This is a genomic window from Ideonella livida (assembly GCF_010499455.1).
In the GTDB taxonomy this organism is placed as follows: domain Bacteria; phylum Pseudomonadota; class Gammaproteobacteria; order Burkholderiales; family Burkholderiaceae_C; genus Ideonella; species Ideonella livida.
Genome location: NZ_JAAGOH010000010.1, coordinates 113,675 through 155,552 on the forward strand (window position 1 = coordinate 113,675; position 41,878 = coordinate 155,552).

Below are 41,878 nucleotides of genomic sequence, written 5' to 3' on the forward strand. Positions count from 1 at the left end.
GGCCGTCGCCGGCGCGCACGGTGGCGCCCGGCACGATCTGCACCGGCAGGGCGAACTGCCGCGCCATGCCCTGGATGACCTTGAGCTGCTGGTAGTCCTTCTGGCCGAACACGGCGTAGGCCGGCTGCACGCACTGGAACAGCTTCATCACCACGGTACACACACCGGTGAAGAAGCCAGGTCGGAACTCGCCTTCCAGCAGGTCGGCCAGGGCGGCTGGCGGCTGGATCTTGTAGGCCTGCGGCTCCGGGTAAAGCTCGGCCTCGGAGGGGGCGAAGACGATGTCGCAGCCGGCCGGGGCCAGCAGCTCGCAGTCGCGCGCCAGGGTGCGCGGGTACTGGTCAAAGTCCTCGTGCGGCAGGAACTGCAGGCGGTTGACGAAGATGCTGACCACCACCGGCCCGCCCAGGGCCCTGGCCTGGCGCACCAGCGACAGGTGGCCCTCATGCAGATTGCCCATGGTGGGCACGAAGGCGGTTCGGTTCTGGCCGGCCAGGGCCTGGCGCAGCTCGGCAAGGGTGTGGATCACGCGCATGGCGGCGGGTCTCCTGGCGGCCCGACCGGGGGTGGGCCGCTTCTCTTGGGGTGAAGCGGGGCGTCCGTCAACCGGACGGGGAGCGAAGTGTGGCGCGGTGGGCGCCGCTGTCAACCACAGCACCTGCGCCGCGGCGGCGGCAGGCGGCAAGCCTGCCAACCCGCCGGGAGCGTCAGTAGCCGTGCAACGCCTCGTCCGGGAAACACCCGGCCTTGACGTCTGCCGCATAGCGGGCGAAGGCCTGGGCCACCGACAGGCCGGGCGCCTGCGGCTCACTGCCCGGCTCGCGGGTGAAGTCACGCACAAAGCGGGGGCGCCGACCGGTGGTCAGGCCCAGCATGTCGTGCATGACCAGCACCTGGCCGGCGGTGCCGGCCCCGGCGCCGATGCCGATGGTCAGCATGCCCGGATGGGCCAGGGTGATCTCGCGCGCCAGGCCGGAGGGCACCAGCTCCAGCACCACCATGGCGGCCCCGGCCTCGGCCAGGGCGGCGGCATCGGCCTTGAGCTGGGCCGCCGCCGCCTCGTCGCGGCCCTGCACCCGGAAGCCGCCCAGGGCGTGCACGCGCTGCGGCGTCAGGCCCAGATGGGCGCAGACGGGGATGCCACGCTCGACCAGGAAGCGCACGGTATCGGCCGTGACGCCGCCCCCTTCAAGCTTGACCATCTGAGCGCCTGCCTGCATGAGCGCTACCGCTGAATCGAAGGCCTGCCGGGGGCTGGCTTCGTAGCTGCCGAACGGCAGGTCACTCACCAGCCAGGCGGCCCGACGGCCCTGGGCCACGCAGCGGGTGTGGTAGGCCATGTGCTCCAAGGTCACGGGCAGCGTGCTCTTCTCGCCCTGGACCACATTGCCCAGCGAATCACCCACCAGGATGCAGTCGACGCCGGCGTCGTCCATGCAGCGGGCAAAAGTGGCGTCATAGGCGGTGAGCACGGCGATGCGCTCACCGCGCTGGGCCATCTCGCGCAGTTTGGGCAGGCTCAAGGGCGCACGCTGTGCAGGGGAGACAGCGGCCTCTACTGGGTGAACACTCATCGTTGTCGGCTTCGGGCGAGGGCACGATCTGGCGTGCTGCATTGCAGCACAGGGGGCCTCATTCTGCCTTCCCCTGGCCGGCAGACGCTGTGGGGCCCGCCCGAATCCCCGCCACCGACATCCACCATCTTCAGGAGGACCCCGACGAGCGAAACGGCAAGCACCTGCTGTCAGAAGACCATCGGCGGCCAGGAGGCCATCGCCCAGCTGGACATGGCGGGGGACGATCCGGACGTCATCGCGGGCTGCACCGGCGGCAGCGGCAACGTCGCCGGCATCGCCTTCCCCTTCCTGGGCCTGCAGCTGCGCGGTGGCGCCAACGCCAAGAGGCGCCGCATCCCGTTCAACCGGTGCGGCCACGGCCATTTCGACATGGCGGCCTACGCCGATTTCTTCGCCGGCCAACGACAGGACTTGGACTGCGACGAAGCCGAACTGGCCATGGCCCTGGTCGACCTGCCGCGCGTGCCGGCCTGAGCCCGGGCCGAAGCCCGGCGCCGGCGCAGTGGCCACTCAGCGGATGGGGGCCAGCTCCCGCATGGCCCGCACCGCCCCCTGGCCCATGGCAGCACCAAAGCGCTTGGCCAGCCGTTCGGCCACGTTCTCCTGCGGGGTGTAGTCGATGATGTCCTCGGCCTTCACCACTTCCCGGGCGACGTAGTCGAGGTTGCCCAGCGCATCGGCCAGGCCCATCTTGACGGCCTCCTCGCCATTCCAGAACAGGCCGGAGAACATCTCCGGCGTTTCCTTCAGGCGGTCGCCGCGCCCTTCCTTGACCACCTGGATGAACTGCCGGTGGATCTGGTCCAGCATGGCCTTGGCGTAGCCCACCTGGCGCTCGTTGAGCGGCGAGAAGGGGTCGAGCATGCCCTTGTTCTCCCCGGCGGTGAGCAAGCGGCGCTCGACCCCGAATTTCTCCATGGCGCCGGTGAAGCCGAAGCCGTCCATCAGCACGCCGATGGAGCCGACGATGCTGGCCTTGTCCACATAGATCTCGTCAGCCGCTGCCGCGATGTAGTAAGCGCCGGAGGCACAGACCTCCTCGACGACGGCGTACACCTTCTTCTTGTGCAGGGCCTTGAGGCGACGGATCTCGTCGTTGATGATGCCCGACTGCACCGGGCTGCCGCCTGGGGAGTTGATGCGCAACACCACCGCCTGCGCGCCCTCATCCTCAAATGCACTCTTGATGGAGGCCACCAGCAGCTCGGCACTGGCCTCGGTGTCCATGGAGATCTCACCGCGGACCTCGACGAGGGCCGTGTGTGCCGTGGTGGGCGCGGGGCGGTGCAGCCCCCCCTGACTGAACAGGGCCCAGGCCACGGCCAGCACCAGCAGGAACCAACCTAGCCGCAGCGTGCGCTGCCAGCGCCGGTCGGCGCGGCGCTCACGGAGCAGTTCCACACTGACCTGCCGCAGCAGCTCCTCCATGCGGTCCAGGGGCGGCGAGGCGGTCGCCCCGCAGGCTGGGGCCGAAGCGGCCGCCGCCGGCACCGGGCCGGGGACGACGCGGTCCTGGGGTTCGGGGGTGGCAGGGGCTGGCGCGGGTTCGGCGGCCACGGTCGGCGCAGGCGCGGGCGCCGGCGTGGAAGAGGACGGATCGTCAGACGGTTGCATGGTGTTCTCAGCGGTGGCTCGCGCGGGCGGGCCCGGGACGACGGGGATCAGATCTGGAGGAGGAGGGCAGCCTCAGGCCGGTTGCAGCGTGGCGTCGGGCCGCCACCAGATGGCCCCTTCCCGCTCCTCCACCGCCAGGGGTTTGAGGCGCTGCCCGCGGCAGGGGCCGGCCACGCAGCGCCCATCGGCCGGTTCGTAGACCGCCCCATGGATGGAGCAGATGATCCAGCGCCGGTCCTGATCCAGGAACTCGCCGGGCTGCCAATCCATTTCCACCGGTACGTGGGCGCAGCGGTTGAGGTAGCCCACCGGCCGGCCCTCGATGCGCAGCACGAAGCCCCGCACCGGCTCGCCCCACTGGCGCAGGTCGAACACCCAGGCCTGGCCTCGCTCGGCCAGGGCGTCGCTGGCGCACAGGCGCTGGGGCGCAGTCACCAGCGCCCCAGCGCCAGGGGGTGGGGGTGGCAGCGTCGGCTCAACCATGCTGGGACAGCCAAGCGGCCAGGTCGGCCACGGAGTGGGCCACATGACGGGGCGCGTAGGCGGCAAAGCCGGCACTCTCATGCGCACCGTAGCTGACGCCCACGCAGTCGGTGCCGGCGTTGACGGCCATCTGCAGGTCGTGGGTGGTGTCGCCGATCATCAGGGTGCGGCCCGGCTCGGCGCCCAGCTCGGCCATCAGCTCCTGCAGCATGCGGGGGTGGGGCTTGGAGAAAGTCTCATCGGCGGTGCGGCTGGCGTCGAACAGGCCCTGCAGCTCGGTATGGGCCAGGGCCTCGTCCAGCCCGCGACGGCTCTTGCCGGTGGCCACCGCCAGCAGAAATTGCCGCCCGCGCAGGTCGTGGAGCATCTCCAACGTGCCCCTGAACAGGCTGATCTCGTGCTGGCTGGCCAGGTAGTGGTGGCGGTAGCGCCGCCCCAGCTCCGGGTAGCGCTCGGCGGTCAGGTCGGGGCAGGCGTGCTGCAAGGCGTCGTGCAGGCCCAGCCCGATCACGTAGGAGGCGCGCTCATCCGACGGCACCGGGACCGCCAGGTCAGCACAGGCGCGCTGGATGCTGCGCACGATCAGCGCGGTGGAGTCGAACAGGGTGCCATCCCAGTCAAAGGCGATGAGGTCGTAGCGGCGCATGCGGATGTGGCGGCGGATCTGACGGGACGGTGGGGCGCGGCGCCCTGGGCGCCGCAGCTGAGGGGCAGCCCGGAGGCGCTCAGGACGCCCGGCTGCGCAAGCCGTCGAGGAGTGTCTCGCATTCCTGCGGCAGCGGGGCGTCCAGGGTGATGCGTTCCCCGCTGGCCGGGTGGTCAAAGGCCAGCTGGCGGGCATGGAGGAACATGCGGTCAAACCGCAGGGGCACCGGACCGCGGCCCGAAGCCAGCGCCTTGTTGAGCGTGAAGTCCCCATATTTCTCATCGCCCACCAGCGCATGCCCCTGGCTGGCCAGGTGCACCCGGATCTGGTGGGTGCGACCGGTCTTGATGGTGACGTCCAACAGGGTGAAGTCGTTGTAATTCTCCAACACCTTCACCAGGGAAATGGACCGCTGGCCTTCGGTCTCCTCCTGCGGTCCCACCGCACGCACCCGACGCTCCCCTTCGGCGGTGAGGTATTTGTGCAGCGGCACATCCACCACCTTAAGGGCTGCCGGCCACGCCCCCAGCACCAGGGCCGCGTAGGTCTTGCCGGTCTGGCGGTGGCGGAACTGGTCTTGCAAGGCGGTGAGCGCGCTGCGCTTCTTGGCCACCAGCAGCAGACCGGAGGTTTCCTTGTCCAGCCGGTGCACCAGCTCCAGGAAGCGGGCCTGCGGGCGGGCACGGCGCAGCTGCTCGATCACCCCGTAGCTCACCCCTGAGCCCCCATGCACCGCCACGCCGGCGGGCTTGTTGACCACCAGCAGGTGGTCGTCCTCGAACAGCACCGGGAACTCCCGGGGAGGCACCGCCGCCTGGGCGGCCTCCGCGGCCGGACCGGCACGCTCGGGCAGGCGCACCGGCGGCACGCGCACCACGTCCTCCAAGGCCAGGCGGGTGTCGGCCGCCGCCCGGGCCTTGTTCACCCGCACCTCCCCGGCCCGGATGATCCGGTAGACGTGGGTCTTGGGCACGCCCTTGAGCTCGCGCAGCAGGAAGTTGTCCAGGCGCTGCCCCGCCGAGCCCTCATCCACCGTGACCAGCCGCACGGCGGGGGCGGCCGGTGCTGGCGGGCGCTGCGACGGCCCGCCGGCGCCGGACGGCGGCACCGGCGGCCGCCCCCCGGAGGCCGCCGCCGGTCGGGCCGTGGCGGCCCCACGTCCCCCGGCCGATGCCGGTGTTTTCCTGCCCGATGGCGGCCTTGGTTTGGCCCCTATAATGCGTTGCACCACAATAAAGCCCTAAGTGCTTGATTTTTCAGAGTTTACCCGGGTACCGGGGCGGTTAGTGTGGCGGGGCGCACCGAGCAGGTGCGCCACAAGGTGATGCAACACCTCCAGAGGCGCTGGAGGCACCGGTCCCGATGTGACCGGGGGCCGGCGGCTGGAGGTGGCAGAGAAATGTCGGATGTGCCGCCCTGCCTCGTGCAGGGACTTCATCAAAGGTTCATTGTCGGTCGCGCCGGTCACCGGCCCGCTTGTCGGGCACGAGCCAGGCGATACCGGGTGTCAACGTCAGCTGACTGCGCATGTTGTCCTCTTCCTCCACCCCCCACCACCCCGCAGGCCCCGGTCCCCGACCGGTGCGGCCGCAGGGTGCGCGGCGCCAGTGCCTGGCGCCCGAGGGGCCGGGTGCCGGGCGGACGCCTTCCCGCAGCAGTGGGTCTGACGCAGGCACACGCGCCAACGCCAACGGCCGTCCTTCGGGACGGTCGGGGGTCCAGGGCCATTCCTTCCAGCGGCCACGTTCGCGATTTCTCGTGCATCTGACGGGGTGAAGACCCGCCGGATCCTTCCGGCAGGCGGACACCTCCCACCCAAGACGGCCGGGCAACCGGCCGTGGATGAGGAGTGCACATGAAACGCATGCTGATCAATGCCACGCAGCCGGAAGAGCGGCGGCTGGCGATCGTCGACGGCCAGAAGCTGCTCGACTTCGAGACCGAGATCGAAGGGCGCGAGCAGCGCAAGGGCAATATCTACAAGGCCGTCGTCACCCGCGTCGAGCCTTCGCTGGAGGCCTGTTTTGTCGACTATGGCGAGGACCGCCACGGCTTCCTGCCTTTCAAGGAAATCTCCCGCCAGTATTTCAAGGAAGGCGTGCCGGTCAAGGACGCCAAGATCCAGGACGTGATCTCCAACGGCCAGGAACTGCTGGTCCAGGTGGAGAAGGAAGAGCGCGGCAACAAGGGCGCAGCGCTGACCACCTTCGTCAGCTTGGCCGGCCGCTACCTGGTGCTGATGCCCAACAACCCGCGCGGCGGTGGCGTCAGCCGCCGCATCGAGGGGGAACAGCGCGAGGAGCTCAAGGAGAACCTCGACCAGCTCGAATACCCCAAGGGCATGAGCCTAATCGCCCGCACCGCCGGCATCGGCCGTACCGCCGCCGAGCTGCAGTGGGACCTGAACTACATGCTCAAGCTTTGGGAGGCCATCGACACGGCCTCCCGGGCGGGCAAGGGCGCCTTCCTGATCTATCAGGAGTCGTCGCTGGTGATCCGCGCGATCCGCGACTACTTCACCGCCGACATCGGCGAGATCCTGATCGACACCGACGACATCTACGATCAGGCCCACCAGTTCATGAACCACGTGATGCCGGAGTCCGTGCATCGCGTCAAGCGCTACCGCGACCCGGCGCCGCTGTTCAGCCGTTTCCAGATCGAGCACCAGATCGAGACGGCCTTCGCCCGCACGGTGAACCTGCCTTCCGGCGGGGCCATCGTCATCGACCACACCGAAGCCCTGGTGGCCGTGGACGTGAACTCGGCCCGCGCCACGCGGGGCGGTGACATCGAGGAAACCGCCACCCGCACCAACTTGGAAGCGGCCGACGAGATCGCCCGCCAGTGCCGCCTGCGCGACCTGGGCGGCCTGATCGTGGTGGACTTCATCGACATGGAGGACTCCAAGAACCGCCGCGAGGTCGAGCAGCGCCTGAAGGATGCCCTGCGCTATGACCGCGCCCGCGTGCAGTTCAGCTCGATCAGCAAGTTCGGCCTGCTGGAGCTGAGCCGCCAGCGCCTGCGCCCGGCCCTGAGCGAAGGCAGCCACATCACCTGCCCGCGCTGCAACGGCACCGGCCACATCCGCGACACCGAGTCCTCGGCGCTGCAGATCCTGCGCATCATCCAGGAGGAGGCGATGAAGGAAAACACCGCCGCCGTGCACGTGCAAGTGCCGGTGGAGGTGACCTCCTTCCTGCTCAACGAGAAGCGCACCGAGATCACCAAGATCGAGCTCAAGCAGCGCACCACCGTGCTGCTGGTGCCCAACAAGCACCTGGAAACGCCGAACTACAAGCTGGAGCGCCTGCGCCACGACGACCCGCGTCTGGAGAACCTGCAGGCCAGCTACACGATGATCGAGGAGCAGGACGACGAGGTGGCCATCAGCCGCCGCGAGAAGACCAAGGCCAAGCAGGAGCCCATCATCAAGGGTCTGCTGCCCGATCAACCTGCGCCCGTGGTGGCCCCGGCGCCTGCCGAGGCCGCCGCCCCGGCACCGGCCACGGCCACGACCCCCGCCGCCCCTGTGGTGACGGCACCGGCCGCTCCGTCGGTGGCCGCCCCGCGGCCGGCGGGGGGTGGCTTCTTTGGCTGGATCAAGCGCCTGTTCGCCCCGGCCCCCGTGGCCGCGCCGGAACCGGTGGCCGCCCCGGTGGTCACCCCAACCGAGGCGCCGGCCACTGCACCGGCGGGCCGTGACGGCCGCGGCCCGGGCAAGGGCCGTGATGGCGGTCGCCGTGAACGCGAGGAGCGTGGCGAACGCCGCGAGGACCGCAAGGAGGGCCGTGGTGGGCGCGATGAGCAGGGCCGTCGTGACGGGAGTCGCCCGGAGGGCCGCGGCGACAACCGCCAGGAGGGTCGCAACCGCCGTGATGGTGGCCGCCGCGAGCGCGAGGACGGCCAAGGCCAGACCGAGGTCCGCGCCGAGCGCCAAGAACGCCAGGACCGCCGACTGCGCGAACAGGAGCGTGAGCTGGGCCAGGCCGCCGTGCCGGCCGAACTCGAACTGGCCCAGGGTCTGACCGAAGGCGGGCCTTCGGCGGCTCCGGACGCCGCCCAGGCCGCCGAAGGCGAGCGTGGTGAAGGCCGCCGCCGCCGCCGCCGCCGTGGCGGTCGCCGCGAGGAGGGCGAAGGCCAGGAAGGCCTGTCAACGGAAGCTCTGGAAGGTGGCCACGAAGACCCGGCTGGCGCGGTCGAACCGGCTGAAACCACCGCCGGTGAGGCCCCTGCGCTGTCGGAAGGCGCACCGGACGTGCCGGCAGAGGGAGAGGACGGACGTGACGGGGGTCGCCGCCGCCGCAACCGCTACCGCCGAGACCGTCGCGAGGACGACGGTGTGGCCGAAGGCAACACCACGCCGATGGCCGAGGGCGAGCCGCCGGTGGCCGTGTCTGAGCCGGTCGCCCCGCTGGCCAACGAGGTGGAGCAGCCGGTGCCGGCCGCCGCAGCCCCGGCCGCCGTGGTGGCCGAGCCCTACGTGCTGGCCGTGGACGAACTGCAGCGCGTGGCTGAGGCCGCAGGCCTGAACTGGGTCAACTCCGACCCGGCCCGGGTGGCCGAGGTGCAAGCCCAGATCGCCGCCGAGCCCAAGCCGGTGCACGTGCCGCGCGAGCGCAAACCGCTGGTGCTGCTGGACGAAGGCCCGTTGGTGCTGGTCGAGACCCGCAAGGACCTGGCCACGGTGCGCCTGCCCTTCGACGACGCCCCCGCGGCGGCGACCGAGTCGGGACAGCCCGCCTGACGCCACCGCGTCGCCACCTCACGCCCCCCATGGGCGTGAGGCCCCTCTTCCAAGGCCCCCGCCCGCTTGCTGCGTCCGGGGGCTTTTTCATGCCCTGCCCCCACCGCGGCCCGCCCAACACGGCAAGGCCTCAGGGCAGAAGACCGCTCACTGCACCCAGCCGTTCAGGCGTTCCAGCGCGCGCAGGTAGGGGGCATGGTGCATCAGCTCGTCCCAGGCCAAGGGCTGGGTCTGCGGCAGCAGGGCCATGCGTCGGGCTTCGCTCTCCTCGCTGGGCCGCCAGTGGCCCCGCTGGGCCTCGGCCAGCAGGCCATCCAGCAGCGCATCCACCGCCTGACCCCCTTCCACCTGAGACTGGTTGCACAAGAGCACCAGGTCACAGCCGGCGTTGAGGGCCGCCACCCCGGCCTGGGTGAAGCTCACCGCCTGGCCATCGAGTTGGCGGGCCCCCTCCATGCTGAGGTCGTCGCTGAAAACCGCCCCGGTGAAACCCAGCTCACCCCGCAGAATGTCCTGAAGCCAGACCGGGGAGAAACCGGCAGGCCGCTGCTTGTCCACCCGGGAATAGATGACATGCGCGGGCATGACGCTGGCCAGCGAACTGCTCAGCCATTCATAGGGCCGCGCATCGTCTTCCAGGATGGCCTTGCGGCTGCGCTTGTCCACCGGAATGGCCACATGGCTGTCGGCCTCGACATGGCCATGCCCTGGGAAATGCTTGCCGCAGTGCGCCATGCCGGCCTGCAGCAGGCCCTGCATCAGGCTCTTGGCCAGCAGGGTGGTGACCCGAGCGTCGCGGTGGAAGGCCCGGTCGCCGATGACATGGCTGCGGCCGTGGTCCAGGTCCAGCACCGGGGTGAAGCTCAGGTCCACCCCGCAGGCGCGGAGTTCGGCCGCCAGCACATAGCCGGCGGCGGTGGCGGCATCGGTGGCCAGCAGGGCATCCTGCATCCACAACTCGCCATAAAAGCGCATGGGCGGCAGGTGGGTGAAGCCATCACTGCGGAAGCGCTGCACCCGCCCGCCCTCATGGTCCACACAGACCAGCAGGTCCGGGCGCAGGGCCTTGGCCTCGGCCACCAGCGCGGTGAGGTGGGCGCGATCCTGCCAATGACGCGAGAACAGGATCATGCCGCCGGTCATGGGGTGCTGCAGGCGGCGGCGGTCGTCGGCGCTGAGCTGGGTGCCGGCGATGTCAAGCACCACCGGGGCGTGTTCGGGCAGTTCAGGCAGGTCGTGGTCACGCATGGCCAGGCTCCTCGGGCTGGGTTTCGACGACGACGAAACTGACCACCTGGTCCAGCTCGTCGCTCAGGGTCACGTGGGCCTGCAAGCGGCGCTGGGCGAACCAGTCGGCCAGGTCGCCATGCAGACGGATGAAGGGCTTGCCGCTGGGCTCGTTCAGGATCTCGCACGCACGCCAGGTCATGGGCAGGTGCAGGCCCAGGCCGATGGCCTTGGAAAAGGACTCCTTGGCAGAGAAGCGGGTGGCCAGGTAGGCCAGCCCCCGCGACTCATGGCGCCGGCGGCGCCCGGCCCAGACCTGGAGCTCGGTGGGGCCCAGCACCTTCTCGGCAAAGCGGTCCCCCCGGCGGGCCAGGGTGTCGCGGATGCGGCCGATGTCGCAGATGTCCGTGCCGATGCCGTAGATCATGGCGGCGTCCGCAGGTCTCAGACCGGCGCATGGGCGCGGCGGATGCAGCGCTGGTAGTCGCGGATGGTCTCGGTGTAGCCCAGCTCCAGGGCATCGGCGATCAGGGCATGGCCGATGGAGACCTCACTGACGCCGGGCACCTCGCGCAGGAAGACCGCCAGGTTGTCACGGTTGAGGTCATGTCCGGCGTTCACCCCCAGGCCGGCGGCCAGGGCGGCACGCGCTGCCTCGGCATACCGGGCGCCCACGGCGGCCTGCTCCGGCGTGCCCCAGGCCCGCGCCCAGGCCTCGGTGTAGAGCTCCACCCGGTCGGCACCCACCGCACGGGCATGGGCCATGGCCTGGGGCAGCGGGTCCATGAACAGGCTGACCCGCACCCCCAGGGCGTGGCATTCCTCGATCAGCGGCCGCAGGACCTCGCCGTCGGCGGGCAGGTTCCAACCATGATCCGAGGTGAACTGGCCGACGGTGTCGGGCACGAAAGTGGCCTGGTGGGGCCGCACTGCGCGCACGAAATCCATCAGGTTGTGCAGCGGATTGCCCTCGATGTTGAACTCCACCTGCGGCCACGCCCGCAGCAGCGCGGCCAGGTCGTGGACGTCGTGGTGGCGGATGTGGCGCTCGTCGGGCCGCGGGTGGACGGTGATGCCGTCGGCGCCAGCCTCCAGCACCCGGGTGGCGGCCACGGTGACGCTGGGGATGCCCAGGTGGCGGGTGTTGCGCAGCAGCGCCACCTTGTTGAGGTTGACCGAGAGGGCGGTCAGGCCGGAGGCCGGACCGCCATGGGCGCCGGCATCGGGTGCGACGAGCGGATTCATGATGGCGTGTGGGGGTGAGGAACTGCTGAGGGGAAGGTCGCGGGAAGGGCCCGCCCGGGCGGAAGGCGCGGGGCCCCGCCGGCGCGGGCTCAGCCCCGCTCCATCCACTGTTGGGCGTCGATCATGACCTCGCGGGTGCGCAACCGGGCCGAGCCCAGATGATAGTGAAGCAGTCCGCGGGAGGTGGTCTTGAGCGCAGGCAAGGCCTGGGCGCAGGCCAACTGCAAAGCCACCAGCTCGCCGTCGTCCAGTGCTTGCTGGATGTCGCTCCACTGGCGCCCGGTCAGGCCGTTGTCGGCCATGGCGGCCGCCACCAGGCCGAGCTCGGGCCGCAGGCTGTACACCGACGAGGGCAGCAGGGGCGTCTGCTGGGCGGTGAGCAGGTCCAGCGTCGGCAGCAGGCCCAGCTCGCGCAGGAGCAGCAGCTCAAAGGCCCGCAGCGCGGCCTGCATCAGCGTGTCCTCCCCGCTGGCCAGGGCCGGCAGGCTGCCGGCATAAGCATCGAACAGCAAGGGTTGGGCGTCGGCCCGCGGCAGAAGCCGCAGGAGCAGCTCATTGAGGTAGAAGCCGCTGAACAGTGCTGCCGCCGGCAGCACCGGGCCACCGCCAGCCCATTCGGCCGCCCGCAGGGTATGGATCTCCGCCCCCTCGTCCTTGACCGCGCCCAAGCTGACCGACAGGCGCTGAAAGGGCATGAGCACTGGCCGCAGCTGGGAGTGCGGGCGCTTGGCCCCCTTGGCGGCCACGGCCACCCGGCCCTGCCCGCGGGTGAAGAGCTCCACGATCAGGCTGGTCTCGCTCCAGTCGTGCTGATGCAGCACGAAAGCGGGCGTGGGCGGCGGCAGGCTGCGCCGGGTCATGGTCGCAGCAGGCATGTGGCGATGGGGCGCCAGCCCCTGGCGCCGACCGGCATCACTCGTAGCCGTAGGAGCGCAGGTGCTCCTCGCTGGCAGCCCAGCCCGAGCGAACCTTGACCCACAGCTCCAGGAAGACCTTGCAGTCCATGAGGCGCTCCAACTCGACACGGGCATCGCTGCCGATGCGCTTGAGCCGCTCGCCGCCGGCACCGATGATCATGCCCTTGTGGGCGTCACGCTCCACCACGATGGAGGCACTGATACGTCGGCGCAGGCCGCCCTCCTCCTCCTCCCACTTGTCGATGATGACGGTGGAGGTGTAGGGCAGCTCGTCGCCGGTCAGGCGGAAGAGCTTCTCGCGGATGATCTCGGAGGCCAGGAACTTCTCGCTGCGATCGGTCAGGGTGTCCTCCTCATAGAACCACCCCTGCTCGGGCAGGTAGGGCTTGAGGATGGCAAACAGCCGCTCCACATCGGCGCGCCGGGTGGCCGACATCGGCACGAACTCGGCAAAGGAATGCCGCTGCTGCATCTGCTGCAGCCAAGGCAGCAGGTCGGCGCGGCGGTGGATGTTGTCGAGCTTGTTGGCGATCAGCACCACCGGCTTGCCCGGCGGGATGAGGGCCAGCACCTTCTCATCGGCCGGCCCCATGCGCCCGGCCTCGACCAAGAAGAGCACCACGTCCACATCACCCAGGGTCGACTGCACCGTGCGGTTGAGGTTGCGGTTGAGCGCGGTGGCGTGCTTCATCTGGAAGCCCGGGGTGTCCACGAAGACGAACTGCGCCTCCTCCACCGTGCGCACACCGGTGATGCGGTGGCGGGTGGTCTGCGCCTTCTTGGAGGTGATGCTGATCTTCTGTCCGACCAGCGCATTCATCAGCGTGGACTTGCCCACATTGGGACGGCCGACGATGGCGAGCAGGCCGCAGCGCTGGCCCTCAGCGTCCGGTGCTTGGGGGGGCAGGTTTTCAGACGTCAGGGAAGCGTCGGTCTGGCCGGCATCCGCGGCGTCGTCAGGAGAAGGAGAGGTGGTCATCGCGGCGGGATCCGTGGCGTCAGGGCAAGGGGTCGGGGGGCGGCGGTCTGGCCGCCAGTCGGCGCGCCATCGGTGGGCACCAGCCCCGGCAGGGTGGATGGCGCGAGCCGCCCACCGGGGAAGGCCCGCACCAGGAAAAGGCAGCGCTCAGGGGTGCGTGGGCGCGGACTGCAGAAGCTCCAACACCTTGCGGGCGGCCTCCTGCTCACCCGCGCGGCGGGAACGGCCCTCGCCCAGGGCCGAAACCTCCAGGGCGGGCACGGCGCATTCCACCTCGAAGACCTGGGCATGGGCCTGGCCCCGGGTGGAGACGATGCGGTAGGTGGGCACCGCCACACGGCGGGCTTGCAGCCATTCCTGCAGCTCGGTCTTGGCGTCCTTGCGCCAGGTGTCCAGCGGGGTGACGGCGATGACCTCGCCAAAGAGCTGCCCCACCAGCCGGAAGGCCGCCTCCAGGCCGCCGTCGAGGTAGACCGCGCCCAGCACGGCCTCCAGCGCGTCAGCCAGGATGGACGCACGCTGCGCCCCCCCGCCCTTGGCCTCGCCCTCGGACAGGCGCAGGGCCTCGTTCAGCCGCAGCACCAGAGCGGCCTTGTGCAGGCTGTCCTCACGCACCAGGTGGGCACGCACCCGGGTCAGATCGCCTTCGTCCGAGCCGGCGAAGCGCTCGTAGAGCAGGTGGGAGACCGCCAGGCTGAGCACCGAGTCGCCCAGGAATTCCAGGCGCTCGTTGTGGTCAGCCCCGTGGCTGCGGTGGGTGAGCGCGCGCGCCAGCAGCCCGGGCTGCTGGAAGGTGTAGCCCAGGCGCTGCTGCAGGGCAAGCAGTCGAGGTTCCATGCGTGCGGCCAAACGAAAAAAGATCAGCGGGACGATCCGCTGAAACGGAAGAGCAACAGCACCGGCCCGAACAGCGGCACCTCGCGGTCGTAGGCGTAGCTGATGCGGACATCGCTGCCGTTGACACTCACCTCCAGGTCCTGGGCGGTGATGGACTGGATGCCGTACTCGACCTGGGTTTGCTTCTCGAAGCCACGGCGGACATCGGCCACCGTGGAGGCACCGGAGTCCTTGATGGACTGAACCGCCTTGCGGATGGACATGTATTCGGTATAAACCGGCAGCACCTTGACCGCCAGCAGGCCGCCCATGGCCAGCAGGATGGCCCAGAAGATCAACCCGACCATGGTGAAACCGCCTTGGCGGTGTCCCGGAATGCGCATGTGCAACCCTCCACGGGAAGGCAGACCCGCCATGGGGCGGCTCCTCCCGACGTCAATCAAAGCCGCCGATGCGCGACGGCTTGCCAAAGTTCATCCAGATGAAGAACGCCCGGCCCACGATGTTGTCCTTGGGCACGAACCCCCAGTATCGTGAATCTTCGGAATTGTCGCGGTTGTCACCCATCACGAAATAGTGACCGTCAGGCACCTTGCACACCACGCCTTCGGCGCTGTAGCGGCAGCCCTCCTTGCCGGGAAAGTCCCGCACCGCCGCCGGCTGGAAGGGCAGCACCTGCGGAAAGCGCTGGGCCTGATGCGGCTTCTCACCGAGCTGCTCGGTGAACTGGGCCATCAGGCGCAGACCCTCCTCGTCGTAGCCTTCGCCCAGGGGCGTGGTGGGCACCGGCTGGCCGTTGATGCGGAGCTGGGCATTGAGGTAGGACACCTCGTCGCCGGGCAGGCCGACGATGCGCTTGATGTAGTCCAGACGCGGATCCACCGGGTAGCGGAAGACGATCACATCGCCGCGGACCGGGGTGTTGTTGGCCACCACCAGGGTGTTGACCACCGGCAGGCGCACGCCGTAGTGGAACTTGTTGACCAGGATGAGATCGCCCACGTGCAGCGTCGGGATCATCGAGCCTGAGGGAATCTTGAACGGCTCGAAGAGGAAGGAGCGCAACACGAACACGACCACGATCACCGGAAACAGACCGGCGGTCCAGTCGAGCCACCAAGGCTGCATCAACAGCTTCTCGCGGGCCTCCGCGATGTCGCCATCGACCTTCTCGATGCCCAGCCGGGCCAGTTCGGCCTGACGGGCGGCGTGCTGGGTCTCCAGCTGCGCGGCGGCTGCGGCCCGCGCCGGTGCCAAGCGCAGACGCTCGGCCAGCCAGAATGCCCCCGTCACCATCGACAGGATGAACAGCAGCAGGGAGAAGTTGCCGAACCAGAAGTCTAGATACCAGCCGCCCAGGTAGACGACAAGCGCGCCGTACAGCGCCGCGGTCAAGGTGCTCATGCGGGTCTCTCGCCTCTCAATCGTCAACCTGGAGGATGGCCAGGAATGCTTCCTGCGGCACCTCGACGGAGCCGATCTGCTTCATGCGCTTCTTGCCGGCCTTCTGCTTCTCGAGCAGCTTGCGCTTGCGGGTGATGTCACCACCGTAGCACTTGGCCAGCACGTTCTTGCGCAACGCCTTGATGTTCTCGCGGGCGATGATGTTGGCGCCGATGGCGGCCTGGATGGCCACGTCGTACATCTGGCGCGGGATCTGCTCACGCATCTTGGCCGCCACGGCACGGCCGCGGTACTGGCTTTGGCTGCGGTGCACGATCATGGCCAGCGGGTCGACACGGTCGCCGTTGATCAGGATGTCCACCTTGACCACGTCGGCGGCGCGGTACTCCTTGAACTCATAGTCCATGGAGGCGTAGCCGCGGGACACCGACTTGAGCTTGTCGAAGAAGTCCAGCACGATCTCTGCCAACGGCAGCTCATAGGTGAGCATCACCTGCTTGCCGTGGTAGGCCATGTTGATCTGGATGCCACGCTTCTGGTTGGCCAGCGTCATCACCACGCCCACGTAGTCCTGGGGCATGTAGAGGTGCACGGTGACGATGGGCTCGCGGATCTCGCGGATCCGGCCCACGTCCGGCATCTTGCTGGGGTTCTCCACCTCCAGCACGGTCCCGTCGTTGAGCTCCACCTCATAGACCACGCTGGGGGCGGTGGTCACCAGGTCCTGATCGAACTCACGCTCCAGGCGCTCCTGCACGATCTCCATGTGCAGCAGGCCCAGGAAACCGCAGCGGAAGCCGAAACCCAGCGCCTGCGAGACTTCCGGCTCAAAGCGCAGCGAGCTGTCGTTGAGCTTGAGCTTTTCCAGGGCATCGCGCAGCTGGTCGTACTCGCTGGCTTCGCTGGGATAGAGGCCGGCAAAGACCTGGGGCTGAATTTCCTTGAAGCCCGGAAGCGCCTCGGTGGCCGGCCCCGCGTTATTGGGCAGCTTCTTTTCCAGGGTGACGGTATCGCCCACCTTGGCCGCCGCCAGCTCCTTGATGCCGCAGATGACGAAGCCCACCTCGCCGGCCTTCAGCGCGTCACGGTTCTCGCTCTTGGGAGTGAACACGCCCAGGTGCTCAATGCCATAGACCGCATTGGTGGCCATCATCCGGATGCGCTCGCCCTTGGCGATCTGGCCGTCGACCACACGCACCAGCATGACCACGCCCACGTAGTTGTCAAACCAGGCGTCGATGATCATCGCGCGGGGCGGACCCTCGGGATTGCCACGCGGCGGCGGCATGCGCTCGATGACCGCCTCCAGGATGTCGTCGATGCCCAGACCGGTCTTGGCCGAGCAAGGAATAGCGTCGCCAGCGTCGATGCCGATGACGTCCTCGATCTCCTCCTTGGCGTTGTCGGGATCGGCCTGGGGCAAGTCCATCTTGTTGAGGACGGGCACCACCTCCACGCCGAGGTCGAGCGCGGTGTAGCAGTTGGCCACCGTCTGGGCCTCGACGCCCTGGGAGGCATCCACCACCAGCAGCGCACCTTCGCACGCGGAGAGCGAGCGACTCACTTCATACGAGAAGTCAACGTGGCCCGGGGTGTCGATGAGGTTGAGGTTGTAGACCTTGCCGTTCTTCGCGGTGTATTGAAGCGCGGCGGTTTGCGCCTTGATGGTGATGCCCCGCTCGCGCTCGATGTCCATCGAGTCCAGCACCTGGGCTTCCATCTCCCGGTCACTCAGGCCGCCGCAGCGCTGGATCAGCCGGTCGGCCAGGGTGCTCTTGCCGTGGTCGATGTGGGCGATGATGGAGAAGTTTCTGATGTGGTCCATGGTCACTCAAGGAGGCGGGCCGCCCGCCGTCGGCAAGAAGGCGCCGGGCCGACGCGCTGGGCATGGCACCCCGATCGCCTCTGGGCGGAGGATGCCGGGCCGTGCAAAAAAAAGGCACGTCGGGTCGGTGACGCGCCTTCCAACATGCCGGAGGGTGGCTACTGCAGGTTGGTCCGTGATTGTACCCTCCGGCCATTGGAGGGGCGGATGTCCCCCCGGGCTCAACGGCCGGCCGGGATGACCAGGTAGTTGACCCACTCGCCCCGGCGCACCAGCAGGCTCACCGGCCGGGACTTGTCGAGCTTGGCCGCCAAGGCGGTGAACTGCCGGACATCGGTGATGTCCACGTTGTCCAAGGCCAGCACCACATCCCCCTCGCGCACGCCGGCCCGAGCTGCAGCCCCCTCGGCAGACTCGACACGCACACCGCCCTTGATGCGCAGCTCGCGGCGTTGGCCCTCCGGGATGTCCTGCACCGCCAGGCCCAGCGCCGTGCGCGCCGTGGCGCTGGGGGCCGGCTCCTGGCTGATCCGCGTCTTGTCAGCATCCAGCTCCACCACCGTGACCGGCACGTCGCGGAAGGCCTTGTTGCGGAAGACCTGCAGCACCACCCGGGTCCCTGGCTTGACGGCACCGATGAGGCGCGGCAGTTCACCCGAACGCTCCACCGCCTTGCCGTCGACCTTGACGATGATGTCCCCCGCCTCCAGCCCGGCACGGTCCGCCGGGGAGCCGTTTTCCACCCCGCGCACCAGCGCCCCCTGGGGCTTGCCCAGGCCGATGGACTCAGCCACCTCGCGGGTGACCGGGGCGATGCTCACGCCGATGCGGCTGCGGATGACGCGACCGTGGGCGCGCAGCTGGTCGGCCACGCGCATGGCCTCGTCGATCGGGATGGCAAACGAGATGCCGGCATAACCGCCCGACGGGCTGTAGATCTGGGAGTTGATGCCCACGACCTCACCGCGCAGGTTGATCAGCGGGCCACCCGAGTTGCCAGGGTTGATGGCCACGTCGGTCTGGATGAAAGGCAGGAAATCGCCGGTGTCACGTTGCTTGGCGCTGACGATGCCGGCCGTTACCGTGTTGTCCAGCCCGAAGGGCGAGCCGATGGCCATGACCCATTCGCCCACTTTCAGGCGGTTGGCGTCACCGATCCGCACCGCCGGCAGGCCGGCCGCATCAATCTTGACCACCGCGACGTCGGTGCGCTTGTCCTGCCCGATGACGCGGGCCTTGAACTCGCGTTTGTCGGTCAGGGTCACGATCAGCTCGTCGGCCCCCTCCACCACATGGGCGTTGGTCATGACCAGGCCGTCGGCCGTGAGGATGAAGCCGGAGCCGACGCCACGGCGCTGCGGCTGGTCCTCGTCCTCCTCCGCGCGTGGATTGCGCTGGCCTGGCACCGGAATGCCGAAACGGCGGAAGAACTCCTCCACCCCGGGATCGAGCTGCCCCCCGCCGCCGGCGCGAGCACCACGGGCACGTTCCGCGGTGCGGATGTTGACCACCGAGGGGCCAGTCAGCTCCACCAGCTCGGTGAAGTCCGGCAGGCCCTTGACCACCGGACCCTGAACCGGCGTCGCCGCACCTGCGGCCCATGTCGCCGGTCCGCTCAGCGCCAGGCCCAGCCCGGCAACCAAACCCCACAGCGCACGGCGCCGGCGTAGGGAGGCAGAAACGACAGCTTGGCACTCAGGCCGTGTGGGGTTCAGATGAGGCATGACGTTGGGCAACTTAAATGAACACAGCCGGAAGGTCCGCCGGCACAGCCCGGTGCCTAGCGCAGCCGCTCCAGCGCCCCGGCAAAGCGCTGCAAGGTCTCGGGCGGCACATCACCAACCACCGTGATCCAGTGGTCCTCATGGCGTGTGGTAAGGGTATGTGCAGCCCCGAGCGAGCTCAGCCCCGGCTGGGCGTGACGTGCGGGCTGATAGCCTTCGATGAAGACCGAAACATGTGTGAGCCCATCGGAGAACACCGCCTGGACCAGGGGGGCGGCATCCGTGGCGGCCACGTCCAGCACGCGGCGGGCGCATTGCACCTCGCGAAATCCCACCGGCAAGGCCTTCAGCCCCCAGCCCTCGGCCTGCAACTGCGTACTTTCAAAGGAGGCCTTGAGCACCTTGTAGCCGGACAACTGGCGCAGGGGCTTGAGCAACTGATCAGGCTGGGCGCGAGCCACCAGGGACAGCTCGGTGAAGGCCGCACTCTCCAGCACCTGCCCGCCCGCGGCCAGCACATCGGCCCGCAGCAACAGGCCATGTTGACGCTCCACCCACAGGCGCTGGCTGAAGCGCAGGCCATCCCGAGCCTTGAGCAGCACCACATCAGCCTCCAGGCCGGCCACCCGATCCTGACCCGCACTGCGGACCTCATAGCCTTCGGTCAACCGCCTGTCGCTGCCCGTGGGCAGGGCGGGAAATCCGCCCGCCGTCTCACGCGCCTCGACCACCGCCAGGCGTTGACGGTGCCACAGCGTGTGCAGCAACCCGTTGTGGCGGATGACACTGCGCGGCTCGCCGTCCAGCCACTCCACCCGTTCCACCGGGGCCGCGCCGTCACCAAGGTGGGTGATGCGTGTGGTGCTGGCGGTGCCGCCGGCCGTCACCACCAGGGTGCCCTGGTAGTTGCGACGCATGGCCGCGTGCTGGACCCGCTGGACCCAGGCCTTGACCTCTGCGACCTCCCAGGCCGGAACGGACACCTCACCCGCCCGCAGGGCCGGCGCCCACAGCCCGCAGGCGCCCAAGGTCAGGCCGGCCAGCAGGGGCGCCCAGCGCCCGGTCCTGCGCACCGGGTCCCGGCCCGGCTGCTCGCTGTTCATGCGGTGTTGTCCTTCAGCGGAGTTCCTGGGTCACGGAAACAGGGCGCACGGCCCCGGGCGCCGCCAGGGTCAGGCCTGCGCCCTGGCTGAATTGCCGATGGGCCTGCAGATAACGGTCGAGCTCCGGACTGCGAACCATCACCGGACCGGAGGCCGACAGGGCCGACGGCTGCAGCGCTCCCAGCCCCGCACTGGCCACCCACGCCTCCTGCAGGCTCTCGCCACCCGTGCCGGTGCGCAATACCAATGCGCCGCCTGCCACCATGCAGACACCGGCCGCCATGGCGACCGGCCACCGCCATGCCCGCCGGGCTGCCGACACGGCCGCCAGCGGCACCGGCTCCGTCGCCGACACGGTCAGGGGGACTTCCGCCACCAGGCGGGCCGACTCCGAAGGGGCCAACACCACCGGCTCCTGCGCCAGCCGGGCCTGGATGGCGGCGAACAACCGGTCCTGCCGCCCCGGCGTGGCCGCCAGGTCATCCGAGCGCATCACGTCGCCAATCAGGCTCCATTCGCGCCAGGCCTGCTGCTGGTCCGCGTCGTGGCGCCAGCGCGCGCAGCCCTGGGCCACTTCGGAGGACGGCAGTTCGCCATCCATCAACGCCGACAGGCGCTCCCGCCCCTGGGCTCGATCTCCGGATCCATCAGCTGTCATCACTGCAACTCCAAAACCCTGGCCCACCGGCCGGCCTACCAACGCTCACCTTCCCGCGTGTCCAGCAGCGGGCGCAGCCGCGCCGCGATGGCCTCGCGGGCGCGGAAGATGCGTGAGCGCACCGTACCGATCGGGCAGCCCATCACCTCGGCGATCTCCTCATAGCTCAGCCCCTCGATCTCCCGCAGGGTGATCGCCTGGCGCAGATCCTCGGACAGCGCATCGATCGCCGCGTTCACGGTCGCAGCGATTTCCTTGCTGGCGAGCAGCGCCTCGGGCGTGGCCATGTCGCTTGGTTCCCGGGAACGCCAGGAAGTTTCCTCATCGTCATCATCTCCAGCCAAGGCAGCCTCGGAGACGACCGGATCCCGCCGCAGCTCGATGGCCGCCTTCTTGGCGGTATTAACGGCGATGCGGTAGAGCCAGGTGTAGAAGGCACTGTCGCCGCGGAACTGCGGCAGGGCCCGATAGGCCCGGATGAAGGTCTCCTGGACCAGGTCGAAGACCAGGTCGCTGTCGCGCACGATGCGCCCGATCAGGCGCTCGATGCGGCGCTGGTACTTCAGCACCAGCATTTCAAATGCTTTCTGATCGCCCCGCTTGACGCGCTCGACCAGCTCGACATCAGGATCCACCTGTGGCGTGTTCATGAGGCCTCCCCCAGCCGGCGCGGCGCATCCGCGCTCCGGCGCTCACGGGCCATGGCCAGGCGCCAGGCATGCCAACGCCCAGGCAGATCCCCTCGGGTCACCAGACCCCAGCGGCGCCAGGGGAAGGTGGCGCAGCGCCAACGCAACAGCTGCCAATCCTCGCCCTCCAGCACCAGCTCCAACCGCAGCACCGGCTCCCCGCCGGATGCGGGCACCCCGGGCGCCGCACCGGCATCACCGGCCTCCCAGGCTGCCGGCAGCTGAACCCAGCACTGCCCGTTCCAAAGCAGGGCCCCGGTGCCAGCCTGCCGACGGGCGAGCCAGGCGGCCAGCAGCCCGGCAAGCCCCAGCACCGCCAGCACCCCAGTCGGCGCCCCGTGTTGGAGCCAAGCACCGGCAGCGCCCAGCAGGGCACAAAGAACAAGACCCGCGCGACCCGGCACAGCCCTCAACGGGAGAGCCACCGGATCGGCGCGGGTCTGGCGTGACAAGGTCAGCGTATGGAAGTCGTCAACCCAGCATCAGATGCGGCCGAACACCAAGGTGCCGTTGGTGCCGCCAAAACCGAAGTTGTTCTTCACCGCGATATCGATCTTCATCTCCCGCGCGGTGTTGGCACAGTAGTCCAGGTCACATTCGGGATCCTGGTTGAAGATGTTGATCGTCGGCGGGGAGATCTGGTTGTGCACGGCCAACACCGAGAACACCGACTCCACACCGCCCGCACCGCCCAGCAAATGACCAGTCATGGACTTGGTGGAGTTGACGACCAGCTTGTAGGCATGGTCACCAAACGCCTTCTTGATGGCATTGGTCTCGTTGAGGTCGCCCAGCGGCGTGGAAGTGCCGTGCGCATTCAGGTAGTGGACCTGGTCAGCGTTGATGCCAGCATTGCGCAACGCCGCCTTCATGGAGCGCTTGGGGCCGTCCACGTTGGGGGCGGTCATATGGTACGCATCGGCGCCCATGCCAAAGCCCAGCAGCTCAGCATAAATCTTGGCACCGCGACGCTTGGCGTGCTCGTATTCCTCGAGCACCACCACCCCGGCACCTTCGCCCAGCACAAAGCCGTCGCGGTCCTTGTCCCAGGGACGGGATGCGGTGGCCGGATCGTCGTTGCGGGTGGACAAGGCCCGGGCAGCAGCAAAGCCGCCAACGCCCAGCATGGACACCGTGGATTCGGCGCCACCGGCGACCATGACGTCGGCGTCGCCATATTCAATCAGCCGCCCGGCTTCACCGATGCAGTGCAGGCCCGTGGTGCAGGCCGTGACCACGGCCAGGTTGGGGCCGGTGAATCCGAAGCGGATGGAAACGTGACCGGAGATCATGTTGATGATCGAGGCCGGCACGAAGAAGGGGGAAATGCGGCGGGGACCACGGTCCACCACCATGCGGGTGGTGGACTCGATCTCCGGCAGGCCACCGATGCCCGACCCGACCATGCAGCCGATGCGCTCGGCCTGCTCTTCGGTCAGCTGGTCGCCGGTGGGCAGGCCAGCGTCCTGCACCGCCTGCACAGCAGCCGCCAGACCGAAGTGGATGAAGGTGTCCATCGCCTTGGCTTCCTTGCCAGGGATGTAGTCTTCCAACCGGAAGCCCTTGACCTCGCCCGCGAACTGGCAAGAGATGCCGGAGGCATCGAACTTGGTGATGGGGGCGATGCCGGACTTGCCTGCAAGCAGGTTGCTCCAACCTTCGGCCACCGTGTTGCCGACCGGGCTGATCAGCCCCAGGCCGGTGATGACGACACGTCGACGGGTCATGCGTTCAGGACAGCAGGATCAGGAATGGGAACGGCGCAAAAGGGCAATCAGCCCTTGGCCTTCTTGGCGTAGTCGATCGCCAGCTGGACGGTGGTGATCTTCTCGGCCTCTTCGTCCGGGATCTCGATGCCGAACTCGTCTTCCAGGGCCATCACCAGTTCGACGGTGTCCAGGGAATCGGCGCCCAGATCGGCCACGAAGGCCTTCTCGTTGGTCACATCGGCTTCGGGAACGCCCAGTTGTTCGGCAATGATCTTCTTGACGCGTGCTTCGATATCGCTCATGGCTCCTCCGGGAGGGGAAAGGGTAAAACGGGCGGGATTCTACGCCGGCCTCCCGGCGCCCCCACCCAGGGACATCAGCTCATGAACATGCCGCCGTTGACGTGCAGTTCGGAGCCGGTGATGTAACCCGCCTCCGGAGAGGCGAGGAAGGTGACCGCGTGGGCGATCTCCTGGGGTTGACCCAGCCGCTGCAGCGGAATCTGCTGCAGCAATGCAGCCTTCTGTGCTTCAGGCAGGGTCTCGGTCATGTCGGTGGCGATGAAACCGGGCGCCACGCAATTGACGGTGATGTTGCGGCTGCCCAACTCGCGGGCCAGCGCACGGGTCATGCCAGCCACGCCCGCCTTGGCGGCGGCGTAGTTGGCCTGCCCCGGATTGCCCGAGGCCCCCACCACCGACGTGATGCTGATGATGCGGCCATAGCGCTGCTTCATCATCGGTCGGATGACGGCGCGCGAGAGGCGGAAGACGGCCTTGAGGTTGGTCTCCAGCACGGCGTCCCAGTCCTCATCCTTCATGCGCATGGCCAGGGTGTCGCGGGTGATGCCGGCGTTGTTGACCAGCACATGCAGGGCACCATGCTCCTTGACGATGGCATCGATCAGCGCGTCCACGCCGGCGGCGTCATTGACGTTCAGGTTCACACCCTTGCAGCCCGGGAAGGCCGACAGGCCCTCGCCGATGCTGGCGGCGCCGGCATCGCTGGTGGCGGTGCCGATGACCCGATAGCCTTGCTGGGCCAGACCCAGGGCAATGGCGCGGCCAATGCCGCGGGAGGCGCCGGTGACCAGGGCCACCTGACCGGAAGTGCGCTCAGCGTCGCTCATGCCAGCATTCCTTTGACGTCGGCCAGGGAGGCCGGATCCAGCACCGTGGCCGAGACTGCCTCGGCGTCGATGCGCTTGACCATGCCCGAGAGCACCTTGCCCGGGCCGCATTCGATGATGTGGGTGAGCCCGCGGGCACGCAGGGCCTGCACCACTTCGACCCAGCGCACGGGGCCGAAGGCCTGGCGGTACAGCGCATCGCGGATGGCGTCGGCATCGGTGGCCACGGCCACGTCAATGTTGTTGACCACCGAAATCTGCGGCACGGCGAGTTTCAGCTCGGCCAGACGCGCCTTCAGGCGCTCGGCCGCCGGCTTCATCAGGCTGGAGTGGAAGGGGGCGGAAACCGGCAGCGGCAGGGCGCGCTTGGCCCCCTTGGCCTTGAGGACCTCGCAGCCCTTGGCCACACCGTCCTTGGAGCCGGCGATCACCGTCTGCTTGGGATCGTTGAAGTTGACGGCCTCGACCACTTCACCCGGGGCGGCGGCGGCCGCCTCGGCGCAGCCGGCGCGCACGGCATCGGCATCTAGGCCCAAGATGGCGGCCATGGCGCCCTGCCCCACCGGCACAGCCTCCTGCATGGCCTGGGCACGCAGTCGCACCAGCGGCAGCGCATCGGCCAGGCTCAGCACGCCGGCGGCCACCAGCGCGGTGTATTCCCCGAGGGAGTGGCCGGCGACGGCGGCCGGCACAGCCCCCCCTTCGGCCAGCCAGGCGCGGTAGCAGGCGATGGCAGCGGTGAGCATCACCGGCTGGGTGTTGGTGGTGAGGTCCAGCTGCTCCTTGGGGCCGGCGTGGATCAGGGCACCAATGTCTTCACCCAACGCTGCCGAGGCCTCGGCCAGGGTCTGCACCACGGCGGGGTGATCACCCCAGGCGTCGAGCATGCCTACAGATTGGGAGCCCTGGCCCGGAAAGACGAAAGCAAATGCGGTCATGGTCTTAGGCGCGCCTGCCGGCGCATGAGAGCGGGAGAGAAACTGGCGCCGCAGCCGGCACCGCCGTTCAGAAGTCGAGCAGCACCGCCCCCCAGGTGAAGCCGCCGCCCACACCCTCGAGCATCACCGTGTCACCCGCACGCACCTGTCCGGCGCGCACGGCCTGGTCCAGTGCCAGGGGAATCGAGGCGGCCGAAGTGTTGCCATGCTCATGCACGGTCACCACCACCCGCTCCAGCGGAAGCTTCAGCTTGCGGGCTGTGCCCTGCATGATGCGGATGTTGGCCTGGTGCGGAACCAGCCAGTCGATGTCGGCGGCGGTGCGGCCCGCGGCCGCCAGCACCTCACGCGCGACCTCGTCGAGCACGCCCACCGCCAACTTGAAGACGGCCTGGCCATCCATGGTCAGCAGCGGCACACCCGAGACCTGGCCACCCGACACCGTGCCCGGCACCTGGAGGATCTCCCGATGACGGCCGTCGGCGTGCAGACGGGTGGCGAGGATGCCCGGTTCAGCCGAGGCTTCGACCACCACAGCGCCGGCACCATCACCGAACAGCACGCAGGTGGTGCGGTCGTTGAAGTCCAGGATGCGGGAGAAGATCTCGGCACCGATGACCAGCGCGCACCGGGCGCTGCCGGCGCGCACCATGGCATCGGCCACCGACAGCGCATACACGAAGCCCGAGCACACCGCCTGCACATCAAAGGCCGGGCAGCCCTGGATGCCCAGCTTGTGCTGGACGATGGTGGCCGTGGACGGGAACACCATGTCCGGCGTAGAGGTGGCCAGGATGATCAGGTCCACATCCTCGGGCCGGCGACCCGCCGCCTCCAGGGCGTGGCGTGCTGCCCGGGTGGCCAGATCGCTGGTGCAGGTTTGGGCGTCGGCGAAATGGCGGGCGCGGATGCCGGTGCGCTCGACGATCCACTCGTCGGAGGTCTCCAGGCCACGCGCGGCCAGCTCGGCCGCCAGCTCCTGGTTGCTCACCCGCCGGGCGGGCAGTGCGCTCCCGGTGCCCGTGATGCGTGCGTAGCGTTCAGCGCGGTCAGCGGGCGGGGTCGCGGAAGTCGTCATCATGCTGCGGTCTTGACCGGAGAATCCGCCGGCGCGGCGGCCGGCATGGCCTGCAGCGTGACCTCGATGCGCTCATGCACGCGGTCGAGCAGGCGGTTGCGGGCGGCATCATAAGCGCGGCTCATCGCGCGCTCAAAACCGAGCGCATCCGAAGAACCGTGGGCCTTGAACACCAACCCCCGCAGGCCGAGCAGCGCGCCGCCGCTGTAGCGGCGGTGGTCCACACGGGCCTTGAAACGGTTGAGCACCGGCATGGCCACGACCGCGGCCATGCGCGTCCAGAGGTTGCGGGTGAACTCTTCCTTGATGAGCGTGCCCATCAGGGAGGCCACGCCTTCGGAGGTCTTGAGGGCCACATTGCCGACGAAGCCGTCACAGACGACCAGGTCGGTGGTGCCCTTGAAGATGTCGTTGCCTTCCACGTTGCCGTAGAAGTTGATCAGGCCGGCTGCCGCGCACTGGCGCAGCAGCTCACCGGCCTGCTTGATGGTCTCGCTGCCCTTGATGATCTCTTCGCCGATGTTGAGCAGGCCCACGGTGGGTTGCTCCTTGCCGTCGAGCGCGGACACCAGGGCGCTGCCCATCACCGCAAACTGCAGCAGGTGCTGGGCCGAGCAGTCGACGTTGGCCCCCAGGTCGAGCACCTTGGTCAGACCGCCGCGCGAATTGGGCAGCATGGCGGCAATGGCCGGCCGGTCGATGCCATCGAGGGTCTTCAGGATGTAGCGGGACACCGCCATCAGCGCGCCGGTGTTGCCGGCAGACACGCAGGCATCGGCCTGGGTGGCACCGGCGGCATCGGGCTTGAGTTGCTGGATGGCCACCCGCATGGACGAGTCACGCTTGCGGCGCAACGCGACCTCGACCGGGTCGTCCATGGCCACCACCTCGGTGGCCAGGACCACACGGCAGCGGTCCCACTGGGCCACGGGCGCCAGCGCCTGCTCAGTGCCGACCAGCACCAGCTCCGCATCGGCATGGGTGGCCAGGAAGTCGCGGCAGGCCGCCAGCGTGACCGAGGGACCATGGTCCCCGCCCATGCAATCGACGGCGATGCGCACGCGCTCGAGAGGCTTCATCAACTCACCATCATCCGGCGCGGACGCCCCAGCGACAGACGGGCGCGAAAGCGCCCGTCACAGCCTCAAGCGGCCACCCCATGGTTTCAGACCGAAGGATCCCTCAGGATCCGGGAGCCCGCCTCAACGGCCCGCAGGCCGGCGCGCGGCTCCGCGCGGACTTCAGGCCTCGGCCTTGGTCTTCAGGACCTTGCGGCCACGGTAGAAACCGTTGGGGCTGATGTGGTGGCGCAGGTGCACTTCACCCGTGGTCGCCTCGATGGCGGTGCCCGGCTGGGTCAGGGCGTTGTGCGAACGGTGCATGCCGCGCTTGGAGGGCGACTTCTTGTTTTGCTGGACAGCCATGGGAAGCTCCTGGAGCGCCGGATTCCCCGGCGAAGGTCAACGATCAGAACGGCGCCGGCGGCAATGCCGGCACAGGACGGTGGTGGTGCAGGGCGGGTCGTCGCGCGCCCGGCCCCGCTGGCGCCTTCCCTGGGGCCGCGTCGGCGGCCTTGAGGGGCCTGGACGCCGGCCCAGCACCGCGTGGCGGCCGGGGGATGGCTGAGGGCGCGGGACATGGACCTGTCCTGCGAAAAGCCCAAGAGTGTAGCACGTCGTCCAAAGGCAGGACAGCTGCGCCCGCTCCGCCAAGATGGCGGCCAGGTGGCCACCCGCCCGCCGCCCGCCTCAGCTGGTGGACTTCTTCAGCCGCGCCAGCGCGGCAAAGGGGTGCTCAGCCGGCTCCTGCGCAGGCTCCGAAACCTCGTCAAGGTCGTCCACCGGACGCGGCAAGGGATCGGGACAGTCGTCCTCGTGGGCGGGCACCAGCGGCAGCTCCAGCAGCAGCTCGTCCTCGACCAGTTCCAGCGCGTCCAGATCACGCACCAGCTCGAGCACATCCTCCTCCAGCTCCGCGTCCAAGGCGGCCGCACGGGACTCGTCGGCCACAAACCGCAGCGGCCGCTCCACCTCCAGCACGGTCTGCACCGGCCCCAGGCAACGCTGGCAGCACAGTGGCAGCTCCACCTGGGCATGCAGGTACATCCAGATCTCGGCGGCGCCGCCCTTGACCGGGCGGGCCTCACCGGTCAGGCGCCACCTGACCTGGGCACCATCGAAGGCGGGGGACTCACGCACGGCCGCTTCGGCCAGCCGCTCCAGGGACGCCAGGGGCCATTCGCCGGCCAGCTGCTCACCGCGCTGGGCCAGTGCGGCCACATCCAGCCGCCGGGGATCAAGGGGTTTGGACTTCATCCCCGCCAGTGTACGAGGGGGCGCCCCGGGCCACGCGACAATGGTGCCCATGCCCTTGCCCCCGCCCGCCCCCCTGCCGCCGCCGCCATCGCGGCCGCTGCTGCTGGCCAGCACCTCCATCTACCGGCGCGAGCTGCTGGCGCGCCTGCGCATCCCGTTTGACGTGGCCTCGCCCGCGGTGGACGAGACCCCACACCTGGGCGAGGCCCCGGCCGCGCTGGCGCAGCGGCTGGCACTGGCCAAGGCCCGCGCCGTGGCGGCGCGCCACCCCGACGCGCTGGTGATCGGCTCCGACCAGGTGGCCGACCTGGACGGGCAACCCATCGGCAAGCCCGGCGACCACGCACGGGCCGTGGCGCAACTGCAGGCCATGCGCGGACGCACCGTCGTCTTCCACACCGCGGTGGCGGTGGTGGAAGCGGCCAGCGGACGCGCCTGGGAGGCGATGGCCACCGTGAAGGTGCGCATGCGCCCGCTGGACGATGCACAAATCGAACGCTACCTGCAGCTGGAACAGCCCTACGACTGCGCCGGCAGTGCCAAGTGCGAAACGCTGGGCATCGCGCTGCTGGAGGCCATCGAGTCGGACGACCCCACCGCCCTGGTGGGCCTGCCCTTGATCGCCACCAGCCACCTGCTGCGGCAGGCCGGCCTGGATGTGCTGCAGGAGGCCCGATGAGCTCACCCGACCGCCCTGGCACCGGCCGCCTGGTCCTGGTGCCCAACACCCTGGACCTGGGCGCCGCACCGGAGCCCATCGCCCAGGTGCTGCCCGTGGGCGTGCTGCAGCGCGCCGCGGGTCTGCGCCACTGGGTGGTGGAGAACGCCAAGAGCACCCGCGCCTTCCTCAAGCGCTGTGACGCCGTGGCGCCGCTGGCCCTGCCGCTGCAGCAGCTCGACATCCAGGAGCTGCCCCGCCCGCGCAAGGGCGCCGCGCCTGGCGCGGACGCCCCCCAGGACTGGGAGCGCCTGCTCGCCCCCGCCCTGGCCGGCGGTGAGGTGGCGCTGCAGAGCGAGGCCGGCCTGCCCGGCGTGGCCGACCCGGGCGCGGCGCTGGTGATGGCGGCGCATCGCGCCGGGCTGGCGGTAGAGCCGTTGCCCGGGCCCAGCTCGCTGACCTTGGCGGTGGCCGCCAGTGGCCTGAACGGACAGCGTTTTGCCTTTGAGGGCTACCTCCCCCAGGACGCCGCGGCGCGCGCGCAGCGCGTCAAGACCCTGGAACAGCGCTCTCGTCAGGAAGGCCAAACCCAACTGGTGATCGAGACCCCCTACCGCAACACCGCACTGCTGCAGGCCCTGGTGGCGCAGCTGTCGCCGGGCACCTGGCTGAGTGTGGCCTGGGGACTGACCAGCGCCGGCGGCGGTTGCCGCACGCTCAAGGTCTCGCAGTGGCGCCAGCTGCCGGCGGATCAGCGCACCTTGGCCTCGGACCTGCCGGCGGTGTTCATGTGGCTGGCCTGACCGGCGGCCAGCGCCAGACGCCCAGCGCCAGGCCGACGGCATCGGCCAGCACATCGCCCAGCGAAGGATCTCGCCCCGGCGTGAAGGCTTGGCCCACCTCGATGGCTACCCCGTAGGCCAGCAGCACCGCCAGCACCCGGGGGGCCGGCCAGCCGCAGCGCCGGGCCATCCACCAAAAAGCCACAAAGGCCGCGGCATGGCGCACCTTGTCCGCCTGCCAAAACCAGTCGGGCCCGGGAGGACCGGGTGGCAGCAGGGCAAACACATAGCCCCCGGCCAGCGCCAGCACCAACAGCCCGCGCCAACCCTGCGTGAGGCTCACGCCTTGACGCCGCCCCCGAGCAGGGCCGCCACCTTGCGCTTGGGTCGAATGCTGGGCGAGACGCGGTTGCCGTTGGCGGCGGCTGTGGCGGCCGGCGCGGCACCGGTGCGCTCCCAGGCGGCGGGCGCCTGGTCGGCCTGAGCCTCATAGGGCCGGTCGAAGAAGGGATCGCGTGCGGCCACGGGCGGGGCAAAACGCCGCGGCTCGGCCACGCGCGGGCCCTCGGCGGCCGGACGACGCGGGCGGTCCTCCTGGCGCTCGTCGGGCCGGCCGTCCTCGCGGGACTCGTCACGGAAACGCTCACGGCGACGCGGACGGTCATCGTCCAGCTCGGCCGCGGCCAGCTCGATCTTCTTCTTGATGAGCTTCTCGATGTCGGCCACCAGGCGGCTGTCGTCGCTGGTGACCAGGGTGATGGCCACGCCCGAGGCGCCCGCCCGGCCAGTGCGGCCGATGCGGTGCACATAGTCCTCGGCGTTGAACGGGACATCGAAGTTGAAGACCGCTGGCAGGTCGGCAATGTCCAGTCCGCGGGCGGCCACGTCGGTGGCCACCAGCAGGTCGACCTCGCCAGCCTTAAAGGCCGCCAGCGACTTCAGGCGCTCGTCCTGGCTCTTGTCGCCGTGCAGGGCGGCGGTGCGCATGCCGTCACGCTCAAAGGAGCGGGCCAGTCGTGCCGCGCCCAGCTTGGAGTTGACGAAGACGATGGCCTGCTGGATGGAGCGCTGACGCAGCTGGCGCAGGATGACGCGGCGCTTGTCGTCGTCGCTGCAGCCGATGAACACCTGCTCCACGGTGGACGCGGTGGCGTTGGGCCGGGCCACCTCCACCAGCTCGGGATCCTGCAGGTAGCTGGAGGCCAGCTTCTTGATCTCGGGCGAGAAGGTGGCCGAGAACAGCAGGGTCTGCCGGTTGGCCTTGGGCAGGTAGCTGAGGATGCGCTGCAGGTCCGGCAGGAAGCCGATGTCGAGCATGCGGTCGGCCTCGTCGAGCACCACGTACTCGACCTGGTTGAGCACGCAGTTCTTGGCCTCGATGTGGTCCAGCAGGCGGCCCGGGGTGGCGATCAGCACCTCGACGCCGGCCTTGAGCTCGGCGGTCTGGGGCTTCATGTCCACGCCGCCAAAGACCACCGCCACCCGCAGCTGGCTGTGCTTGGCGTAGGCCTTGACGTTGTTGGCCACCTGGTCGGCCAGCTCGCGGGTGGGGGCCAGCACCAGGGCGCGCACCGGATGCCGCGCCGGCGAGGCGCTGGCATTCTCGTGGCGCAGCATCTTCTGCAGCAGCGGAATGGAGAAGGCGGCCGTCTTGCCGGTGCCGGTCTGCGCCGCCCCCATCACATCACGGCCGGAGAGGACCACCGGAATGGCCTTGGCCTGGATCGGGGTCATCGTGGCGTAACCCTGGTCGGCCACCGCGCGCAGGAGCTTGGCATCCAGCGGCAGGGTGTCGAAACGGGCGGGAGCGGGCGCCGGGGCGGCGGCGTCCTGGTCTAGGGGGGCATCAGTCATGTCTGGTGATTATCCGCGGCATCCGGACTGGCTACACTTTGAAATCCGGGTCAACCCGGTCTTCACCCTGGCTTTCTGGGGCCAACAGGCCCATTTCTTGAGGGAATTCGCATGATTCTGGTCACCGGCGGCGCTGGTTTCATCGGCAGCAACTTCGTGCTCGACTGGCTGGCCCAGAGCGACGAGCCGGTCGTCAACCTCGACGCCCTGACCTATGCCGGCAACCTGGCCAACCTGGCCACCCTGGCGGGCGATGCGCGCCACACCTTCGTCAAGGGCGACATCTGCGACCGCGCCCTGGTCGACTCGCTGCTGGCCACCCACCGCCCGCGCGCCATCGTCCACTTCGCGGCAGAGAGCCACGTCGACCGGTCCATCCACGGCCCGGGCGCATTCATGAAGACAAATGTGGACGGCACCTTCACGCTGCTGGAAGCCGCCCGCGCCTACTGGGGCGGCCTGCAGGGCGACGAGAAGGCGGCCTTCCGTTTCCACCATGTCTCCACCGACGAGGTCTACGGCTCCCTCAAGCCCAGCGACCCGCCCTTTGCCGAGACCAACCCCTACGAGCCCAACAGCCCCTACAGCGCCAGCAAGGCCGCCAGCGACCACCTGGTGCGCGCCTGGCACCACACCTACGGGCTGCCGGTGGTCACCACCAACTGCTCAAACAACTACGGGCCGTACCATTTCCCCGAGAAGCTGATCCCGCTGATGATCGTCAACGCCCTGGCGGGCAAGCCCCTGCCGGTGTACGGTGACGGCCAGCAGATCCGCGACTGGCTCTACGTCAAGGACCACTGCAGCGGCATCCGCGCCGTGCTGGCCGGCGGCCGACTGGGGGAGACCTATAACATCGGCGGCTGGAACGAACAGGCCAACATCGACATCGTCAAGATCGTCTGCGCCCTGCTCGACGAGCTGCGCCCCGACCCGGCCGGCCCCTACAGCCGACTGATCACCTACGTGACCGACCGCCCGGGCCACGACCGCCGCTATGCCATCGACGCCCGCAAGATCGAGCGCGAGCTGGGCTGGCGCCCGGCCGAGACCTTCGAGACCGGCATCCGCAAGACGGTGCAGTGGTACCTCGACAACGCCGACTGGGTGGCCAATGTGCAGAGCGGCGCCTACAAGGACTGGGTCAGCACCAACTACCAAGCCCGCTGAGACGGGAGGACCGCACACCATGAAGATCCTCCTGTTCGGAAAAGGCGGCCAGGTCGGCTGGGAACTGCAACGCGCGCTGGCCCCCCTGGGCGACGTCGTGGCGGTGGACCATGACAGCCGCGAGCTGCATGGCGACTTCGCCCGCCCCGAGGCCCTAGCGGCCACGGTGCAGGCGGTGCGGCCGCAGCTCATCGTCAATGCCGCGGCCCACACCGCCGTGGACAAAGCCGAGAGCGAGCCCGAACTGGCCCGCGCCCTCAACGCCACCGCGCCGGGGGTCATCGCCCGCGAGGCCGCGGCCATCGGTGCCACCCTCATCCACTACAGCACCGACTATGTGTTTGACGGCTCCGGCCACGCCGCCCGCGACGAGGACGCCGCCACCGCTCCCTTGAGCGTGTACGGCCAGACCAAGCTGGAAGGTGAGCAGCTCATTGCTGCCAGCGGTTGCGCGCACCTGATCCTGCGCACCAGCTGGGTGTTTGCCGCACGTGGCGGCAACTTTGCCAAGACCATGCTGCGCCTGGCAGCCGAGCGCGACGCGCTCAACGTCATCGACGACCAGATCGGTGCGCCCACCGGGGCCGAGTTGCTGGCCGACGTCACCGCCCATGCCGCCCGCGTGCTGCAAGTGCGGCCCGAGCTGGGCGGCCTGTACCACTGCGTGGCCGGCGGTGAGACCAGCTGGTTCGAGTACGCGCGCCACGTGATCGAGTGGGCCCGCGCCCAAGGCAAACCCATCAAGGTGGCGGCCGACGCCATCCACGCCATTCCCACCCGCGCCTACCCCACACCGGCCACCCGGCCGCTCAACTCGCGCCTGTCGACCCTCAAGCTGCAGCAGGCCTTTGGCCTGCGCCTTCCGCACTGGCAGACCGGCGTGGACCGCATGCTCGCCGAGGTCTACGCCTGAGCCCCTTCAGGCCGACCCCGACGCCCTTCTTCTCTTCCCGCACACGGCAAACCCCATGCAACGCAAAGGCATCATCCTGGCCGGCGGCTCCGGCACCCGGCTGCATCCGGCCACCCTGGCCATCAGCAAGCAGCTGATCCCGGTGTACGACAAGCCGATGATCTACTACCCGCTGTCGGCGCTGCTGCTGGCGGGCATCCGCGAGATCCTGATCATCAGCACCCCGCAGGACACCCCGCGCTTCCAGTCCCTGCTGGGCGACGGAGCCCGCTGGGGCCTGCAGCTGAGCTACGCCGTGCAGCCCAGCCCGGACGGCCTGGCCCAGGCCTTCCTGATCGGCGAGGAGTTCCTGGCCGGCGCGCCCAGCGCCCTGGTGCTGGGCGACAACATCTTCTACGGCCATGACCTGGGCAGCCGCCTGGAGGCCGCCGCCGCCAAGGACAGCGGCGCCACCGTGTTCGCCTACCCGGTGACCGACCCCGAGCGCTATGGCGTGGTGGAGTTCGACGCCCAGGGCCGCGCCATCAGCCTGGAAGAAAAGCCGGTGCAGCCCAAGAGCCGCTATGCGGTGACCGGCCTGTACTTTTACGACTCGCAGGTGGTGGAACGGGCCAAGGCCCTGGCCCCCAGCCCGCGCGGCGAGCTGGAGATCACTGACCTCAACCGCCTGTACCTGGAAGCGGGCGAGCTGGACGTGCAGATTTTCGGCCGCGGGGACGCCTGGCTGGACACCGGCACCCACGACAGCCTGCTGGAGGCCAGCGCCTTTGTGCAGACCCTGGAAAAGCGCCAGGGCCTGAAGGCCTGCTGCCCCGAGGAAATCTGCTGGCGCAAGGGCTGGATCAGCGACGCCCAGCTGGCCGAACTGGCCGCCCCCCTGGCCAAGAGCGGCTACGGCAAGTACCTGCAGCAGATCCTGCGCGAACGGGTGTTCTGACACCCGGGCCCGGACGCCCGGTCGTCCGGGCGCCCCATCGCGCTCAGGCGGCCAGGCTTTCGGCCTCGTCCTCGGGCACCTCAGCCGCCCGCCGCACGGGTGAGGCCACGGTCGGCCGACCGGCGGGCTCCGCACCAGGCTCCGCCGCCAGACCCCCATCCGATCCTGACGCCACACCGGGCACCCGCACCGTTGCAGGCCCAGGCGCCTGCCGGACCAACGGCGGCAAGACCGCCCCCGCCTCGCCCCCTGCGCGGGCATCGGCGCGGGCGCGGCGCCGGCCCAAGGCCCCCGGCCGCAGACCCAGTGGCGGCGCACGCCGGCCCCGCAGGCGCCCGGCCACCGGCGTGGCCCGTGACAGCCTCCGGTAGGCCAGCAGGTACACCCCGGCCATCGCGGCCATGCCGGCGAGCAGCCCCACCGTGGAGTGACGGGCCAGCACCGCGGTGCCCACGGTGAGCAAACCATAGGCCCAGAGCCAGGGCGCGGTGGCCGCGTTGCGGCGGTTCTGGCGCTGGGGAGACTCCGGCGGCAGCCCGCTGCGGGCCAGGTGCCGGTAGACCAGCGAGTGCAGGTGCAGCGCATCGGCCTGCATCACCCCGCAAGCCGCGGTGCTGGCCCGCCGGGCCCGGCGCCGGCGCCACATGGAGAACAGTGTTTCGAACACCGGATAGAAGCACAAGGCCAGTGGCAGCAGCGGCGGGTACTGGGGCTGGCGGTGGGTCAGCAGCAGGCCCAGCTCGGCCACCCAGAAGCCCAGCAGGTAGGCGCCCCCGTCACCCAGGAAGACCAGGCCGCGGGGGTAGTTCCAGACCAGAAACCCCCCCACCACCGCCACGCTGGCGGCCGCGACCGCGGCCAGGGCCACATCGCCCGCAGCCCAGGCCAGGGCGCCCAGCGTCGCCAGCACGATGACTGCGGTCATGCCGGCCAGGCCATGGCAGCCGTCGATGAGGTTGAAGGCGTGGCTGACGCCGGTGACCCCCAGCAGGGTCAGCGCCCAGGCGCCCAGCGCCAGGCCCGCCACCGCGTCCAGGCCGGGCACGCCGGTGTGGTCGATGAGCAGGTCCAGGCTCCAACCCGCCAGCGCTGCCGAGGCGGCGCTGGCCAGGAGCCGCAGACGCGGGCTGACCCGTCCGGACACGTCCTCGAGCAGACCCACGCACAGGGCGGGCAGGCCCGCCAGCAGCAAGGTCTGCAGCAGGCCGCCGGCTTCGGCCAGCGCCGGCACGGCCGCCGGTGCCGCCAGCCCGGCCACCGCCCAGCCCAGGGCCAGACCCAGACCGCCCACCCGCGGCACCGCGCGGACATGCAGCTTCTGCGGGCCGCTCTGCGGGGCATCGGCCAGGCGCTCGGCCCACCGGCGGCCGCGCCGGCCGCGCAGCAGCAGAGGCAGCCCCACCGCGGCCACCGAGGCCAGCAGGCAGACCAGCAGCCAGGGCCAGACGGCATGCCAGGTCATGGCCACGCTCATTGCGGCTCCCCGGCCAGGCGGCGCTCGGGCCACACGGTGCCCGCCTGGCCGCGGGCGGCCGGGGCGTTGCCGGTGAGCGTGGCGATGCCGGCCGGCCCCTGCTCGGCGCGCCCCTCGGGCAAGGGCTCGCCCGTGACCGCCGCCCACAGGCGGGCGGCGGAGTCCTGCCAGACAAAACGGCCGGCGCGGGCGCTGCCCTGGATGCGCAGCCGGTCGCGCAGGCCACGGTCGCAGACCATCCAGGCCAGGGTGCGCTCCAGGTCAGCGGCGCTGGCCGGGTCAAAGTACAGCGCGGCGTCGCCGCAGACCTCGGGGATGGCGCCGGTGCGCGCGGCCAGCACCGGACAGCCGCAGGCCATGGCCTCCAGGGCCGGCAGGCCAAAGCCCTCGTAGCGCGAGGGAAACACCAGGAAGCAGGCCTGCTGGATCAGGGCCTTGAGCACCGGGTCGCTGACCGGCCCCAGCCGCAGCACCCGGTCCTCGGACCAGGTTTCTTCGGCGCTCTGGCGGGCGAAGACGCGGCGGTTGAGTCCACCCACCACCACCAGCCGCAGTTCGCTGGCGGCCGGCAGGCGGCGGAAAACCGCCTCCACCAGGCCGACGTTCTTGTTGGGGTTGGCGCTGCCCACCACCAACAGGTAGGGCCGGCCGTCCAGGCCCAGGCGGGCCGGGGCGTCGTGGTCAGCGGCCACCCGACGCAGGTGGTCGCCCCCATTGGGCAGCACCTGCAGCCGGCCGGGCGGCAGGTCCAGCCGGGCGCTCAGCCGCTGCTGGGAGAAGGCGGAGACGGTGAAGAGCTGGCGCGAGCGCCGCGCCAGCCGCCGGAAGAGCAGGCGGTACCAGTGGCGGAAGGCCCAGGTGTAGGCCTGCGGATGGTCGAAAACCGCCGCGTCATGCAGCATGTTGGACTGGGCGCGGCCCAGCAGCGGCGCCGAGCCTGACAGGCTGACCAGCCGGCCCAGGCAGGCCGCCAGGGGCAGCACCGTCTGCTCCCACACGCCCAACGGCAGGCCGCGCGGGCCCACCTGACGCACCTGGATGTGGCGCAACGCCGGCACGGGCGCTCCTGGGGGGCACAGCAGCACCCAGGGCTCGGCCCCCTCGCGCTGGCCCAGCCAGGCGTCCAGGGCCTGCACCAAGCAGCTGGCGGTGCGCTGCACCCCGGTCATGTGCTGGGCAGTGAACTTGCCGTTGAGGTAGATGGTCACGGGCGGATCCCTGGCAGTGGCGGCGCGCCGTCCCGCCAAGGGAGGGGCGCACAACACCGGAGAACGCCAAACACCGGTGCTTGCCGGCCGGACATCGGCCAGTGGGGTCAGCCTATCGGCCCCAATGGAGGCAGATCGGCGGGAAATGGCCGGGCTTTAGCCCCCTGATCCGGCGGCGCCGGGCGCGGGGCTCGCGCATCCTCTCTCCTGCGTATTCCGTCACACCCGGCCCCTCACGGCACCGGGTGGGCGGGCCGCGTATCCCCCGCCCACCCGAACCCACCCATGCCCCTGCCCGCCCCCACCGCCCTGCTGCTGTCCACCGTCCTGACGCTGCTGGGGCTGGCCGGCTGCTCGCAAATGCCCCGCGGCGGGCCGCACCTGGAGGACATCGCCCCGGCGGCGGCCACGGCGGCCACGGCGGCCAGCCGGCCCGCCGGCCCCGCCGTGCAGCTGGTGCCCCTGAACGACGCGGTCGTGCGGCACCTGGCGGGCCGCCAGCGTCCGCCGCAGCTGGCCCAGGCCTTGCCCGCCCTGCGGGCGGAGGAGCGGGTGCTGCGCCCGGGTGACGCGGTGGAGATCACCCTGTGGGAGTCCCCGCCGGCCACCCTGTTCGGCAACGGCCTGGCCGACGCGCCGGGGGCTCCGGCCACCGCCCGCTCGGTGCTGCTGCCCGAGCAGCTCATCGACCTGGACGGCACGGTGCAGGTGCCCTTTGCCGGGGCGGTGCCGGCCGCCGGGCAGACCCGCCAGCAACTCGCCGCCGAGATCGGGCGCCGCCTGGCCGGCAAGGCCAACCGGCCCGAGGCCCTGGTGCGCCAGACCCGCCACGGCGCGGCCAGTGTGGCCGTGGTGGGCGAAGTGGCCACCAGCCTGCGCCTGCCGCTCACCCCGGCGCGCGAGCGCCTGCTCGACGCCCTGGCCGCCGCCGGCGGCGTGCGCCAGCCGGTGCACAAGATCACCGTGCAGGTCAGCCGCGACGGCCACAGCGTGGCCATGCCACTGGAACAGGTGATCCAGGACCCGCGCCAGAACGTGCTGCTGCAGGCCGGCGACGTGGTCACCGCCCTCTACCAGACCCACAGCGTGAGCGTGCTGGGGGCCACCGGCCGCAACGACGAGATCGCCTTTGAGGCCCAGGGCATCAGCCTGGCGCAGGCGCTGGCACGCGCCGGCGGGCTGGACGACAACCGGGCCTCACCACGCGGGGTGTTCATCTTCCGCTACGAGGCCGCCGACGCCCTGCCCTGGCCCCAGCCCCCGGCCACCGGCCCGGACGGCCGCGTGCCGGTGGTCTACCAGCTCGACCTGAGCGACCCCGGCAGCTTCTTCGTGATGCAGCACTTCCCGGTGCGGCACCAGGACGTGCTTTATGCCAGCAACGCCCCGGCCAACGAGCTGCGCAAATTCATGGCCCTGGTGATGTCGGTGGCCTACCCCGTCTTCAATCTGGTGAACCTGTCCCCATGAGCCACGCCACCCTGGACCCCGTCCCCACGCCCCTGCGCGCCCAGGCTCCGGCGCCCTCCCCGACACCCGCCGCCCCGGTGCCGCCGCCCCACGGCACCGACGCCGCCTGGCGCGACTGGGGCGAGCGCGACCCCTACTTCGCCGTGATCACCGACCCCAAGTTCAGGCAGTCCAACCTGGACGAGTCGGCACGGGCGGAGTTTTTCCACAGCGGCCGGCGCCATGTGCAGTACGTGCTGGACATCTGCCGCCGCCACCTGCAGCCCGACTTCCAGCCCCAGCGGGCGCTGGACTTTGGTTGCGGCGTGGGCCGCGTGCTCCTGCCGCTGGCGCAGCAGGTGGGCGAGGCGGTGGGGGTGGACATCTCCCCGGCCATGCTGGAGGAAGCCCGGCGCAACGGCGATCGCCTGGGCGTGGGCGGCCTGACCCTGCTGCCGTCGGACGACACCTTGAGCGCGGTGCAGGGGGACTTTGACCTGGTGCACACCGCCATCGTGCTGCAGCACGTGGACGTGGCCCGGGGGCGGGCCCTGTTTGCCCGGCTGGTGTCGCTGGTGCGCCCGGGTGGCATCGGGGCGCTGCAGGTGACCTACGGCAAACAGCGCTGGGCTGAGCGTTGGGGGCAACCGCCGCCCACCTTGCCGCAGCCTGCCGCCCCGGACCGCGCCCTGGAACACGCCCTGGAACACGCCCGGCAGGCCGACCTGCACCGCCCGGGTTGGCAGCGCACGCTACGCAGCCTCTGGCGCGGCGGGCGCGAGAGGACCATCGCCCCCCTGGCCCCGGTGGCCGCCCTGCGACCGCTGGGGCAGGACCCGGAGATGCAGATGAACGCCTACCCGCTGGGCGAGCTGGCCTTCATCCTGCAGAGTGCGGGCATCCCGCGGTTCCACACCGAGTTCACCGACCACGGCGGCGAGCTGGGGGTGTTCCTGTTCTTCCAGCGGCCACGGCCCGCCGCGCCGCGCCGTCCGGCCCACCGGCAGACGGCCCCCCTGTCCGCCGCCCCCCCGGCCACGCCCGTCCCTGCCGTCCCTGCCGTCCCTGCCGTCCCTGCCGCCGCTGCCGTGGCGGTCGCGCCGGCGGTCTGGACCTCTCCCTTCCTGGGCGAGCCGCGGGCGCGCAGCCATGTCTGCACCTTCCACAAATGCGGCTCCAGCTGGTTCCGGCAGATCGTCATGGCGGTGGCCGAAACGCTGGCGCTGGACTACACCCCGGTCACCCAGCAGCCCGGTCGGCTCAACCAGCCTGTGCGACGCGGCCACGGCGCCGGCTTCCTGCTCTACCCGTCGGGCAAGCGCAGCGAAGTGCTGGCACAGCGCCAGCCCGGCGACCGCCTGGCGCTGTGCGTGCGCGATCCCCGCGACGCGCTGGTCTCTCAGTACTGGTCCTGGCGGGAATCCGACCGCCACAATGCCGCGGCCATCGCGCAGTGGCGGCAGGAGTTGCGGCGCCTGCCGGTGGCCGAGGGCCTGCGGCTGATCCTGCACAAGCGCCGCTTCGCCTACGGCGAGCAGATTCGGCGCTGGATGGAGGTGGACCTGCGCGAGGAGCCCGACCTGTGCCTGCTGCGCTACGAACACCTCAAGGAGGACTTCGAGGCCGAGGTGCGCCGCGCGCTGCACTTCTTTGACCTCGACGCGCAGCGGGTGGACCTGGTCCGCCTGCGTGAGCAGACCGACTTCTCCACCCGCACCCGGCGCGCCGCCGGGCAGGAGGACGTGGGGGCCCTCCTGCGCAAGGGGGTGGTGGGCGACCATGCGCACTACTTTGACGACGCCCTGCGGCAGGACTTCCTGGCCGCCTACGGCGACGTCATGCAGGCGCTGGGCTACCGGTGATGGCGCCTCCTGCATGGAGGAGGCTGCCGCCGGGCGGGACGGGCGCCACGCCCCTGGCACCCGCCCGACTAGTCGTCACGCTGGCCCGGCGCCGGGGCGGCCGGCGGTGAGGACGCCTTGGCGTCCAGCCACTTCTCCAGCATGGCCTGCAGCACCGGCAGCCGGGTGGGCTTGCTCAGGTAGTCGCTCATGCCGGCGGCCAGGCAGCGCTCGGCCTCGCCGCCCAGGGCGTTGGCGGTCAGGGCGATGATGGGCAGGTCCTGCCCGCCGGGCAGGGCGCGCAGCGCGGCGGTGAGCTGGTAGCCGTCCAGGCGCGGCATGTGCAGGTCGGTCAACAGCAGGTCAAAGCCGCCCTGGCGCCACAGGGCCAAGGCCTGCTCACCATCGCTCGCCACCTCGGCGGGGTAGCCCAGCTTGCCCAGCTGGAAGCGGATGACCTTCTGATTGGCCTCGTTGTCCTCGGCCACCAGGACCCGGGGGCGAGACGCTGGCGGGGCCAGCGGCGCCACCGCCCCCTCCGCCAGGGGGGCGGCCGGTGTTGCCGCCTCGGCCGCCTCAGCCGCCTCCTCAGCCTCCTCAGCCTCCTGGGCCTCCTGGGCTGGCGGCGCGGCCACCGGGGCAGGCGGCGGCGCGGCGCCCTCCAGCCACAGGCCCTGCACCGCCTGCAGCAGCTGGCGCCGGGTCAGGGCATTGGCGTCCAGGCCGCGGCAGCCGGCCAGGGCCAGCG

Annotated in this window: 42 protein-coding genes (1 of these 42 only partly in view); 9 read left to right on the forward strand and 33 right to left on the reverse strand. The window is 70.1% G+C overall.

The genetic code is table 11. The features are described 5' to 3' along the window. On the reverse strand, window positions 1-535 hold the 5' portion of the coding sequence (gene panC, locus G3A44_RS10370; protein WP_163457440.1) for a pantoate--beta-alanine ligase. 305 nt of this gene lie to the left of the window's left edge; only the first 535 of its 840 coding nucleotides appear in the window; its start codon is at window positions 533-535; its stop codon lies off the left edge, out of view. A 172-nt stretch (window positions 536-707) separates the two neighbouring features. Then, window positions 708-1,574, reverse strand: a complete 867-nt coding sequence (gene panB, locus G3A44_RS10375; protein ID WP_163457441.1) for a 3-methyl-2-oxobutanoate hydroxymethyltransferase — start codon at window positions 1,572-1,574, stop codon at window positions 708-710. A 213-nt stretch (window positions 1,575-1,787) separates the two neighbouring features. On the opposite strand from panB, the gene G3A44_RS10380 reads away from it, so the two are divergent. Then, window positions 1,788-2,051 (forward strand): hypothetical protein, encoded by a 264-nt coding sequence (locus G3A44_RS10380; protein WP_163457442.1) that lies wholly within the window; start codon window positions 1,788-1,790, stop codon window positions 2,049-2,051. Between the two features lie 36 nt (window positions 2,052-2,087). Here G3A44_RS10380 and G3A44_RS10385 read toward each other — a convergent pair whose 3' ends face one another. From G3A44_RS10385 to G3A44_RS10400, 4 genes are all read right to left on the reverse strand, one after another. Continuing rightward, window positions 2,088-3,191 (reverse strand): S49 family peptidase, encoded by a 1,104-nt coding sequence (locus tag G3A44_RS10385; protein ID WP_163457443.1) that lies wholly within the window; start codon window positions 3,189-3,191, stop codon window positions 2,088-2,090. A 72-nt stretch (window positions 3,192-3,263) separates the two neighbouring features. Beyond that, a complete protein-coding gene (locus tag G3A44_RS10390; RefSeq protein ID WP_310734356.1) occupies window positions 3,264-3,626 on the reverse strand; it encodes a Rieske (2Fe-2S) protein in 363 nt (120 codons plus the stop codon). A gap of 40 nt (window positions 3,627-3,666) precedes the next feature. Then, window positions 3,667-4,320 carry an HAD family hydrolase gene (locus G3A44_RS10395; protein WP_163457445.1) on the reverse strand — a complete coding sequence of 218 codons (654 nt, stop codon included), beginning with the start codon at window positions 4,318-4,320 and terminating at the stop codon, window positions 3,667-3,669. Window positions 4,321-4,399: 79 nt separating this feature from the next. Continuing rightward, window positions 4,400-5,368: an RluA family pseudouridine synthase gene (locus tag G3A44_RS10400; RefSeq protein WP_163457446.1), complete on the reverse strand. Its 969-nt coding sequence runs from the start codon at window positions 5,366-5,368 to the stop codon at window positions 4,400-4,402. Window positions 5,369-6,175: 807 nt separating this feature from the next. On the opposite strand from G3A44_RS10400, the gene G3A44_RS10405 reads away from it, so the two are divergent. Further along, window positions 6,176-9,067, forward strand: coding sequence for an Rne/Rng family ribonuclease (locus tag G3A44_RS10405; RefSeq protein ID WP_163457447.1), 2,892 nt, complete (start codon window positions 6,176-6,178; stop codon window positions 9,065-9,067). Window positions 9,068-9,214: 147 nt separating this feature from the next. On the opposite strand, the gene nagZ is transcribed toward G3A44_RS10405, so the two are convergent. From nagZ to G3A44_RS10515, 22 genes are all read right to left on the reverse strand, one after another. Further along, window positions 9,215-10,315, reverse strand: coding sequence for a beta-N-acetylhexosaminidase (gene nagZ / locus G3A44_RS10410; protein ID WP_375138646.1), 1,101 nt, complete (start codon window positions 10,313-10,315; stop codon window positions 9,215-9,217). After that, entirely contained in the window at window positions 10,308-10,721 is a 414-nt protein-coding gene (gene acpS / locus G3A44_RS10415; protein WP_163457448.1) for a holo-ACP synthase, read from the reverse strand. The genes nagZ and acpS overlap by 8 nt, the downstream gene beginning before the upstream one ends. Before the next feature lie 17 nt (window positions 10,722-10,738). Continuing rightward, window positions 10,739-11,539 (reverse strand): pyridoxine 5'-phosphate synthase, encoded by an 801-nt coding sequence (locus G3A44_RS10420; RefSeq protein WP_163457449.1) that lies wholly within the window; start codon window positions 11,537-11,539, stop codon window positions 10,739-10,741. 89 nt (window positions 11,540-11,628) lie between these two features. After that, complete coding sequence (recO, locus tag G3A44_RS10425; RefSeq protein ID WP_163457487.1) at window positions 11,629-12,399, reverse strand: DNA repair protein RecO; 771 nt, start codon at window positions 12,397-12,399, stop codon at window positions 11,629-11,631. Window positions 12,400-12,451: 52 nt separating this feature from the next. Next, window positions 12,452-13,435 (reverse strand): GTPase Era, encoded by a 984-nt coding sequence (gene era / locus G3A44_RS10430; RefSeq protein ID WP_163457450.1) that lies wholly within the window; start codon window positions 13,433-13,435, stop codon window positions 12,452-12,454. Between the two features lie 147 nt (window positions 13,436-13,582). Further along, window positions 13,583-14,272, reverse strand: coding sequence for a ribonuclease III (gene rnc, locus G3A44_RS10435; protein ID WP_163457451.1), 690 nt, complete (start codon window positions 14,270-14,272; stop codon window positions 13,583-13,585). A gap of 23 nt (window positions 14,273-14,295) precedes the next feature. After that, window positions 14,296-14,655, reverse strand: a complete 360-nt coding sequence (locus tag G3A44_RS10440) for a DUF4845 domain-containing protein (RefSeq protein ID WP_163457452.1) — start codon at window positions 14,653-14,655, stop codon at window positions 14,296-14,298. Window positions 14,656-14,707: 52 nt separating this feature from the next. Then, entirely contained in the window at window positions 14,708-15,676 is a 969-nt protein-coding gene (gene lepB, locus G3A44_RS10445) for a signal peptidase I (RefSeq protein WP_163457453.1), read from the reverse strand. A 16-nt stretch (window positions 15,677-15,692) separates the two neighbouring features. Further along, complete coding sequence (lepA, locus tag G3A44_RS10450) at window positions 15,693-17,501, reverse strand: translation elongation factor 4 (protein ID WP_163457454.1); 1,809 nt, start codon at window positions 17,499-17,501, stop codon at window positions 15,693-15,695. A 221-nt stretch (window positions 17,502-17,722) separates the two neighbouring features. Next, window positions 17,723-19,225, reverse strand: coding sequence for a DegQ family serine endoprotease (locus tag G3A44_RS10455; protein WP_163457455.1), 1,503 nt, complete (start codon window positions 19,223-19,225; stop codon window positions 17,723-17,725). 56 nt (window positions 19,226-19,281) lie between these two features. Next, window positions 19,282-20,328: a MucB/RseB family sigma factor regulatory protein gene (locus G3A44_RS10460; RefSeq protein ID WP_163457456.1), complete on the reverse strand. Its 1,047-nt coding sequence runs from the start codon at window positions 20,326-20,328 to the stop codon at window positions 19,282-19,284. Between the two features lie 13 nt (window positions 20,329-20,341). Continuing rightward, window positions 20,342-20,986, reverse strand: a complete 645-nt coding sequence (locus tag G3A44_RS10465; RefSeq protein WP_163457457.1) for a sigma-E factor negative regulatory protein — start codon at window positions 20,984-20,986, stop codon at window positions 20,342-20,344. A 35-nt stretch (window positions 20,987-21,021) separates the two neighbouring features. After that, the gene (gene rpoE, locus G3A44_RS10470) at window positions 21,022-21,636 is read right to left on the reverse strand and encodes an RNA polymerase sigma factor RpoE (protein WP_163457458.1); all 615 of its coding nucleotides are present in this window, start codon (window positions 21,634-21,636) and stop codon (window positions 21,022-21,024) included. Next, window positions 21,633-21,989, reverse strand: coding sequence for a hypothetical protein (locus tag G3A44_RS10475; RefSeq protein ID WP_163457459.1), 357 nt, complete (start codon window positions 21,987-21,989; stop codon window positions 21,633-21,635). Before G3A44_RS10475 ends, rpoE begins: the two co-directional genes overlap by 4 nt. A gap of 168 nt (window positions 21,990-22,157) precedes the next feature. After that, window positions 22,158-23,402 carry a beta-ketoacyl-ACP synthase II gene (fabF, locus tag G3A44_RS10480; RefSeq protein ID WP_163457460.1) on the reverse strand — a complete coding sequence of 415 codons (1,245 nt, stop codon included), beginning with the start codon at window positions 23,400-23,402 and terminating at the stop codon, window positions 22,158-22,160. Window positions 23,403-23,449: 47 nt separating this feature from the next. Beyond that, complete coding sequence (gene acpP / locus G3A44_RS10485; RefSeq protein WP_163457461.1) at window positions 23,450-23,686, reverse strand: acyl carrier protein; 237 nt, start codon at window positions 23,684-23,686, stop codon at window positions 23,450-23,452. 74 nt (window positions 23,687-23,760) lie between these two features. Beyond that, the gene (fabG, locus tag G3A44_RS10490) at window positions 23,761-24,513 is read right to left on the reverse strand and encodes a 3-oxoacyl-ACP reductase FabG (protein ID WP_163457462.1); all 753 of its coding nucleotides are present in this window, start codon (window positions 24,511-24,513) and stop codon (window positions 23,761-23,763) included. Further along, window positions 24,510-25,451 (reverse strand): ACP S-malonyltransferase, encoded by a 942-nt coding sequence (fabD, locus tag G3A44_RS10495; RefSeq protein ID WP_163457463.1) that lies wholly within the window; start codon window positions 25,449-25,451, stop codon window positions 24,510-24,512. The genes fabG and fabD overlap by 4 nt, the downstream gene beginning before the upstream one ends. 67 nt (window positions 25,452-25,518) lie before the next feature. After that, window positions 25,519-26,529: a beta-ketoacyl-ACP synthase III gene (locus G3A44_RS10500; protein ID WP_163457488.1), complete on the reverse strand. Its 1,011-nt coding sequence runs from the start codon at window positions 26,527-26,529 to the stop codon at window positions 25,519-25,521. After that, the gene (gene plsX / locus G3A44_RS10505; RefSeq protein ID WP_163457464.1) at window positions 26,529-27,608 is read right to left on the reverse strand and encodes a phosphate acyltransferase PlsX; all 1,080 of its coding nucleotides are present in this window, start codon (window positions 27,606-27,608) and stop codon (window positions 26,529-26,531) included. Before plsX ends, G3A44_RS10500 begins: the two co-directional genes overlap by 1 nt. A gap of 162 nt (window positions 27,609-27,770) precedes the next feature. Next, a complete protein-coding gene (rpmF, locus tag G3A44_RS10510; RefSeq protein ID WP_163457465.1) occupies window positions 27,771-27,953 on the reverse strand; it encodes a 50S ribosomal protein L32 in 183 nt (60 codons plus the stop codon). Between the two features lie 324 nt (window positions 27,954-28,277). Further along, the gene (locus G3A44_RS10515; protein WP_163457466.1) at window positions 28,278-28,844 is read right to left on the reverse strand and encodes a YceD family protein; all 567 of its coding nucleotides are present in this window, start codon (window positions 28,842-28,844) and stop codon (window positions 28,278-28,280) included. 49 nt (window positions 28,845-28,893) lie between these two features. On the opposite strand from G3A44_RS10515, the gene G3A44_RS10520 reads away from it, so the two are divergent. Together G3A44_RS10520 and G3A44_RS10525 are read left to right on the forward strand one after the other, a co-directional pair. Further along, on the forward strand, window positions 28,894-29,523 hold the full coding sequence (locus tag G3A44_RS10520) for a Maf family nucleotide pyrophosphatase (protein WP_163457467.1): 630 nt from the start codon (window positions 28,894-28,896) through the stop codon (window positions 29,521-29,523). Continuing rightward, window positions 29,520-30,305, forward strand: coding sequence for an SAM-dependent methyltransferase (locus G3A44_RS10525; protein WP_163457468.1), 786 nt, complete (start codon window positions 29,520-29,522; stop codon window positions 30,303-30,305). The genes G3A44_RS10520 and G3A44_RS10525 overlap by 4 nt, the downstream gene beginning before the upstream one ends. Here G3A44_RS10525 and G3A44_RS23510 read toward each other — a convergent pair. Continuing rightward, window positions 30,289-30,627, reverse strand: coding sequence for a VanZ family protein (locus G3A44_RS23510; RefSeq protein ID WP_310734357.1), 339 nt, complete (start codon window positions 30,625-30,627; stop codon window positions 30,289-30,291). The genes G3A44_RS10525 and G3A44_RS23510 overlap by 17 nt on opposite strands. Then, window positions 30,624-32,138 (reverse strand): DEAD/DEAH box helicase, encoded by a 1,515-nt coding sequence (locus tag G3A44_RS10535; protein ID WP_163457469.1) that lies wholly within the window; start codon window positions 32,136-32,138, stop codon window positions 30,624-30,626. Before G3A44_RS10535 ends, G3A44_RS23510 begins: the two co-directional genes overlap by 4 nt. Before the next feature lie 111 nt (window positions 32,139-32,249). Here G3A44_RS10535 and rfbB point away from each other — a divergent pair, with 111 nt between their 5' ends. From rfbB to rfbA, 3 genes are read left to right on the forward strand one after another with little or no spacing between them, the layout of a single operon-like run. Further along, window positions 32,250-33,308 carry a dTDP-glucose 4,6-dehydratase gene (gene rfbB, locus G3A44_RS10540; protein ID WP_163457470.1) on the forward strand — a complete coding sequence of 353 codons (1,059 nt, stop codon included), beginning with the start codon at window positions 32,250-32,252 and terminating at the stop codon, window positions 33,306-33,308. Window positions 33,309-33,327: 19 nt separating this feature from the next. Continuing rightward, on the forward strand, window positions 33,328-34,221 hold the full coding sequence (gene rfbD / locus G3A44_RS10545; RefSeq protein ID WP_163457471.1) for a dTDP-4-dehydrorhamnose reductase: 894 nt from the start codon (window positions 33,328-33,330) through the stop codon (window positions 34,219-34,221). Between the two features lie 55 nt (window positions 34,222-34,276). Further along, window positions 34,277-35,158, forward strand: a complete 882-nt coding sequence (gene rfbA, locus G3A44_RS10550; protein ID WP_163457472.1) for a glucose-1-phosphate thymidylyltransferase RfbA — start codon at window positions 34,277-34,279, stop codon at window positions 35,156-35,158. A gap of 43 nt (window positions 35,159-35,201) precedes the next feature. On the opposite strand, the gene G3A44_RS10555 is transcribed toward rfbA, so the two are convergent. Together G3A44_RS10555 and G3A44_RS10560 are read right to left on the reverse strand one after the other, a co-directional pair. Further along, window positions 35,202-36,620 (reverse strand): MraY family glycosyltransferase, encoded by a 1,419-nt coding sequence (locus G3A44_RS10555; RefSeq protein ID WP_163457473.1) that lies wholly within the window; start codon window positions 36,618-36,620, stop codon window positions 35,202-35,204. Between the two features lie 8 nt (window positions 36,621-36,628). Next, entirely contained in the window at window positions 36,629-37,840 is a 1,212-nt protein-coding gene (locus G3A44_RS10560) for a glycosyltransferase family 4 protein (protein ID WP_163457474.1), read from the reverse strand. A gap of 285 nt (window positions 37,841-38,125) precedes the next feature. Here G3A44_RS10560 and G3A44_RS10565 point away from each other — a divergent pair, with 285 nt between their 5' ends. Together G3A44_RS10565 and G3A44_RS10570 are read left to right on the forward strand one after the other, a co-directional pair. Beyond that, window positions 38,126-39,310, forward strand: coding sequence for a polysaccharide biosynthesis/export family protein (locus G3A44_RS10565; protein WP_163457475.1), 1,185 nt, complete (start codon window positions 38,126-38,128; stop codon window positions 39,308-39,310). Then, complete coding sequence (locus tag G3A44_RS10570; RefSeq protein ID WP_163457476.1) at window positions 39,307-41,151, forward strand: sulfotransferase domain-containing protein; 1,845 nt, start codon at window positions 39,307-39,309, stop codon at window positions 41,149-41,151. Before G3A44_RS10565 ends, G3A44_RS10570 begins: the two co-directional genes overlap by 4 nt. Window positions 41,152-41,219: 68 nt before the next feature. Here G3A44_RS10570 and G3A44_RS10575 read toward each other — a convergent pair. Continuing rightward, window positions 41,220-41,878: response regulator (locus tag G3A44_RS10575; RefSeq protein WP_163457477.1), on the reverse strand; the 659-nt coding region annotated here is incomplete at its 5' end.

Bases quoted from the DNA above. Each gene is read 5' to 3' on its own strand.
- panB (WP_163457441.1), bottom strand. From the start codon at position 1,574: ATGAGTGTTCACCCAGTAGAGGCCGCTGTCTCCCCTGCACAGCGTGCG.
- G3A44_RS10380 (WP_163457442.1), top strand. From the start codon at position 1,788: ATGGCGGGGGACGATCCGGACGTCATCGCGGGCTGCACCGGCGGCAGC.
- G3A44_RS10385 (WP_163457443.1), bottom strand. From the start codon at position 3,191: ATGCAACCGTCTGACGATCCGTCCTCTTCCACGCCGGCGCCCGCGCCT.
- G3A44_RS10395 (WP_163457445.1), bottom strand. From the start codon at position 4,320: ATGCGCCGCTACGACCTCATCGCCTTTGACTGGGATGGCACCCTGTTC.
- G3A44_RS10405 (WP_163457447.1), top strand. From the start codon at position 6,176: ATGAAACGCATGCTGATCAATGCCACGCAGCCGGAAGAGCGGCGGCTG.
- nagZ (WP_375138646.1), bottom strand. From the start codon at position 10,315: ATGCGTGACCACGACCTGCCTGAACTGCCCGAACACGCCCCGGTGGTG.
- acpS (WP_163457448.1), bottom strand. From the start codon at position 10,721: ATGATCTACGGCATCGGCACGGACATCTGCGACATCGGCCGCATCCGC.
- G3A44_RS10420 (WP_163457449.1), bottom strand. From the start codon at position 11,539: ATGAATCCGCTCGTCGCACCCGATGCCGGCGCCCATGGCGGTCCGGCC.
- recO (WP_163457487.1), bottom strand. From the start codon at position 12,399: ATGACCCGGCGCAGCCTGCCGCCGCCCACGCCCGCTTTCGTGCTGCAT.
- era (WP_163457450.1), bottom strand. From the start codon at position 13,435: ATGACCACCTCTCCTTCTCCTGACGACGCCGCGGATGCCGGCCAGACC.
- rnc (WP_163457451.1), bottom strand. From the start codon at position 14,272: ATGGAACCTCGACTGCTTGCCCTGCAGCAGCGCCTGGGCTACACCTTC.
- G3A44_RS10440 (WP_163457452.1), bottom strand. From the start codon at position 14,655: ATGCGCATTCCGGGACACCGCCAAGGCGGTTTCACCATGGTCGGGTTG.
- lepB (WP_163457453.1), bottom strand. From the start codon at position 15,676: ATGAGCACCTTGACCGCGGCGCTGTACGGCGCGCTTGTCGTCTACCTG.
- lepA (WP_163457454.1), bottom strand. From the start codon at position 17,501: ATGGACCACATCAGAAACTTCTCCATCATCGCCCACATCGACCACGGC.
- G3A44_RS10455 (WP_163457455.1), bottom strand. From the start codon at position 19,225: ATGCCTCATCTGAACCCCACACGGCCTGAGTGCCAAGCTGTCGTTTCT.
- G3A44_RS10460 (WP_163457456.1), bottom strand. From the start codon at position 20,328: ATGAACAGCGAGCAGCCGGGCCGGGACCCGGTGCGCAGGACCGGGCGC.
- G3A44_RS10465 (WP_163457457.1), bottom strand. From the start codon at position 20,986: ATGACAGCTGATGGATCCGGAGATCGAGCCCAGGGGCGGGAGCGCCTG.
- rpoE (WP_163457458.1), bottom strand. From the start codon at position 21,636: ATGAACACGCCACAGGTGGATCCTGATGTCGAGCTGGTCGAGCGCGTC.
- fabF (WP_163457460.1), bottom strand. From the start codon at position 23,402: ATGACCCGTCGACGTGTCGTCATCACCGGCCTGGGGCTGATCAGCCCG.
- acpP (WP_163457461.1), bottom strand. From the start codon at position 23,686: ATGAGCGATATCGAAGCACGCGTCAAGAAGATCATTGCCGAACAACTG.
- fabG (WP_163457462.1), bottom strand. From the start codon at position 24,513: ATGAGCGACGCTGAGCGCACTTCCGGTCAGGTGGCCCTGGTCACCGGC.
- fabD (WP_163457463.1), bottom strand. From the start codon at position 25,451: ATGACCGCATTTGCTTTCGTCTTTCCGGGCCAGGGCTCCCAATCTGTA.
- G3A44_RS10500 (WP_163457488.1), bottom strand. From the start codon at position 26,529: ATGACGACTTCCGCGACCCCGCCCGCTGACCGCGCTGAACGCTACGCA.
- plsX (WP_163457464.1), bottom strand. From the start codon at position 27,608: ATGAAGCCTCTCGAGCGCGTGCGCATCGCCGTCGATTGCATGGGCGGG.
- rpmF (WP_163457465.1), bottom strand. From the start codon at position 27,953: ATGGCTGTCCAGCAAAACAAGAAGTCGCCCTCCAAGCGCGGCATGCAC.
- G3A44_RS10515 (WP_163457466.1), bottom strand. From the start codon at position 28,844: ATGAAGTCCAAACCCCTTGATCCCCGGCGGCTGGATGTGGCCGCACTG.
- G3A44_RS10520 (WP_163457467.1), top strand. From the start codon at position 28,894: ATGCCCTTGCCCCCGCCCGCCCCCCTGCCGCCGCCGCCATCGCGGCCG.
- G3A44_RS10525 (WP_163457468.1), top strand. From the start codon at position 29,520: ATGAGCTCACCCGACCGCCCTGGCACCGGCCGCCTGGTCCTGGTGCCC.
- G3A44_RS10535 (WP_163457469.1), bottom strand. From the start codon at position 32,138: ATGACTGATGCCCCCCTAGACCAGGACGCCGCCGCCCCGGCGCCCGCT.
- rfbB (WP_163457470.1), top strand. From the start codon at position 32,250: ATGATTCTGGTCACCGGCGGCGCTGGTTTCATCGGCAGCAACTTCGTG.
- rfbD (WP_163457471.1), top strand. From the start codon at position 33,328: ATGAAGATCCTCCTGTTCGGAAAAGGCGGCCAGGTCGGCTGGGAACTG.
- rfbA (WP_163457472.1), top strand. From the start codon at position 34,277: ATGCAACGCAAAGGCATCATCCTGGCCGGCGGCTCCGGCACCCGGCTG.
- G3A44_RS10555 (WP_163457473.1), bottom strand. From the start codon at position 36,620: ATGACCTGGCATGCCGTCTGGCCCTGGCTGCTGGTCTGCCTGCTGGCC.
- G3A44_RS10565 (WP_163457475.1), top strand. From the start codon at position 38,126: ATGCCCCTGCCCGCCCCCACCGCCCTGCTGCTGTCCACCGTCCTGACG.
- G3A44_RS10570 (WP_163457476.1), top strand. From the start codon at position 39,307: ATGAGCCACGCCACCCTGGACCCCGTCCCCACGCCCCTGCGCGCCCAG.